We start from the raw sequence: 57671 nt of genomic DNA, 5'->3' as shown, positions 1-57671 counted from the left end.
ATACAGACTCAACATCGGTTGGAGTTTCCAGGCTGACGAGGCGAACCGTCTTACGGCTGCTCGGCGCAATGATGGCTTTTCTCGGGGTGCTAAGCAGCTTCATCTGAGCTGGGTCAGTCACTCGAACGCGTTCTTCCTTGTCGCTGCCCGGGTTGATGACTTTATAGACTTCAGTTTGTAGGTAAAGGTTTTCGTTGTCCGGATTGGAGACGACTACGTCCTGTCGAGGTGCATCATCAGCATCGAAATAAACAATCATACGATCCAGAGACATGGCGGCGAAGGCGTTGCTGCTGAGTGCGAGCAATAAAGGGGTAAGCCAGGATGTGATCCTTAACTTCATAAGTTCGGGCTCCCTTGCTGTTTTTATAGCATTGGGTGATTCGTATTTGAGCCCATTCTAAAAGTACTTATGTCCTAGGTAAACAGTGCTAGTTTTAATCGCTTCATTCTGCGCTGATAGTTAATCCCAATGTGCCAAGTGCTGTTTTGAAGAATTGCTTTGCAGGCATGTCGACACTGAAAGAGGTTCTATTGTCGTCACATTTGCTGTTGAGCTTACTGGTTCTTAAGGTGCGGCCAGGCTGGCCATGGCTGAGGGTGTCGAGCTTGTTGCTGCCATTCCAGATATTGACGTTGTAAGCCAGTTTCCGTTCATTTTCCTTAATGATGAACTGTCCTTCGGGTCCGGATCCGTTGGCGGTCACTTTGTAGTGATCCATTCCGGTGCCTTTAATGCAGAGAGGTTCTTTCTGGTTGATTCTTGCTTTGGTAACCGTGTGTTTATCGTCCTGGAAGGTCTCAGCGATGCTGGTTCTGACATTAGGGTGAATAATAAGCCGGATCACCATACTGGCAGTGGAGGTACTCCCCATCTTTCCCTGTGTTGCAGCCTGTGTACTGGTGATACCTGTGATAAGGATAAATCCCAGCAGGAGAGGTAGGAAGGCTTTGTTATATCCGTATAATTTGCCCATGGGGCCACCCATATGAAAGTGAGCTTCATTTTCAGTATGGACTTTAAGCCGAGTATCTTATATTCGTTCAAATCCCTACTGAACTTCCAATATGAGAAACGGCTCTGCATTCGGCTAATTAAGTTCCAGCCCCTAATTAAAACGCGATTTACGTATAAGTGCCTATAAGGCGTTAGTGTGATTTTTGCTGTCAGATTAATACAGCCCCTCCTAATCAGTCTCGGACATACTTTCAATACCCAGTTCTTTTATCTTGCGTGTCAGGGTATTTCGTCCCCAGCCTAAAAGGTCAGACGCATCTCTCTTTCGGCCTCCGGTATGTTGAAGGGCCGCATCAATCAGAATGCGTTCAAAAGCAGGCACCGCTTTTTGCAGAATGCCGCTGTTACCTGTGGCCAGCTCTCTATCAGCCCAGAGCTTTAACTGATGCTCCCAGCTGACAGGTTGAGTGATCACTAGTCCTGAGTCGTTTTGTTCCATCAACTCTGGCGGCAGGTCAGAGATAAGAATTTCTCGACCTGATGCCATAACGGTTAGCCAGCGACAAGTGTTTTCCAGCTGCCTGACATTACCCTGCCATCTGAGTGAGGCAATATACTGAGCGGTTTCTTCGGTCAGAATTTTTGTTTCAACATTGAGTTCTTTAGCGGCCGAGCTCAGGAAGTGCCTTGCCAGCACAGGAATATCTTCAGCTCTTTCCTGAAGGCGAGGCAGGTGTATTCTGATAACGTTTAATCTGTGGAAAAGATCTTCACGGAAGGTGCCTTCTTCTACCAGTTTTTCCAGATTTTGGTGAGTGGCGGCAATGATTCTTACATCAGCTTGCACGGGAGTGTGTCCACCAACCCGATAGAACTCACCATCAGCCAATACTCTCAAAAGCCGAGTCTGAGTGTCAGCAGGCATATCGCCAATTTCATCGAGAAACAGGGTTCCGTGAGCGGCCTGTTCAAAGCGACCTTTGCGCATGGCGCCTGCGCCAGTAAAGGCACCTTTCTCATGCCCGAAAAGCTCTGATTCAATCAGGTCTCTGGGAATGGCGGCCATATTCAGTGCAATAAAGGGACTCTCGGCTCTTGGGCTGTGACGGTGCAGTGCTTTGGCAACCAATTCTTTACCCGTACCGGATTCGCCATTAATTAAAACCGTAATATTGGACTGAGACAGTCTACCGATAGCTCTGAAAACCTCCTGCATGGCAGGTGCTTCGCCGATGATTTCAGTGCTGTTTTCAATGGGTTTGACCGTCAGTTTTGCTTTGTTTTGACGACTGTGCTCAAGTGCGCGTTTTGTCAGGGCAATCGCTTCATCGACATCAAAGGGTTTAGGTAAGTACTCAAATGCACCGCTCTGGTAAGAAGAAACAGCGCTGTCGAGATCGGAGTGGGCGGTCATAATAATGACAGGCAGATCCGGAAACTCTTTCTGAACTTCTACCATAAACTCCAGACCATTCATGCCCGGCATTCTGACATCGCTGATAATCGCTTCAGGCTGGCTGTGCTTTAGAGCTGCCAGAGCAGAGTCCGCCGATTCAAACGACTCAGTAATGATGCTTTCTGCTTGTAGCGCTTTTTCCAGAACCCAGCGAATGGAACGGTCATCATCAATGACCCAGATATTGGCTTTAGTGCTCATTGATAGGCTCCGTTAAATTGACTGGCTTCTTCCGTAAGAAGAGGCAGGTAGACGTGAAAACTGGTTTGCCCGGGTTTGCTGTCGCACTCGATCAAGCCGTGATGCTGGCTGATAATGTACTGCGCCATTGGCAGTCCTAACCCGGTTCCTTCAGGACGACCGCTGATCATCGGGTAGAAGATACTTTCCTTAAGGTGCTCGGGAATACCAGGACCGTTGTCGGTAATAGTGAGATGACAAACGAGCCTTTGTCGTTTGTTGCCAATGGTAAACTGGCGGGCAATTCGGCTGGTCACCCTGACTTCGCCATCAGACAGAGGCATATATTGTTTAATGGCCTGCATGGCATTTCTTAACAGGTTCAGCAGCGCCTGAATCAGTCGTTCCCGGTCTGCAGGGAAGTTTGGAATGCTGGGGTCATAATCTTTAATAATGCTCAACTCGCCTTCTGTTTCAGCATGAGTCAGCTGAATGACCCTTTCCAGTACTTCATGAATATTCAGATCGAGCATCTTGGGTGGCTGAATAGGCCCCAGCATCTGATCAACCAGGTCTCGTAAACGCTTGGCTTCTTCAATGATAATGTACGTATATTCTTTTTGGTCTGGCTCATTCAGCTGTCTGTCCAGAAGCTGGGCAGAACCGAGAATGCCACCTAAAGGGTTTTTGATTTCATGAGCCAGACCACGTGCCAGAATTCGGGACGTTGTTTGCTTGGCCACCAGAGATTCTTCCCGGGTAATACGCTGAAGGCGGTCTCGTGGGTGAACTTCGATAATCAGTGAGGCTTCACTGATGTCCGAAGGCGTAACGGTATAGTCCACCAGAATTGCACCATTGTGGGTCATCAATTCAGACTCTCTTCGAGTGAACTGCTGGTTTTGTTGTCTGGCTCTGTGCAAATCTTCCTGTAACGCGCTGTGCTCTATGATGCTGCTCACAGGCAGGCCTTTACTGCTTTTTTGACTGATGTCCAGCAGGGCTTCTGCAGCCTGGTTCAGATAAGACAGACTAAAGCCTTCATCAAGAGCAATGATTGCGGTATTCAGATTGTCCAGCAGGAAGTTGGCATTCACGTTAGATACTCTTCAGCTCTTGTTTTTAGGCTTTCTTCTTATTTTTGCAATTATCTATCTTGCAAGAGTCGAGCCAGTATTGTTGATGGTCGTTAAAATAAGAGTTGTGTATTAAAGGCTGCATCTTCAGGTAAAGCGATTGCAGTAAGGATGCACTGTGAAGGGGCTAGTATAAGTTAAAAAAGAAACGCGCACCAAAGTGGTGCGTAATTGTTTTGAGGCACTAGGTCAGTGGTAAGTCCGACAGGCTCCTGGAGGTGAGATTGAGTCAGGAGCGAGGCTGGGGAGTTACAGGAGCCCTGTATATGGCTTTCTGGACATGGATGGTGCTGGAAGCGGTTTCCAGCTTCTTGCCTCTGCTGTTAACAATGGCAACCTCCAAAGTGTGCGTGCCACGGTTCATATCGGAAAGTTTGAAACTGGGGCTTCGCTGCTTCTTGCTGTATGCCTTGCCATTTATGAAGAGCTGAAACTTGTGGCCGGACATGAGGGCTGTATCGAGCTTTGCTGAAACCGTGAGGTTACCGTTGTTTCTAACAGTGGCGTTGTGGGTGGGGCTGGTGATTTCCAGAGAGCTGTAATCAGTGTCTGCTATCGTCTGCTTTCTGGTTTTGGGTCTGTAGATTTTTTGTGGTGAGTTGATTTGCAGAGGAGTAATTACAGGTAAATCTACCTCCTCTGCTCGTTGGTTAGCGGGAGGGGAATCGGTGTAAACAGTGTTGCCGTTAGCATCCACAGTTTTGTAGATAGCGCCTGCTGCCACTGGAAGAACAAATAAGCTGGATAAAAACAGGGTGAAAATTAGTTTACCTGGCATGATCTGTCCATGAAATATGAAGAGTGTGTCACGTACATTTTGCCAAGCATTCTTATTGCAAAATGTGTTTGCCACATAGAGTACTTCGGCAGGGTCGGGAATAACAGTGGCGGGCTTTTCCATAGAATGGAAAAAGCCGGAGTGCTTATGAAAATTAGCAGCTCCGGCTTTAGGGGTTTTTGTCTAGAGAGTAAAGTGAGTCTTTACTTTCTGGGTAGGATTAGAGGCTGTAATACAGGTCAAATTCTACCGGGTGAGTAGTCTGGCTAACAGCTACACACTCTTCTTTCTTCAGATTGATGTAAGCATCGATCATGTCGTCGGTGAATACACCACCGGCAGTCAGGAACTCACGATCGGCGTCCAGGCATGCCAGAGCTTCTTCCAGGCTCTCGGCAACGGTTGGAATTTCCAGCGCTTCTTCAGCTGGCAGGTCATACAGATCCTTGTCAGCAGCATCGCCAGGGTGGATCTTGTTCTTGATGCCGTCCAGGCCAGCCATCAGCAGTGCAGCGAAGCACAGGTATGGGTTGGCAGTTGGATCAGGGAAGCGAACTTCTACGCGACGAGCCTTAGGGCTGTTCACGAAAGGAATGCGGATAGAAGCGGAACGGTTACGGGCAGAGTAAGCCAGCATTACTGGAGCTTCAAAACCTGGAATCAGACGCTTGTAAGAGTTGGTGGAAGCGTTGGCAAATGCGTTGATTGCTTTAGCGTGCTTGATGACACCACCGATGTAGTACAGAGCGTTTTCACTCAGGCCTGCATAGCTGTCGCCAGAGAACAGGTTTTCACCGTCTTTGCTCAGTGACATGTGAACGTGCATACCAGAACCGTTGTCGCCTACTACCGGCTTAGGCATAAAGGTAGCAGTCTTGCCGTAAACGTGAGCTACGTTGTGAACAGCGTACTTCAGAACCTGAACTTCATCAGCTTTCTTAACCATGGTGTTGAACTTAACACCGATTTCACACTGACCGGCAGTACCCACTTCGTGGTGATGTACTTCTACGCCCAGACCTTGTGCTTCCATGGCAGTACACATGGCTGCACGGATGTCGTGCAGGGAGTCAACAGGAGGAACCGGGAAGTAACCGCCTTTAACGCGAGGACGGTGACCGGTGTTGCCACCTTCGAAAGACTTATTGGAAGACCAGGCTGCTTCTTCAGAGTTGATCTCGTAAGACGCGCCGGACATGCCCACGTTCCATTTGACGTCGTCAAATACAAAGAATTCTGGCTCCGGACCAAAGAAAGCGGTGTCAGCAATACCGGTAGACTTCAGGAATTCTTCAGCGCGCTTGGCAACGGAACGTGGGTCACGCTCGTAGCCTTGCATGGTGTTTGGCTCGATGATGTCACAACGAATGTTCAGTGTGGTTTCATCGGTGAACGGATCAATTACAGAACTTTCGTCGTCCGGTAACATGATCATGTCGGATTCGTTAATGCCTTTCCAGCCAGCGATGGAGGAGCCGTCGAACATCTTGCCGATTTCGAAGAAATCTTCATCGATTTCGCTGATCGGCATGGAAACGTGATGCTCTTTACCAATGGTGTCGGTAAAACGCATATCAACCCACTTGACGTCATGATCCTTGATCAGGTCCAGAGTTTTAGACATTTTTTGTATCCTCCAAAGGACTTATAGCTCTTATGTGAGCACCGTTGGTCGACTGTCAGGTCGAGGCCCTGTACATCGTATCCGTCGGTCTGCATGTTCGTTTGTTGCCTGGGCAACGTTCCCATTCTGTAAAGCAATCGCTATGCCAGAACTGGAATTTGATCAATATTCGAACATTTGTTCAGTCAAAGCTCAGTGAAAAGCGTTGAATGACTGTTCAGACAATTCATTAGTACTTAATGACACTGTAACGGTCTGAACTCTGCTCGAATAAATGCACAAATTTAGTGCTTTATGCTTTTATAGTTGCACTATATTGGTGCGTACAAGCAAAAGAAAAGGTTCTGCTGTGCTCCAAACTCAAGCGCGGCACAGTGTATCGTGAAAATGTGCAGAGTACTAATGCCTGTAGGTGGTTGTACTTCCGTTCGGAGGTTGGCTATGACTTTGATCAATGGCTGTCATCAAGAGATGTCTGACGACTGGACATTTCTGTATAATTCCGCCATCAAAATTCTATCCTGCTGTGCTGTCCTCTTCTCTGGTTGGCACTTTATCTGTGCAGGCTGATTCAGGTAATCCAGATCCATGAAGTTTATCGTTAAGCTGTTTCCCGAAATCACTATTAAAAGCCCACCGGTTCGTAAGCGTTTTATCAAACAGCTTCGCAAGAATATTCGGGCCGTCCTTAAGAGCGTCGATGAAGGTGTCGTCGTTACAGGCAACTGGGATTTCATTGAACTGGCGACCAGTTCCGACGACAGTATTCTGGTTGCCCAGGTTAAAGATCTGCTCGGCACTATTCCGGGCATTGCTTACTGGCAGCAGGTAAAAGAGTATCCGCTGACCGACTTCGACGACATTGTGGAGAACGCCGTTGAAGTGAACCGTGACGTTCTGAAAGGCAAGACGTTCCGCGTGACCTGTCAACGTTCTGGCAAGCATGAGTTTAAATCTGTTGATGTTGAGAAATACGTCGGTGGTGGTTTGAACCAGCAGACCGATGCAGCTGGTGTAAAACTGAAGAATCCTGACGTTGTCGTAAAGATTGAAATAAAAAAACAGCGTTACTTCCTGGTAACGGATCGTGGTCCTGGTCTGGGTGGTTATCCACTGGGTTCCATGGAGCCTTGCCTGTCCCTGATTTCCGGCGGTTTTGACTCTACTGTTTCCAGCTTTCTGATGATGAAACGCGGTGTACGAACACACTTCTGTTTTTTCAATCTTGGTGGTCATGCTCATGAGCTGGCCGTTAAGGAAGTGGCTTACTACTTGTGGAGTCGTTATGGCTCATCCCATAACGTCAGCTTCGTAACTGTACCTTTTGAAGGTGTGGTAGAAGAGATTCTGAACAAAGTGGATAACTCCCAGATGGGCGTTATTCTCAAGCGCATGATGCTGCGTGCTTCCGCTCAGGTGGCAAAAGAGATGTATGTGGAAGCAGTGGTCACCGGCGAAGCTATTGCTCAGGTGTCCAGTCAGACACTGACCAATCTTTCAGTGATTGATTCTGTTACAGACCATCTTGTGCTTCGTCCTCTGGTAGCCATGGATAAACAGGACATTATCAACATCTCTACCCGTATCGGTACTGAAGAGTTTGTTAAGAACATTCCTGAGTACTGTGCTGTCATTTCAAAGAATCCGACCACCAAAGCCAAGCCTGAGAAAATTGTTCATGAAGAGAGCAAATTTGATTTCAGCGTACTGGATGAGGCCATTGCTACCCGTCGTAAAGTATTTATGACGGATATCGTCTCTGATGACCTGGCACGCGAAGAAGTGGCAGTGGTTGATCACACCGAACTGAACGATGTAGTGATTGACATTCGTCACCCTGATGAAGAAGAAATTAAACCGTTCTCTCTGCCGGACCAGGAAGTGCTGACGCTTCCTTTCTATCAGCTGCGCACTAAGTTCCCGGAACTGGATAAGAGTAAGAACTACCTGCTCTATTGTGAAAAAGGCGTAATGAGTCAGCTGCACGCTATGCATCTTCGTGATGAAGGTCATGAGAATGTCGGTGTGTTCAGTCCTAAGAAAGACGCTTAATTCCGCAAGCCTTTCAGTCCTTGAGCCTGCAGCTCTGAAATAAGCTCCCGCTTCTAATGTTACTTTCCCCTTTGCGGAGCAAAGGGGAAAGTAAATCGGGAAGTTATTTCGGGGCTACTCCTAAAGACATTTGATCACAGCCATTTGATCAAAGAGAATGGGTTGCAGGTTTTCTTATCAGTGATTCCATCTTATGAAAATAGCCATGATTGCCGCGGTAGCCGAGAACAATGCCATCGGTATCAATAATAAAATGCCATGGTATCTGCCGGGTGATCTGCGTTACTTCAAAGCAGTTACCATGGGTAAGCCGATCATTATGGGTCGCAAGACTTTTGATTCTCTCCGCAAGCCTCTACCGGGTCGCACCAATATTGTTATCACTCGAGACAAAGAGTGGACACATGAAGGTGTGAAAGTTGTTCACACTCTGGCAGACGCCATTTCTCTGGCAGAAGACGTTGCCCTGATTAACGGCCAGGGTGAAGTGATGGTGATTGGTGGAGCCGAGATTTATCGTTTGGCATTACCTCAGGCTGACCGTCTTTATCTGACCCGTGTTTATCAAAGCTTTGAGGGTGATGCATTCTTTCCTGAACTTGATGACAGTGAGTGGCAGGAGATTGCTCGGGAAGATCAGCACTCTGAAGATGAAGAGCCATTGACGTTCAGCTATCTGGTGCTGGACAGAAAGTAACCGTGCTATTTCGGGAGCAGCTTTCAAAAAACAGTTGCTCTTGTTTCACATACCCCCTCTTTTATTTTTCTGTGAACTGATTTAATCCGCCTCGTAGCCTCTCTCTTACTATATTTCTTATTAATAACTACTGCGCCTTTATATTCCATAAGTTTATATTTCAGCAATTGCTTATTTGATGCTGATCTAAAGGATTTGGCAGTGGCATCAATAATCGATATCTCAGGGATTCAGAGGTATGCCGCTAGGGCCTACGGACCAGCCAGCTTTCAACTCTTCGGGAAGAGTTGCTCCCCGCCATAAAGAGACACCATCCCTTGGTGAGATCGACTATGGCCGTTGGGGAGGCAGAGTCGTTGGCCTGTTTAAAGGTATCGCACGTCTGGCAAAAAGAGTTCTTGGCAGTGGTCCTTCAGCCCGTGAAGCCCTCAGTTTTTATGAGAGAGTTTGCCAGAAAGGACATTCCTCGTCTGACAGCGCAGTTCAGCGCAGCCTGAATGATTACCGCATTGCCTGTGTCATGGCTTATCACGATGTCTGCAAGCTCGGTGAAGAGCTTAAAAACGGCAAAATGGAAGTTGTGTTATCGGGTGGCACCAGAGCAATTGACGAAAAGCTGCTTGGTGAAGTCGAAGATACAGCATCCTGTACCTCAGTAGGTTTGGCTTACAAATTTCTGGCTCATGACAGAAGGCTGCCCGTCGGCTTTCTGGAGAGTGCGCTGGTACCAGACCTGATTCAACTGGCAGTGAATGAGTATGGAGCCTCGGCGGATGATGTTGAGCGTGCAGTGAGAGGGTTACTGCTAGAAAAAAGTGTTGGCAGAGAAAAGGATGTCACATTCGAGAGACTGGTTGATATCAAAAATGCGCTTCGCTGGCAATTCAGTACTGAAGGTAGCCAGCCGCTGCCTCCAATTGAACAAACACTTGGCGAAACAGCTGGATTAAATCCACCAGCCCCGGTGTTGGAAAAACCCAAGGCAACGAAATACCAGCTTGATCATGAAGATAAAGAGTATATTCAAACCGTCGTCGATAGCGGCGGTGGCGTCAAGCTGAGCAAAAATGACCTGAAAAACAGGTTGAAGCGTTATGTACTGAGAAATAAAAAAGATATTGTTCTCAATACTTTTGCCATGATTGTCAGTGCTGTCATGACTGGCTTGGTTTCAGGCGGTATAGGCTCCGCTATGACAATATTTACGTATATTGCCTGGACCGGTGCATGGAGCGGTGGTACTGAAATGATCAGAATGGCAAAGGCTATTCGAGCACTTCAGCAGGCAGAGTCTTCAAGAGATTATAATTTTGAAGTAAGCGATCTTGGGGTTATATCTGAGCTGGATGAAAAGAGATTTCGAACCTTCCTGAAAAGTCTGCGATATATCTGTTCCCATGAAACACTGACCCGAATTTTTAATTCGTATTCCGAGCTGGAGCTGGATGCTGAAGCCCGGGTAAAGATGAAAGAAGATGAAAGTTGCCTTGAAACAGTGATCAAACTTGAAGAAGGGAAAGCACGGTATTTATATCGAAGGAATAATCTTAAAGAAGCGTTTCATATCTATAAGCGTTTTTATACTGCTGCAGTTGAAGATGTATCAAGAATGGACAGGGAATGGACGGGCAAAGTCGATCACCTCTGGACGAGTGTTTTTGAAAAAATGCCAGAGGCTCAGCGGATAAAAGTATTTAATCGGGCAGCCAATGATCCAAGGGTGCTAGGCACTCGTTACCATTTTCAAACCAATAAATCTGAGTGGTTGCAAGATGTTTTTCCTAAGTTGTCCAGCAAACAAAAACAGGGTGAAGCATCAGAGGCTTCTTATGAAGAGCTTGAACGTATTCTCGAAGAAGAAATGCCTGATGTAAAACTAACGGAAGATGAGAAAGGTCGATTTAATAAACAGGCCAGTAACGTAGCTAATGCATTTACTTTGGTTAAGTCTGGGCTGGGTTGTTACTTAAAAAGCTGGATTAAAGGTGCTGTTAAAGCAACGACTGTTCATGGGCTTAAAGTGGGCTGGCATGGCATCACCGGTTTGCCAAAACTGGAAATTTCTCCTTACCTGCCCAAGCCGTCGGTTGATGGTGTGATTGTTTTTGGCTTCTTCTTTCTTGCAGAGCTGCTGGTTAACAACTGGAATGACCGGCTGAATGAATATCGAATGGATAAAATTACCGGTAAGCGTTCCGGGAAATCAAAAACGTTCAGCTGGCTACGCTGGCGGGAAAGGACTGGCCGTGAAGAAATGAATACCATGAGAAAGCAGTCAAAAGCCGGCCTGGAAAATTTTGCCGAGAGCATTCTAAAGCTCCATGACCATCATAAAGACGTCATGGAAAAACTGCGTATACAGGAACAGGTCGGACAATACGTCGATGAATATGAACTGGCCGTACAAGTCTTAAGGTGGCAGTACAACCGCCAACTGATTGAACAGATGACGGCCGGTGCCATTGGCAGTTATTACCGCAGCGTGATTTCCAAAACCGAATTCTGGGACCGACAGCTTGCCGGTGTTATCCCACCTCAGTCGCCGCTCTGATCTTTCCTGAAGAGGTTTTCAGAGTGCCTTTAGAAGAACGTTGGATTGACGACCAGAGTCATATGACTCCCTTTTTTTCTTCGGCAGATTTTCCGGCCCTGACTCATTGAAACCTCTTTCCAGAAACCAGTGCTTGGTACGAGTTGTCAGGACAAAGATATTCTCCATGCCTTTCTGCCGAGCTTGTTCCTCAATGGCTTCCAGTAAATCATCCCCGCGGTTGTCCTGACGGTATTCAGGGTGAACAACCAGACAGGCCAGTTCAGCAATTTTGTCGCCATTAAATGGATGGATCGCGGCGCAGCCAATGATCATTCCATCCAGTGAGATTACCCTGAACAGTTTTATTTCCCGTTCCAGTTCCTTTCTCGAGCGTCTTCTAAGAATACCCTTTTGTTCCAGCGGTTGAATCAGTTCGAGAATACCGCCGACGTCATCAATGGTGGCTTCACGAATCTCTTCATAACGGTCACGGGAGATCAATGTACCGGAACCGTCACGGGTAAAAAGCTCCAGAAGCAACGAACCATCCTGCCGGTAATCAATCAACTGAGCACGGTCGACACCTGCTTCACAGGCTTTGATAGCAGAAGTCAGTAGTCGCTTCATTTCACCGTCCTGGGATTTCAATAACTGACTGGCTTCGAGGTATGGAATTCTATTGAAGATATTACCCTGACCGTCAGTCAGACCTTTCTGGCTGGAATAGAGAATCAGCTTCTCGGCTTTCAGGGAGACGGCTGCATTGGTTGCTACTTCCTCCACTTCCATATTGAACAGCTCTCCGGTGGGTGAGTGTCCGAGGCAGGAAAGAAGAACAATGTAGCCACTGTCCAGCTGCTGGTTGATGGCTTCCTGGTCGACTTTTCTGACTTCTCCGGTATGAAGAAAGTCTGTGCCATTAATCACACCAATAGGCCGGGCCGTAACGAAGTTACCACTGATGACACGAATGCTGGCACCGTGCATGGGAGAGTTCACCAGACCCAGTGACAGTTTTGATTCAATCCTTGCGCGCAGATTGCCGACAGCATCCATCACAGATTCCAGACACTGTCTGTCGGTTACACGACGGCCGTTTACAAAGTTCGAAGTCAGCTTCCTGGATTTCAGCCTTTCTTCAATCTGGGGACGAGCACCATGCACCAGCACCAGTCGAACGCCCAGACTGTTAAGGAGCGCAATATCATTAATGATATTGGTCAGGTTTTCATGGGCCAGCGCTTCTCCACCCAGGGTGATCACAAACGTTTTACCGTGATGGGCATGAATATAGGGAGAAGACTGTCTGAAAAATTTTACGTACTGCTGTTGCTGTTCGCTCATGGCTGCAAGCTCGTTTTCGTTCTTATTCTTTCAGGAAGAGCATATATCTGCTGGTTAAGAGTCTCGACATATGAATTCATATGTCGAGACATTTGCTCAGTTCAGACAGTATTTTCGGATTAATGCCTGAAGCAGGTCAATGGTCGGTTGTATTCGATCCAAAGCCAGAAATTCATCAGGCTGGTGGGCCTGATCAATATCACCAGGGCCCAGTACAACGGTATCCATCCCCATGTCACTGAAAAAAGGTGCTTCTGTGGTAAAAGCGACAGACTCTGCGGTATAGCCTGTCAGTTCTTCACAGGCTTTTACCAATGGTGAGTCACTGCTTCCAGCAAAGGGTTCAATACTCGGGCTGATGGCTTCCAGTGCAAGTTCTACGCCGTCTTGTTCCGCAAAAGGCAGAAGGCGTTTGCGAAGACCATTGCGCAACTGTTGGCTGTCCATGCCCGGAAGCAGTCGTACATCAAAATCAAGACGACAGCTGCCACAAATCCGGTTGGGGTTATCACCGCCATGGATGCAGCCAAGATTGACGGTAGGCGTTGGGACGGCAAAACCGGGATTATTGTATTGGCTACCAAGATCGGTTCTATAAGCCATGATCTCGGAGATCACTTTATGAGCAGTCTCCATGGCATTTCTACCCAGTGCAGGGTTACTGGAGTGACCCGATTGGCCAATTATGCTGACCCTTTCCATCATAATGCCTTTATGCATATAGACAGGAACCATACCTGTTGGCTCGCCAATCACGGCATAACGGCCTTTGGGTTTACCGGCGGCAGCCAAAGCTCTTGCCCCACTCATGGATGACTCCTCATCAGCCGTGGCGAGAATGATCAATGGAGCTTTGAAGGGTTGGTCGAGATAGGCTCGTGCCGCTTCCATCGCCAGAGCAAAGAATCCTTTCATATCACAGGTGCCCAAACCATAAAGACGGTTGTTGGCCTCCTGCATTTTGAAAGGATCAAAGTTCCAGCGGTTGGCATTGTAGGGAACAGTATCTGTGTGGCCAGACAGTACCAGCCCTCCAGGACCTGAACCCAGGGTGGCGATCAGGTTAGCCTTATTAGGCTCTCCCGGAATCGGCATGATTTCACAATTGAAGCCCATGTTTTCCAGCCAGCCTGCCAGCTCATTGATAACAGGCATATTGCCCATATCCAGTTCAGGCAGGGTTGAGCTGACCGAAGGAATCTCAATCAATCTGGATAAGGCAGACGTAAAGTCAGGCTGAAGAGTTCCGGTCATATTCCTCTCACATCGCGATTATTCAGGCGCTTTGGTGTGGATGGTTTTTAGTCGTTGGACTGGCAGATTAAAAGAAAGTGCCATTACCAATCAATCATAACAGCACGTATGTGTGAGGATACACATAATCGAGAATCAAACCGTCATTAGCCCACCAGGCAGGATAATGACGGATGGCTCAATATGGTCGTGTACTTAGGAGTAGTCCCGAAATAACATTAGAAAGAGGAACTTATTTCAGGGCTGTTCCTCACGTCATTAATAGCAGTGAAAAATGTAGGGTCTAGAAAACAGCCTTGAGTATGTGGAAGTAAAGAATGGCCAGTAGAGCACCTGCAGGCAGGGTGATCAGCCAGGACATAAATATCGTACCAATGACTTTCAGGTTCAGAGCTCCGATACCTCTGGCAAGACCGACGCCCAGAACGGCACCCACTAAAGTGTGGGTGGTGGATATAGGCAAGCCAGTTCCTGTGGCCAGTACAACTGTACTGGCTGCTGCCAGCTCAGCAGCAAAACCACGGCTGGGGGTCAGTTCGGTAATATGAGTGCCGATGGTCGCCATGACCTTGTAGCCATAGGTCGCCAGGCCAACCACAATACCTGCTGCACCCAGTAACAGAACCCAGCTTGGCATAGCCGACTGTCCGGTAATTTCTCCGCCACTGGCGATGATACTGGCCACTGCGGCCATAGGACCCACAGCGTTTGCGACATCATTGGAACCATGGGCAAAGGCCATGGAGCAGGCCGTGAAGATCATCATGACTCCGAACACTTTCTCGACACTGGAGAAGTGGAAAGCCTTATCCGCCTGCACATCTTCTTCAATCCGGGAAAGAGCAGCCTTGCCTGCCAGCATCACCAGCAGACCAACCGGTACTGCCAGCAGAATACTTTCGGCATAGTCCAGTGGAAGACCTATATGCTTAAGGCCTTTCACCATGGTAACCATGGACATCATAAAGCCAACAAGAAACATGTAGATGGGAACGTATTTCTTGGCGTTCTTGAACGGATGTTCTGTATCCAGAATCAGTTTCTGAACACTCATAAAAATCATAAAGGCAATACAGCCTGATAAGAGAGGAGAAATTATCCAGCTGGCAACAATAGAGCCCACTTTTGCCCAGTTAACCGCGTCGACAGAAATGCCTACGGAAGCAAAGCCAACGATAGCACCGACAATGGAATGAGTCGTGGAGACAGGCCAACCGTAATGAGTAGCCACCAAAAGCCAGGTACCGGCAGCCAACAGTGCTGCCATCATGCCAAACACCAGCAGCTCAGGCTGCTCCTGAAGTATTGGCATACTGGGATCGATGATACCTTTGCGAATGGTGTCGGTAACCGAGCCGCCAGCCAGATAGGCACCAAGAAACTCAAGGCAGATAGCAATGATGATGGCCTGGCGAATCGTCAGGGCTTTTGATCCAACTGATGTGCCCATAGCGTTGGCTACATCGTTAGCGCCCACTCCCCATGCCATGAAAAAGGCAAACAGGCAGGCTAAAAGAAGCAGAGTGGTGCCGTACTCAGTGATAATGCTCATGAGTCATTTCCGTGAAAAACAGCTTAACGGGCCAGCAGTAGCTGGAGGTAACTTCCCACTCGGGAAGCTCTGTCAGCCAGGTCGCCGACCCAGTCAATAATCTTGTAGAGGAAAATGACATCTACCGGAGGTAGATCTTTTTCCAGGCGGAACAGAATCTTTCTGACTTCAATCTGATGCCTGTCGGTATCGCTTTCTATCTGGTCCAGTTCTTCTATCAGCTCTTCGACCAGCTGAACTTCCCGGCCTCGAAAACCGGTTTCCAATAGTGAGTCCAGTTCACCTATGGCTCTTACCGCCTGAGCAGACGTAGCAATGGAACGGTTGAGATAATCCATAAACGGCTGATGCATCGGTTCAGGAATGAGCATTTGTCTGCCCAGTACGATGCCGGCGATATCTTTCGCTCTGTTGGCTACCTTGTCCTGAACTGTGACAATCTCAAGAAGGTCGCTACGGGGGACAGGAAGAAACAGGCTTTTCGGCAATGAGAGACGAACGTTCTTCTTAATTTTATCTGCATCATTTTCAAGGCGAACGATGGACTGCTGAATTTTCTCAACAGCCGACCAGTCTCCTGAGAAGGTCGCCTTGAAGAATGGCTCCAGCTCCATGGCGCACTCATGTGCCTTGGCGATGTGCCTTTGAATCGGACCAATAGGAGACTGCCCGAATACACTGGATAGCAGGTTGCTGGTTGGCATACTCAGACCTTGTTTATGTATTCCCGGAAGCAGGGCTGCCGGACTCCGTGAAAAATTATAGGTACTGGCTGAACTTCCTGCACAGTAAAAGGTAAACTCGCGGTTTTCTGTTGCTGAGTCTTAGTGCTCAGACATATGAACAGTAAGTAAGCCTTTGCTCGCCGGAGGCGGGCAAAGGCTTACTTACTGTTCATTGAGTGTGTCTAAACACTTAATGTTACCGAGAACCTTATGAGCTACGAAACCGAACTCAAGCTGGCGGTCAGTGAAAACCAGTTGCCTGCCCTTAAGACACTGCCTTTCTGGAAAAAGTTCGCATTAAATGCATCAGAAACATTTCACCTGGGTAATATCTACTTTGATACGGCGGACAGAGCTTTGAATAAAGCCTCTGCGGCGCTGCGAGTTCGAACTAAAAATGGAGCCTTTTTCCAAACACTCAAGACCAAAGGAAGCAGTGTTAATGGCCTCACCAAACGGGGTGAATGGGAATGGCCTATTGATGCACCTGAACTGGACCTGAAAGGCTTGAGAGAACGCTGGCCTGAGTCATTAGGTGAATACCCTGAGAGTGAATTTCAGCCGTTGTTTTCTACGGACTTTGATCGTACTCGCTGGTATCTCAACTGGGCGGAGCCTAGTGCACGGGTAGAAGTGGTTTTGGACGATGGTTTTGTAAAGTCCGGTGATCTGACCAGTCGAATCTGCGAGCTTGAAATAGAGCTGCTCGAAGGTGACGAAGCTGCCTTGTTTGAAATATCCAAAGCGCTGCAGGAGCAAATGCCTCTTCAGCCGTCTGATAAAAGCAAGGCTGAGCGTGGCTTTGAGTTGTTGAGGTTGAGAGGTTTAGCTTGAAGTCGATATCTCAAGTGCAACCCTTGGGTAATTGCGAGAGAATAACGTAGAACAATCGTTGCAGTTCAATAAAGGAATAAACCGTGGCCGGAGCTCGACAGTTGAAGGCAGACGCATTCAAGAAATCCCTCAGACACAGAACGCTGCTGCTTGATCTGCAGACAGTGGTTGCTGATCTGGTGCAGACAGGGAATCTGTCACGGACTCAGGCTGATGAGCTGCTGACCAGCCATCGAACATCGGAACAGCTGAAGCTTCATCCCGTTGAATACATTGCTTCCCTGGAATTGCAGGATGCAGTCACTGGCCGTGTGCTGGATCTGGACTGGCTGGTGGCCTGGCTGGCTGACCTTTCAGGCCAGGAAGGTTTTCATATTGATCCGTTGAAGATTGATGCGGCAGCCATTACCCCGGTGATGTCTCATGCCTATGCGATCAGACACCAGATTCTGGCGGTAGAAGTAAATGCGGAAGAGATCGTTATTGCTTCTGCTCAGCCCTGGCACACCGGCTGGGAAGAAAACCTCAGGCATATAAACCGCAAGGATATTCGCAGGGTTGTTGCCAATCCGGCGGATATTCGTCGTTACACGGGCGAGTTCTATCGTCTCGCTCAGTCTGTCCTTGGAGCGATTGAGAAGGGTGGTCAGGGTAACCATCTGAACAGCTTTGAGCAGATGCTTGAGCTGGGCAATATGAAAGCACCTGATGCTAACGACCAGCATATCGTTAATATCGTGGATTGGTTATTGCAGTACGCTTTTGAACAGCGTGCCAGTGATATCCATATTGAACCCAGAAGAGAGCAATGCAATCTTCGATTCAGAATCGATGGTGTGCTGCACCTGATCTATCAAATGCCGGCCAAGGTCGCGACAGCGGTCACCAGTCGTTTGAAAATACTGGGCCGTATGAATGTGGCTGAGAAACGAAAGCCTCAAGACGGGCGACTGAAGACCCGTAATATCGAAGGCAATGAAGTTGAACTGCGTTTGTCGACGCTGCCAACAGCCTTCGGTGAAAAGCTGGTCATGCGTATCTTTGATCCGGATGTACTGGTGAAAAGCTTTTCACAGCTGGGTTTTTCAAGGGAAGATGAACGTCGCTGGGATAGCATGACTCAGCAACCTAACGGTATTGTTCTGGTGACCGGCCCAACAGGTTCTGGTAAAACCACCACGCTTTATTCAACATTGAAAACTCTGGCGACAGAGCGGGTGAATGTCTGCACCATTGAAGACCCGATTGAAATGGTCGAGCCCAGTTTTAACCAGATGCAGGTGCAGCATAATATTGACCTGGATTTTGCCAGTGGTTTGCGGGCTCTGCTTCGACAGGATCCGGATATCATTATGATTGGTGAGATTCGTGACCTGGAAACAGCCGAAATGGCTATTCAGGCTGCGTTGACCGGTCACCTGGTTATATCAACCCTGCACACCAATGATGCACCTTCTGCGCTGACACGATTACTTGAGCTGGGTGTCCCTAATTATCTTATCAAGGCTACTGTTCTGGGTGTGATGGCTCAGCGACTGGTGAGAACCCTCTGTTCAAACTGTAAACAACAGACGTCTATCGATAAGAACGCCTGGAAGGCTCTGACCCGCCCATGGGCCGCACCCGTACCGGCAGAAATCTACAACCCCGTAGGTTGCCTGGAGTGTCGTGAGACAGGCTATCGTGGTCGTGCAGGCGTTTATGAGCTGATGCCTATGTCGGAAGCCATGAAGAACCAGCTGGTGGCTAATGTCGATATTGCTGACCTGCGCAAACAGGCCATCAAGGAAGGCATGTATACGCTTCGCCTCTCAGGTGCTCAGAAAGTCGCCGCTGGTTTGAGCACCATTGAGGAAGTTATGCGGGTGACGCCGGATCAGAACAATTAACCTGTTACTGTGATATCTCCTGCATTTGTTGAAGAATGGTATTCTTCAACAAATGCATCATTGACTGTTGTGATTTTGCCTTTCCTTCAGTGCTCGTCTCAGAGGTTGTTCGATTGGTTTCACCTTGATCTATTAATAAACTGTATATACCGATACTGAGGTTGGTAGGGGAGCTACTGCTGCCTGAGCCTGAACCATCCTCAGGCTCATCATCATTATGAGGGCCTTTCATTTTATTCTGTTTATAGTCTGCAGTATCTGACGGTAGTAACTGCTTAGGGTCTTCGTCTTCAGAGTTCTGCTTTTGTCTGCGCTCTTTTCTTTCTCGCAGTGTTTGCTGAATAGTGACTTTCTCTATTTCCTTTATGCCTGCAGCGGTCGCTCGTCTTCCTCTAAGCCCTGAAAGTGTTTCTGATGATTGTGAATCAAGAAGGTTGTCTCTCTCGTCAGGTCGCAGAGAGTCGAGAAGAGCCTTTACTTCTGAATCTGACATCGTACTCAGATTTTGGTGAGATGTTTCTTCAATGCCTTCAAGTTGAGGTGTTTCTGGTGAAGCTGAAACTTGTCGTTTCATCGAACTTCTTGATGGTCTGGAAGGCATAGCTGTAGAGCGACGGCGTTGAGATATATTTGAAGAAAGAGAGTCGCCTGTTGTATGAGCTTCTGGTGAGTGTTGACCTAAAGAGGGTTGAATGAGCCCCCAAAGAGCAGGGTTATGGACACTCAAGGGGCTGAAAGCCTGTTGAGGAATATTGTCAGGGGGAGTAGAAATTAGAAACAACTCCTGACCATTTTCAAAAGTTATTAACCAGTCAATAGCTTGATTGTCTGTGGAGTACTGAATATCAATCTGTAAGCCACAGTAGATGCCGAGTAGTGGGTCGTAATGAAAATAGGTGTTACTCTGCAAGAGTGACTCAACAATACCCACCATTCCTTCATAGCTTCCCATGGATCGTTGCTGTCGAAGAAGTTCACTTGTCAGTGCAAGAGATATTTCCTGTTCTTCGGGAGGAAATGTTTGCAGGTTATTCCAGTCCATAGAGCTGACTACCGATAGATCTTTCGAAGTGGAATTTTTCACGGTAGCGTTGGACACTACTTTGCCCGTTGTCCCCGAAACAATCGCTTCTATATACGAACTCGTGAACCTGTTTATCAGCATTTCTCTTGGTGAATTGAGAATCTGGGGGGTACAGACAGAGCTTGTACCTGAACTGGCTGAAGAGCTTTTTTTCTTAAAAGAAAACTTTTTAGGTTTGACGGTTTCCTGAGGTTCAGGAACCGTGGATGATTTGAATCCGGAACCTTTTGATTTCAAAGAATAAGACGGTCGCTCGATGCCATGGTTCTGAGTGACACTTCCTCTCCTTTGAAATTCACCGATTTCGTTCGTGGTTGAAAAATAACGACTGAAGCTAATATTGTTACCAGTCCTTTCTACTGCTATGACCAGATGACCTCTCAGTTGTGAGAGTTGGCCTGCGGAGCTGGTCGTAAAAACGTTATAAAAAGAAACTATGGTCGCAAAAGATGGCAATGGCAGAGCCATCATAAAAAATAGAAAAAGGGTTTTTATATATTTCATCTTAATATCCATAAACGACGACTTAATTATTAGTTTGTTGTCGAGGTGCAAAAACCAGACTAGCTCCCATATAAAATAGTGATAGAGAAAAAGATGAATGGAGCTATAAATTATTATTTAATTGATAATCTTTATTGCTTGGCAAAGATCGAGACTGACATTGAAATTGATGTAAGAGTACAGGATATTAATAAGAGTGCCGTGGCTAGTTAAGAGTACTGCGGATCAATAAGGGAAGGTTTCTTTATGTTGAAGGTTAAATATGGAGTTCTAGTTGCACTGGTGCTGTCTCCAGTGCTGTGGGCAAAAAAAACGATAGAGCTCCAACCAACAGAACCCCCGGCAACATTCGCAGAACAGATGCAGCAGCAGTCAGACCCGGCCGTCAGAGACGTTGTTCTAGAGTCGTATATCAACAGCCTGCTGAAAGCTAATGCGATTGGCAAAGCCAGGGGAAAGGGGGAGATTTCCTATTCTGTGAGAGGTTATCGGGAAGGGCAGTTGGTGGTGACTCGTGAAGAGCAGAAAGCTCAGGGTAATTTGAAGAAGAACTTAAATCTGAAAGTCTATGGTGTTGGTCATTCTCTGAACTCTAATTGCTCCAGAAATGAGCAACGCTGTTGGGTGCTGTACCCGAATTCTGATAACCGCTGGCTGGAAATCGCCTACGCCCCCAAAGCAATCAAGGAGCTGGAAAAGGGGATGGGGTTGTTGATTCGAGAGCTGCAGAAGTAGCTACTTTTATCTAATCTCAGCTGATTTTCGGGCTCGTATGTCTGTGAACTGTTCACTGTGCTGCAGAGAATCATGAAACTATGAGTGTTTTATAGGCATTAGCCAATTTTCTGCGACTGTTATATCTGTTTTAAAATGGCATCTACCTGTTGTTGGAAGTTTAAAGGTCTGTAGAATGGGCTCCACGTTACAAGTGCGTTTGATTCTTTATGGTTAGATTGATTGTTCCGGGTGTAGTAGCCCGCCATGTTCTTCATAAGTAATAACAAAACTTCTAGCTTTACCGCCTTTGCTGTTGTCAAAACAGTGAAGGCACGTTTTTGTTAAGGCTGTTTAAAAAAACAGTTTAAAATTTCAGGATATGATTATGTCTACTACTACCGGTACTGTTAAGTGGTTCAACGAAGAGAAAGGTTTTGGTTTCATCGCTCAGGAAAACGGTCCTGACGTGTTTGCCCATTTCCGTCAGATCGTTGGCGACGGCTTCAAGACTCTGGCTGAAGGCCAGCAGGTTGAGTTCACCGTAACTCAGGGCCAGAAAGGTCCACAAGCTGAAGATATCCGTCCTTTGTAAGGACTGGCTATACAGCTGAATTGCTTCACTTGATGTGAAGTGTGAAAAGGCAGTGCTTTCGGGCACTGCTTTTTTTTGTGCTAGGGAAAAATGATTTACTGCTTTTTGATCGAACGGTTTTGGGCAGTTTATCGGGCAGTTTTTTGTAATACTTCGAATGGTATGTACGGCAGTACACGGCATGAGACAGGAAATAAATTCAGAAGACGACAACGGTTGTTGCCTTGAGAGGCTTGGTATTACTGGGTTTTAGCGTGATTTGATGATGCATAAGCGGTTATGCATTATATGGAATGAAAGTCTCCCCAAGCTGCCGCTGCCACTTAAGCCCGTTGCCGGTAAGCAACGGTGGAGATTGCTGAGGTGAATCGGGCTTTTCACTACAAGGTGAACATGCACTCCAGCACCAACGAGGAATCCCCTGATTTGGTATTATCGGCCCGGGTCTTTTATGACTGGCAAACAGGCCAGGGAGACTTGCGAGATTATATCGGTTCTGCCGTGCATGTCTGTAGGTTTTTTTTGCTATTGTTTTATTTTCTTTTTAGTTCATAAGGCAATGAGCCAAAAACTTGACCGGGTTCTCACTAGGGAGGGAAGGCCAGAGTTCGTTCATGGCCTTCAAAGTCGAGTTGGTCACGGAGGAGGGAAGTGTTTGCTCAGCTATCGATGGTCATCAAAGCGTGGTCCAGTTTTCCCATCATCTGACGAATCTGTTCCTGGGCATCAGAATTTTCTGTCAGGCTTTCATCTTTCTTCTGGAGCAGTTCATAGCTCAGATTCAGGGCAGCCATAATGGCAATGCGCTCTGAACCAATCACACCATTGGCGCGAATTTGCTTCATTTTATCGTTCAGGTACTGAGCAGCCTGCTGCAGACCGATTTCTTCGTCTCTTGGACAACTGACGCGGTATTCCTTGTCCAGGAGGTTTACGGTAGTGGTAGAGGGCGTATCCATTACGATTCATGCTCCAGAGTGCGAAGGCGACTGATCATGGCTTCGACCTTGCTGCGAGCAGCGTCATTTTTTTCCATAAGCTGAGCGCGTTCCGTCTGCCAGCTCATTTCTTTAGCGCGCAGCAAACGGTTTTCTTCTTTAAGCTTCAGGCAAGTGGCCACCAGAAAATCAAGTTTCTGGCTAAGGGCTGTGAGATCAGGGTCGTTCATAGATTCAGGAACCATAGTATTGAAACTACTATAGCGGTATCCGTTTTTCAGGACAATCCCACAAATCTACAGGCTGAATAAGGTTAGTGACTTATTTTAGAGTTCTTCTGCAGTATAAGTTCCCTCGCAGAGTGTTTCTTTCTTGACCTGAATCAGTACAAATAAGCAGCAATCGCCGGAGTATTTGCTCCCCAATCTTATTTCAACAAAAAGGGAAGTTTATATCATGGGTACAGCCATACCAGCGGATGCCAACACAGAAGAATTATTTACCTGGACAGACGAACTCAGTGTCGGCATCGAAGAGATAGATGAACAACACAAGGTTCTAGTCGACCTTCTGAACGAGTTGCACCGCGGGATCATGGAAAAACATGGCAGCGAAGTCACCATTGAGGTGCTTGATCGGCTGGTGGAATACACCCGTATTCACTTCGCGCTGGAAGAAAGCCTGATGCGCATGCTGCATTATCCTGGTTATGAAGAACATAAACAGCACCATGAAATGCTGCTGAATCAGGTGGCGGAGTTGGTCGGAAAGGTTAAAGCTGGTCAGCATGTTACCTTCGAACTTCTGCATTTTCTGAAAAACTGGTTAACCCGACACATAATGGAAGAAGATAAAATCTACGCACCTTTCTTTCTGGATCGTGGCGTTGCTGCTACCCATAAGAAGCGTTCATGGTTAGGACGGATCTTCCATAAATAGAAGCAGTGTCTGAATGTTTAATGGATCTACTTTGGCAAACGGACTGCCATTTCTTAACAGACTCTTCTCACAGCAGGCTCATCTCGCAACAGGCATCGTTCATGCATGTTCCAGCAGCCCTTATCTGGTAAACTTTCCTTCTTTTGATGACCAAACAAGTATTGAAATGACTGACAACCAACACGGTGAATCTCCTGTACTGTTCGATGAACTGGCAGACCTGCTGGTAGAGCTGGGTGGCGGCAGTCATCCGTCCGAACTTCATGGCTTGCTTTGTGGCACATTCTCCGGTGGTTCTGAGCCTGGAGTGGAAGCCTGGAATCGTCAGGTGTCCAGCTTGCTGGGTGACGAGGCCATTGGTAGCAGTGGTGAAGAGATGCTGTCACGCATGTATCAGCTGACTCTCGACAAACTGCGACAGGCTGATTTTGGTATCGCCATGCTGTTGCCTGATGATGAAGAAGCTCTGGAGCAGAGAACGGAAGCTCTGGGCTACTGGTGTCAGGGTTTTCTGTCCGGCTTTGGTGAAGCCGCGGCCAACCGAAAAATCAGTGCAGAAGCTGAAGGTGTGATCAATGACCTCAGCGAAATCGCCCAGATTCAACCTGAGCAGGACGACAGTGACGAAGCGGAACGTTTCTTCATGGAAGTCAGTGAATTTGTCCGTATGGCAATGATTACCCTGTTTGCCGAGTTCAACAAGATTGAAGTGCCTGCGGACGAGCAGGGTAAAACGCTTCACTGAGTCGTAAGTACCCAGACATACGAATTCATAAGCTGTTTACTCGCCAGTAGTGTGTAAACAGCAACTCAGTATTCTATTTCGTGTGTCTACACACTGAACAGGAGTTCGGTCATGCAGGAGGTCAGGGTGGCAAAACAATACGATATTCTGATTATCGGTGGCGGATTGGTCGGCGCAAGTCTGCTCTGTGCGTTAGAACCGTCAATCAGAAAGAACCAGCTCAAGGTTGGCTTAATTGAACATCATGACCTGAGTGAACCCAGAGACAGGCCTCCCAGTTATGATGCCAGAGCATCGGCGCTGTCCTACGGTACCCGTCGTATTTATGACCAGCTCGGACTTTGGTCAACCCTTGAGCCTCACGCAACCGCTATCCACAATATTCATGTTTCTGATCGAGGACATTTTGGCTCAACCCGTTTGAATTGTGAGGAAGAGAAGGTTCCTGCACTTGGCTACGTCATCGAGAACTTCCGACTGGGTGAAACCCTGCTGGAACGTTTGAAGTCATACGGCGATGAAGGACTGGTAGAACTGATCAGTCCTGCAGAAGTGGTTAAACTTCAACCTTTACCTGAAGCCAGAATGAACGCACGCATTCGTCAGCTTTCTTCAGATCAAAACGCTGAAGAATATGAAATCGATGCTGAGCTGGTCGTTTTGGCAGACGGTGGCCGCTCCAGTCTGATGGATGCCTTGTGCATTCATCGCAAGCATTACAACTACGAACAGCACGCGCTTATTGCCAATGTCACTCTTGATCAATCTCATAAAGGCGTTGCTTACGAACGGTTTGCCGGTAAAGGGCCTATGGCATTGTTGCCATTGTCTGAAGATCGCTCTGCACTGGTCTGGACGGTGCCGGAAGAACAGATTGAAGAGAAACTGGCACTGAGTGATGATGCTTTTCTGGCAGAGCTGCAACAGACCTTTGGTGACCGTGCTGGGCAGTTTTTGAAAGTAGGCAAGCGTGACAGTTACCCTCTGTCTCTGAGCGTTGCCCAGGAGCAGGTACGTCCGGGTCTGGTTGTGCTGGGTAATGCGGCTCATGCCATGCATCCGGTAGCCGGGCAGGGTTATAACCTGGCAATAAGAGACACCATGGCACTGGCTAAAAATATTGATCAGTCTTTGTCGTCTGGTAAGGCCATTGGCAATCTGACCCGTCTGCTTAACTATGTAGAGCGTCAGAAGAGCGATCAGTCCGTCACTCTTGGTTTCTGTGACAGTCTGGTGAAGCTGTTTGCCCGCGAAGAAACATCCGTCATTGTTGCGCGTAATGTCGGACTGAGTGGTTTGAACATCAGTAAAACACTCAAGAGTGAGTTTGCACGAAAGGCTATGGGATTGTGACCATGAATGATTCAACGACAGACGCTATGATTTCCGCAGATCACCAAACCTTTGATCTTACTGTTGTTGGTGGTGGCATGGTTGGTGTTTCACTGGCTCTGTCGCTGGCTGATAGCGGTTTGAAAATTGCGGTGATTGATCAGCAATCCCTGACACCGAAACAGAGTGATGACAGCACACCTTATGCGCCCAGAGTCAGTGCTTTAACCGAAGCATCGGTTAGCCTGTTTCAACAGCTGGATGCCTGGTCGCTGATGGAAAAACAGCGAGTCTGTTCCTACGACAAGATGTACGTTTGGGATGCCGAAGGCACCGGTGACATTGCTTTTGATGCGGATGAAATCAATCATGACAATCTTGGGCATATCGTTGAAAACGATGTGATTCGCAGTGCTTTGCTGGAGCGTTTATCTGAAACTGATATTGCTCTGTTTTCTGAACAGTCAAAGATTGATTGTGAATTGAACGACGGCCTTCATACCGTCACGCTTGATGACGCGACTCTTCAGACCAGATTGCTGATCGCCACTGACGGCGCTGAATCACGGTTGAGAAAACAGGCGGGCATTCCGTCCAGCCAGAAGGATTATCTTCATCATGCTGTTGTTACCACGGTAGAAACTGAACAGTACCATCAGGACACGGCCTGGCAGGTATTTCTTGATACTGGCCCACTGGCTTTTCTGCCTCTGCCTTCTAGAAATGGCCGCCATTACAGTTCTATTGTCTGGTCGCTGGTTCCTGATCAGGCTCAAAGAGTATTGGGTCTTGATGAAGAGAACTTCTGTTCCCAGTTGGAAAGAGCTTTTGAGTCGCGACTGGGTAAAGTGGTTTCTGCCGATGACCGTTTCTGTTTCCCACTGCGTCAGCGTCATTCCCGTCAGTACCATCGTAATCGTGTGGTGGTTGCAGGTGACTCAGCACACACTATTCACCCATTGGCAGGGCAGGGTGTGAACCTTGGGCTTCAGGATGTGATTGCGCTTTCTGAAGAAATTCACAGAGCGGTTAGTCGTGGTGATGATTTTGCCGCAGAGCATATTCTTAACCGCTACGAACGTCGCCGCATGGGTAGTAATCTGTTGATGATGAAGTCCATGGAAGGTCTGCAGAATCTGTTTGCTGCGGACGATATTGGTGTGCGCTGGTTAAGAAATACCGGTTTGAAAATGACTGGCCAGATTCCTTTTGTAAAGAAACAGCTGATCAAACAGGCTATGGGTTTGTAGCGTAAAGTCAGTAACAGCAGGCTTTTGCGTCTATCTTGTTGTTTAGAAATAACAACAAGATAGACAGAATGAAAATAACCTTGCTGCTGATGATTCTTCTTTCATTAGCCTCGACTCCCTCTGCCAGTGAGCCTGATTTTTTTGTCAGTCTGGTACGACACTGTTACAGAACCCCGCTTGCTCCCTTGCAACCGGCAGACTGGTCCTCAGGTCCAGGTATGCTGACGAAACAAGGGAGGGAGCAGTGCCTTGAAATCGGCCAGCATATTCGCAGCAGTCTCCTGGCTAAGGATTTTTCAAAACACTGGTATAAAGGACTCAGTCAGCATAAAGCCAGAGGTATTGCCAGAACCAGAGAGAGTGCGGCTCTTATACTGCAAGGTATCTATCCAGATTCATCTGAACAGAAAATCCCTGTCAACAGTCCATCCCCTGATCAGGACTGGCTGCTGGGTGGCCCTCAGAAGTGCGGCAACTTTCGGACTGAAGTCGCCCGGCTGGAACAGTCAGCCCCATGGCTTGAACTACGAAAAAGCTTTAGCCGGCGGTTAGCTGTCTGGAAGGGGTTAACCGGTAAATCTTCTGAAATGCGAACAGTGCTGGAGCTTGCCGATGTGCTGGAAGTTCGCAGCCAAAACCGTTTGCCATGGCCAGAAGCCTTACCGGTTGAGGACAGGGAGTTATTATCTGACCGGGACAGCTGGATACTGACTGAAATAACGTCGGACAGGCGTGTTGCTGAAATAAGCGCTCTGGGTCTGGCTGAAGAACTGGTGCAAGCGTTCGAGCAATATCAGAACTGCCGAAAAACTACCCTGACCGGGTGTGAACGATTCAGGCTGCTACTGGCCAGTGATATCAATATTCTTGCTATGTTGTCATTGCTGGGTGCGCCAAGAGATAGCAATATTTCACTGGGGGCTCATTTGAATATCCGTCTGAATGCTGCGAGTCAGAATATCTCCTTGTGGCTGGATGATAAGCCTCTTTCTATTCCCGGCTGCACTGGCAGCTGTCCTTATAAGATCTGGGTAAAACTGATCAAAAAGGCCGTGGTAGCCCCCGCAATTTGCCGTTCAGCAAACATCTGATTTTACCTGGTGCTCTATAAAGTCGGGAAAACTGTTTGATAATTCTGAACTATATTTACCTCTTTCTATCCAATAATAAAAATATTAACCAATTATCCCTGTGGTTGGAGGAAGTGAATGCGTAGATTGGTTTTAGCAGGCGCAGTGCCTGTTCTCGTTTCAATGGCCCTGTTGCAAGGCTGTAGCAAGCCTCAGGACTGCCCAAAAGTCGCTCCGGTTCAACAGGAATCTGTTAAATCAGGTGCAGAAGAAGAGAGTTATGACTGCAGTTCTCTGGAAGGTGCTGGCCTGCTGAAGAAGACCTGGTGTGACGCTCGTTCTGCTTTTGAAGGCAGCAGTGTTTCAGAAGATATCTCTTCCTTTACGCCTTACCTGACCGGTTTCCGCAATGGTGTTAATGACGCCAGTCAGGCTGAAACCAGTAAAGTAGCCAGAGAAGCTCTTGAAGGTCAGAGAGAGAAGCCGGAAGAAGCCGGTTACCGTGCAGGTTATAAATCTGTGCTGCAGAAAATGGGTATTCACGAATACAACTGTCGCGATTCCGAGCAGACCAGTGAGTTCAAAGACCGCTGGTGTGAAGCAGAAGATGCTTACCGTGTTTCCGGTGTTGGCAGCACTGAAAATCCATTTGTAAGAGGCCGCTTTATCGATGGTTATATGGCCGGTGGCCGCGTAGCCCTGACCGTACCGACCTCAATGGAGGCCTTTCTGGGTGGCGATAACCCTCAGGGTAAGCAATCAGCCATCTTCAAGCCTGAAGGTGACCTGAGACCAACTGAAAATGCTTTCTACAAAGGCTTTGATGATGGTTACAAGGCTATGATTGCCAGTATCAGGGAATCCATCAATCAGGTAATGCAGCAGATGCAGGCACCGAATGGTGGTGGCATGCAGATGCCTGATGGTATGCAGTTGCCAGAAGGGCTAGTGCCTCCGCAGTCTGGGCAGTAATAATAAGTCTGAAAACAAAAAAACCGGAACTGAATTGTCAGCTCCGGTTTTTTTATGATTACATTTGCTTTAAGGCTTACGCCGCCGCAGTAATAATCTCGTATTTTTCCATTAGCTCTTCCTTGGACTCTTCGTTATCAGGGTCTTTAGGAATGCAGTCTACTGGGCAAACCTGCTGGCACTGTGGCTCATCGTAATGACCAACACATTCAGTACACAGGTTTGGGTCGATCTCGTAGATCTCGTCACCCGGGGCAATTGCGCTGTTCGGGCACTCGGGCTCACAAACATCGCAGTTGATGCAGTCATCAGTAATTATAAGGGCCATGGTTTACCTCCGTTGACTCGCGGTCCGTCCTCATGCTTAGTGTTTGTATCTTCAAACTTACTGCTTGCCGGTACCGTATTTTTTGTCGAGAGCTTCCTGAACACAGGGTGCAACGAATTTGCTGATATCTCCGCCCAGAGATGCAATTTCGCGTACCAGTGTGGAGGATATATAGGAGTACTGTTCAGCAGGTGTCAGAAACAGGCTTTCAACACTGGGTGCGAGAACACGGTTCATATTGGCCATCTGAAATTCATATTCGAAATCAGACACAGCCCTCAAACCGCGGAGAATAACCTCTGCTTTCTGGTCTTCCAGAAAGGTAGCCAGCAAAGAACTGAAGCCGGTTACTGAAACATTGTCCAGATGGCTGGTGACCTCTTCCGCCATTTCAACCCGGTCTTTCAGGTCAAACAGGGGCTTTTTTTTCGGACTTTCGGCGACAGCGATGACAACATTGCCAAAGATTTTTGCTGCCCGCTCTACCAGGTCAAGATGACCTTTGGTAATTGGATCAAAAGTGCCGGGATAGATAACCTTGCTCATTGAAAGTGCATTCCTGCTAGCGTCCCACGAGATTCACTCATTGCCGGAAAGCGACAGAATCTCAATCAATACAAGCGGCTGATGTTAGCGAAATCGGCCATAACTCACAAATAGTAGAGAGAGTATTTTTGTTCGGTAAGCCGAAGGCAGACAAAAAATATCTGCCATCTTCCACAATATGAATGATTATTCAGCGATTAGAGCTTGCCACCAGGGTTTGCTGATCTGCTTTTTGCCCTGTTGAACAATCTGTCCCATTTCGGGCGTAAGCAGCTCGATGTTGTCCTTTTCTGCCAGAGACTGAATGCGTTCCAGTGGCTCAAACCAGGCATGGGTAGACAGGTCAAAAGTGCCATTGTGAATAGGAACCATGACCTTGCCTTTCACATCCTTGAAGGCCTGAATGCTTTCTTCCGGCATCATATGAACATCGGCCCAGAGTTTGTTGTAGGCGCCGCACTCCATAAACGAATAGTCAAAAGGGCCAAGCTTTTCGCCAATGGTCTTGAAGCCATCAAAGTAACCACTGTCACCACTGAAGAACAAGGCTGTTGTATCGTTTTTAATAGCCCAGGAACTCCACAGGGTTTTATCGGTATCAAACAGTCCACGCCCTGAAAAGTGCTGTGAAGGTGTGGCAGTGAATTCGATGCCGGAGAGTTTGATGCTGTCCCACCAATCCAGTTCGGTAACCTTTTCAGGCTCTACGCCCCAGCTTGTCAGCGTGCTGCTCAGACCAAGAGGTACCAGGAAATGGTTAACCTTGTCTTTCAGTTTGCGAATACTGCCATGATCCAGATGGTCATAATGGTTATGGGAGATCACCACGCCTTCAATTTCTGGTAACTCATCAAGGCTGATCGGTGGCTCGTGGAAACGCTTTGGCCCAGCCCATTGTACGGGCGACACGCGTTGACTGAAGACCGGGTCCAGCAGCCAGTTTTTACCGTTCAGCTGAATCATCAGGCTGGAATGCCCCAGTCGTACAAACTTGAAAGGTGCTGATGGGTCGGGTTTGAAATCTTCTGCCAATAGCGGTGTAACAGGAATGTCTGTGATCGGAACGGATTCAGAGTTTTTGTTGAAATAGTACTCTTTACTTGCTGCAAACAGGCCGACCTTATTCGTTCTGGGAGAAGCATTATCAAACTTGTCCTTCGTCTCTGAGTACTGAGGAGAGGACGTCAGTTGTTTGTTGTCAGTGGACTGCTTGTTCATAAGTGTGCCGCAGGCTGTTATAAAAAGAATAGTTACCACTAATATAAGTGTCAGGCGTTTCATGCGTTTCATGCGTCCCTCCATAATTCGACTGACCAGTTCAGGATGAACGTCGATGGTTGCCGGTTTTCTTGCCAGAAGCTCTGTCTTTAAAACGTCGCTTCTGTGCGTTGCGAGAGTTCTTCCTGTTGCTCGGAACCTCTCGGGTCATGTCCGGTTCAAAACCGGGATACCACGACTGTGATAGTCGGTTATCGAGAACAACTTCAATCTCTTCCAGTAAATACTCTTCACCCAGGCTCATAAAGGAAACAGCCAGACCTTCATTCCCCGCCCGTCCGGTACGGCCTATTCTGTGAATGTAGTCTTCGGCAATATACGGCAGTTCATAGTTAACAACGTACTGCAGTTGTTGTATGTCCAACCCTCTGGCAGCTACATCGGTAGCGACCAATGCCCGTACCTTGCCTTCCTTGAATTCGGCCAGTCCTCGTTCTCTGGCGCCCTGAGACTTATCACCGTGAATGGCCAGTGCTTTTATGCCATCTTTTATCATTTCTTTCGCAAGTATGTCTGCACCTTCTTTGGTACGAACAAACACCAGCACCTGCTGCCAGTTTTTTGAGCCAATCATATAACTGAGCAGTTCACGCTTGCGATCTTCATCGACCATGTAAACGGCCTGCTCTACACGTTCTGCAGCGGTATTACGTGCATCTACTTCAATCAGCTCAGGTTTTTTCAGCAACGTTTTACTGAGCGTAAAAATCTCATCGGTGAAGGTCGCAGAAAAAAGCAGAGTCTGACGGTCGGCCGGAATCTTTTTCATGATGCGTTGAATATCGATGATGAAACCCAGGTCGAGCATACGATCCGCTTCATCAAAAACAAGGTGTTTCAATGCAGACAAGTTAACAGATCGCTTCTGCATCAGGTCAAGAAGTCGACCCGGAGTGGCAACAAGAATGTCGGCTCCAGTTTTTAACGCATCGATCTGCGGTTTAAGACTCACTCCGCCATATACGGCAACTGACTTTAATGAAGAGTGTTTGGCGTATGTTTTAAAACTGCGGTGTACCTGTTGAGCCAGTTCACGAGTTGGTGTTAATACCAGAGCCTGTACTGGTCTGATGTTTCCGGATTCACCTTCAACAGAGTTTTTTTCCCACAACTGTTGCAGTATGGGCAGTGCAAATGCAGCGGTTTTCCCTGTACCTGTTTGAGCACCGGCCATCACATCGAGTCCCTTCAGTATCACTGGAATGGCGGCTTGCTGTACAGCAGTAGGAGACTCATACCCTTTGTCTTTCAAAGTCTGAACAAATTCGGAGTGGAGTCCAAGGGAAGAAAAACCCATAAAAATACATGCTCATATAGTGTTTGGTGAAACGCAAAAACTCGTACACGGTCAGTCTTTCTGGTGTGAAAACGGTTTTTAACTTTAAGCGCAACAGAATGCAGGCTAATCATACTTCAGGGAATCAGTAGACAACACAGGATGCATTGGCCAAGGCATTACATACTGGGTCTGGTAACGGCGTATTGAAAGTTATACCCCAACAGCGTCGTTACTCAGGACAGAGTGGCAAAAGCCACTCGTGAGCAAAATCAGCTGGAGCAGGATCAGTTTGAACCAGAAAGATACTTGATCATGGACTGTTTGAAGCTGGTGTCATAGGGAGGAAACAACATACGAACGCTGTTGAATTTACCTTTGCTGACCACAGCTTTCGCTTTGGAAAGAGTCAGGAAACCTTCATGCCCGTGATAGTGACCCATGCCGGAAGGCCCGATACCGCCAAATGGAAGGTCGTCAATCGCTACCTGGAACAGGGTTTCATTGAGGCAGACACCACCGGAGTGTGTTTCCGTCAGAACCTTTTCCTGCACCTGCTTGTCGCCACCAAAATAGTAGAGAGCCAGAGGTCTTGGACGACTGTTGACGTAATCAATGGCCTGATCAATAGAGTCGACACCGATGATGGGCAGTAGTGGCCCAAAGATTTCTTCATGCATTACCGTCATGTCATCAGTAGGGTTTAGAATCAGGTGTGGCGGCAAGCGACGGGAGCCGTCAGAAACCTGCTCATTCTCTGGAATAACAATGTCTGCGCCTTTGGCTCTGGCATCCTCAATATGTCCGAGCAGTCGGTCATGTTGGCGCTTGTTAATAATGGCGGTGTAGTGAGGGTTATCGCTGACCTTGGGGTACATGGTACTGAAGGCTTTCAGGTAAGCATCAATAAATTCCTGCTGACGCTCCTTCTTCACCAGAATATAGTCCGGTGCCACACAGGTCTGGCCGGCATTCAATGATTTTCCGTAACAGACCCGTTCTGCAACCTCGGACATAGGGAAGTCGCTGTCGACAATAACCGGTGATTTACCACCCAACTCCAATGTTACTGGTGTCAGGTTCCTGGCTGCAGCATTCATAACATGTCGGCCTACCTGAGTAGAGCCGGTAAACAGAATATGGTCAAAGGGCAATGCCGTAAACTGAGCGCCAACTTCTGCTTCGCCATTAATCACGGTCACTAAATTGTCAGGGAAAATATCGGCAATGATTTTGGCAAGCAGCTCTGAGGTTGTTGGTGTGAATTCAGACATCTTGACCATTGCCCGATTGCCAGCTGCAAGAGCAGTAGCCAGTGGACCCACGGCCAGGAAAACGGGGTAGTTCCAGGGGACAACTATGCCAACCACACCGAGAGGTTGATAAATAACCTTGGCAGACACTGGTTGCATGGTAAGCGGTACACGTCGCTTACTGAATTTTGTCCATTTACCCAGCTTCTTGCTGCAATAATCAATGTAATTCAGCGAAGGCATAAACTCGGCCAACAGAGTCTCTTCTCTGGCACGACCTTCAAAGTCTTGATTGATGGCTTCAACCAATGCAGCCTGATTGTCCTGCAGGGCTTTCTTCAACGTTGCCAGCCACTCTCTTCTTTGTTCAACAGAAGGGTAGGGGGTATGAAGAAACGCTTTCTTCTGGTTTTTCAGAACTACTTCCATGTCGGTAGTCCTGACGAGGTTTTCAGGCTCTATGCTTGCAGGCTCTATGGTTGTTACTGCATCATTCATGGTCAGGGCGCCTCTTCCGCTCAGCTGCTTTCTATGCAGCGAGTATGGTCATTTTTTGTTTGTTATATTTTCTGTAACCAATGGCAGATTTTCTGCTCAAGCCAGTATACAGGTCTGGCAGCTGAACCACAGATAAAGCCAACGTGCCCGCCATGCTCGGTAATCTCGAGTTTGACATCGCTGGAGAGCTCACGGGAAGAAGGAATAACATCCTCGGTCATAAACGGGTCATCTCTGGAATGGATGATCAAAGTTGGCTGTTTGATAGTGGACAGATAATAACGGGAACTGGACTGCTCGTAGTATTCAGTTCCGCTTTTGAAACCATGCAGGGGCGCTGTAATCCAGTGATCAAACTCCTCAAAGGTTCTGGCTCTGCCTTTCTTAAGCAAACTGTTAAGGAGCTCTGCGTGATCAGACAACCCCTGTTGTGTAAACAGAGATACTTTTTCGTTTATCTGACCGTAAAGTTCTTTGATAAAACGATTGCGATAGATTCTGGAAAAGCCGAAATTCATACGCTGTGCACAAATATCCAGCCTGAACGGCACTGATATCGCTACTGCTGAAGAGAGCAGGCTGTCAGAACCTTCTTCTCCCTGATACTTGAGAAGAATATTACCGCCGAGAGAAAAGCCCACTGCAGCCAAAAGGCGTTCAGGGTATCTTGTCTTTAAGAGTGCCAGAAGGTTTCTCAGTTCGTCACTGTCACCAGAGTGGTAGCCTCTTGGCAGCTGGTTAGGTTCTCCACTGCAGCCTCTCAAGTTAACAGCAACACTCTGCCAACCTATTGCCAGCAATTCCTTTTGAACTCCCAGCAGGTATTTTGAGCGCGAGCAGCCTGTTAAACCATGCAGCAGGACGATCAATGGAGAGCTTTGATTATCTCCGCACCAGTCCAGGTCAAGAAAATCACCGTCCTTGAGTTGTAAACGTTCTCTGGTTCTGGGGAGTTGTTCGTAGCTTCTGAACAGTGGCGACCAGATGGTCTGGGCATGGGCAGAAGAGAGACCTGTCGCGGGTATAAAGTCAGTCGTCACAGTTGAGAGTATTCATTATTGTTTAATATGATTGGAAAGCTTGCCATCAAAAAGAAGATAAGTGAATTTTCTGGAGCAATCGTGCAATAAGCTGATGGGAAAATGCTCTATATGGATATAGAATCCCTAATCAGACAGTACCTGACATCTGTCAAAAAATAACAATAAGACATGAATCGAGAATAAAAAAACATGCACGTAGAAATGCAAAGTAGTCCTGTGGAAACAGCTGTTCCTGATGTCACCATTACCAAACGTGCCAAGACCATGATTGAGCTTGATGGCGTTAACAAATGGTACGGTGATTTCCATGTTTTAAAAGATATAAACCTTACTGTCAGACAGGGCGAGCGTATCGTCGTCTGTGGCCCTTCCGGCTCCGGTAAATCAACCATGATTCGTTGTATTAACCGTCTGGAAGAGCATCAGGAAGGTGATATCAACGTCAATGGTATTGCACTGACCAACGACCTGAAGAATATCGAACACATCCGTAAAGACGTGGGCATGGTATTTCAGCACTTCAATCTGTTTCCGCACCTTACCGTTCTGGAAAACTGCACACTGGCGCCAATCTGGGTACGTAAAATGCCCCAGAAAGAAGCTGAAGAAGTTGCCATGAAGTTTCTGGAAAGGGTTCGTATCGCTGATCAGGCCGATAAGTTTCCAGGCCAGCTGTCTGGTGGTCAGCAACAGCGTGTAGCTATTGCTCGAAGCCTGTGTATGAACCCTGAGGTTCTGTTGTTTGACGAGCCAACGTCGGCACTGGACCCGGAGATGATCAAGGAAGTTCTGGATGTAATGGTTGAGCTGGCCAATGAAGGTATGACCATGATTTGCGTGACTCACGAAATGGGCTTTGCCAGAACAGTAGCGGACCGGGTGATCTTTATGGATGGTGGTCAGATTATCGAAGAGAACACGCCTGAAGAGTTCTTTAATAATCCTGAGTCAGACAGAACCAGACTCTTCCTGAGTCAAATCCTGAGTCACTGATTGAAAACGTGTGATACACGTATCTTGACATCTTAATGCTATTTACCCGCCTACGGCGGGTAAATAGGAGATAAACTTTAATGACTGGATTCTTAATCCAGAAAAAAACCGGAATACTGATAACAGATTCCGGCTTTTTTGTAACAGCTACATTCTTCAGTTCTTATGCCCGGTATCCAGATGGTTTTCAAGCCACTGGCTGTATTGAGACATACCAAAACAGAAAATAAAGAATACCGTTGCACCCACAAAGTAGGCTTCCAGATAGAAAGGCGACCAGGGTGGATCGGAGCTGAAAGCGACTCTAGTCGTGTTCAGTACATCAAACAGACCGATGATCACTACCAGTGAACTGTCTTTAAATGTACCGATAATAGTGCCCACCAATGGTGGTATCGAAACTTTCAGAGCCTGAGGCAGAATAACCTTGAAGGTTGCCTGCCAGTAGCTCAGTCCCATAGCATCAGCCGCTTCATACTGCCCTTTCGGAATGGCCTGCAGGCCACCACGAATAACCTCTGCCATATAGGCTGCGGCAAACATGATGATACCAATCTGGGCACGCAGCAGTTTGTTAATGGTCAGCTCTTCCGGCATAAACAGCGGCAGCAGGAAGGACGCCATAAACAGAATACTGATCAGTGGAACCGCTCGAACCAGCTCGATATAGCTGACGCAGAGTGTTCTGATCAGGTTCATCTGTGAGCGTCGGCCCAGTGCCAGAGCAATACCCAAAGGCAGGGCAAAGACTACCGAGAATACCGCCAGCCCCAGCGTCAGAGGCAAACCGCCCCATTTGCTGGTGGCTACATAAGTCAGCCCGGCAACACCGCCCATCATCAGTATGAAGCAGACGACAATCGCTGCCAGCCATGCAACAATCAGCCAGGGTTTCCAGTAGGCACGAATACCACTGATCAATACCATGCCAATCAATAGAAAGCAGGTCAGCAGTGGCCGCCACTGTTCATCTTGTGGATAAAAACCAAAGAACATAAAACGGTGTTTTACCGAGATCAACGACCAGCAGGCACCACCGGCCTCTTTACAGACAGCCACTGTCTGTTTTGTGATTTCATTGGCGTTGCCCTCCGGACCAAAAATGCTCCAGGTTGCATCGAGGAAAAACCAGTTAACCAGTCCGGGCATGGCCTGCCATAAACCGTAAACACAGATAAGCGTCAGCGCTGTGTTAAACGGACTGCTGAACAGGTTGCCCTTTAACCAACCGGTCAGGCCACTGTTGCTGGCCGGAGCAGGGCGGGAGGGTAAGGGTTCTGAATGAATAATTGCCACAGTACATCCTTCCTATCGTTCGGTCAGAGCAACACTGGCGTTATACCAGTTCATAAACAGAGACGTCGCAAGACTGGTGCAGAGATAAACCAGCATGATCAGACTGATACACTCAACGGCCTGTCCGGTCTGATTCAGGGTTGTTCCGCCGACAGAGACAAGGTCTGAATAACCAATGGCCACACCCAGAGAACTGTTCTTGATCACGTTCATATACTGACTGGTGGTTGGAGGGATAATCACCCTCAAAGCCTGAGGCAGAATCACCAGTCGCTGGCTTCTTACCGGAGAAAGCCCGAGAGAACTGGCGGCTTCTTGCTGACCTTTGTTAACGGCCAGAATGCCGCTGCGAACGTTTTCTGCGATAAAGGCGCTGGTATAAGTCACCAGTCCAATCATCAGACAAAAGAATTCTGTCGTTATCTCAATACCGCCCTTGAAGTTAAATCCTTTCAGTGCCGGCATATCGACAGTAATGCCCTGTGGGGACAGCAACCAGCCGACGAGACCACCTGTTGCCAGCAAGGCAATAAAGGGCCAGAAGACAGGCAGCTGTCGCCCAGTTCCTTTTTGCAGGGTGTTGGCTCTGAAGCGCCAGATCAATGCAGCGGTCAAACCAGCGAGAAGTCCAAACAGCAGGAAATAGAAACCACTGTCGGACTCCAGTGTTGGCAGGAACAAGCCACGGTTGCTCAGGAAAACGCCAGGCACTGGATTAAATGCCTGACGGGCGCTGGGCAGTGCGTGGGTCAGCAAGGCGTACCAGAAAAACAACTGAAGCAGTAGCGGTACGTTTCGCATGTACTCGACATAACCACGGGTCAGGTTCTTAACCAGCCAGTTAGGCGAAAGACGAGCGATACCGATGACGATACCAATGACGGTTGCCAGCAGAATGGAGATCAAACTGACCTTAAGGGTGTTGATAATACCGACCACGAAAGCGCGACCATAGGAGTCCTGCGCCGTGTAGGTGATAGCTGCATCGCCAATATCAAAGCCGGCTCTCTGGGCAAGAAAGTCCAGACCGATAGGGATATTGCGGGCATTCAGGTTCATCACCAGATTGGAGATCAGGTAATAACCTGTGCCCGCAATCAGAGCAAACGTGATGGCCTGAATAATCAGCGAGCGATAAACAGGCTGATTCCAGAAACTGGAGCCTGGTATGGCGCCTGCTCCTGATGGATGAGTAACATTCTTCATGAATGAGCGTACCTGTGTTGATACATCTGCCAAAAAAGGCGAAAGGGTTATGTCCTTTCGCCTCTTTGGTTTTCAGGTATTGGAATCAGAGTTTTTGCAAACTCTTAGAGACTTCTTATCGAATCGGCGCGGCATAAAGAATGCCACCCTGGTTCCAAAGGGCGTTGATGCCCCGCTCGATTTTCAGAGGACTGTTAGGGCCTACGTGACGCTCGAAGATTTCACTGTAGTTACCAACAGCACCAATGGCGTTAGCAGCCCAGTCTTTCTTCAGACCAACCTTCTCACCCAGGTTACCGTTTACACCCAGCAGGCGCTGGATGGCAGGGTCTTCACTTTTCAGCATTTTTGCCAGGTTGTCAGAGGTTACACCCATCTCTTCAGCGTTGATCAGAGCATAAGCTACCCAGCGAACCAGTGAAAACCACTCGGAGTCGTTAGAACGAACGGCCAGAGCCAGAGGCTCTTTGGAGATAACTTCAGGCAGAATGATGTAATCGTCAGGGTTGCCCGGAGCATTGGCACGAATACCTGCCATGGCAATACGGTCAGCCGTCATTACGTCACAGCGGCCACTGAAGAATGCAGATTTTTCTTCAGAACGATCTTCAAAGACAACCGGCTTGTATTCCATCTTGTTCTTATTGAAGAAGTCAGCCATGTTCAGTTCAGTGGTAGTACCGGTACGGGTACATACTGCAGCACCGGCCAGTTCCAGAGCGCTGGTTACGCCCAGGTCCTTATGAACCATAAAGCCCTGACCGTCGTAGATGGTAGTGGCAGCAAAGCTCAGGCCCATGCCGGAATCACGGCTCATGGTCCAGGTTGTTGTACGACTGAGTACGTCAATCTCGCCACTCTGCAGAGCAGTCAGACGCTGCTTGGAGGTCAGAGGGATGTATTCAACCTTGTCCGGATCATTAAAAATAGCGGCGGAAATAGCACGACAGAAATCGACGTCGAATCCAGACATCTTGCCTTTGGCGTTGGGTGCAGAGAAACCTGCTGTTTTACCGTTTGAGCCACACAGCAGTTTGCCGCGTTCCTTAACCGTGTCGAGAGTCGCAGCACTGGCACTTGCCGCAGCAAGGGACAGAGCAAGAAAGCCTGTGGTCAGGAGTTTGAAAGATTTCATCAGGATGGTGCTCTTTTATTTATTGTTGTTATAGCTGTCGAATCATGTGTTCTATCAAGAGACTTCTTTATTCTTGTTTTTATACGGCAACACAATGACAGATATTTGTGACAGGAGTGTTTAACACTCTCTTTTTTTATATGAAAAACACCATAGCTTTATGGCAAAAAGGTTGCAATAGACGACATTGAATTATTCAATGAATAAAGGAGATATATGGTTTTTTGCCGGAGTTTTCTGCGAAAATTGATACCTCTTAACTCTTACGTTGAATCGAGAATAACCGACTATAATCTTTTTGCGATAGTCAATATTTCCTCAATAAGTGAACCGCTCATGATTATTCGATTTGTATCTCGACAAATCAGGTGTGCCTCGGTCTTTGCTGCAATATTGTTCGGTGGAATATCAGGTTACACGACAGCCCTACAGATAGGTAGTGAAGCTCCAGACTTTGAGATGGTCATTGATGGCAAAGTAGTTAAGTTTCATGATCATATTAAAGACAAATACGCGATCTTCTTTTCCCACCCTTTTGATTTCACCCCGGTATGCACGACTGAGTTGGCTGAAGTACATAAACGTAAACCGTTTTATGATGACCACCAAACAGTTGCCGTCGGTTTAAGTGTTGATTCGGGAGATCGCCATAGGAAGTGGAGTAAGGATATCCTCAAGTTTGCTTCTTCCAGGGATCAGACGCTGAACTTTTCTCTGGTAAGTGATGAGCAACTGGAAGTTGCCAAGAAATACGAGATGCTCGCGAATGATGAACAGCCAGGGTCTGAGCGAAGTGCAGGAACGAATTTTACGGCCAGAACTGTCTTCATCATTGGTAAAGATAAGAAAATCAAATTGATGATGACCTATCCGATGTACATCGGACGTAATTTCAATGAAATTTCACGAGCGCTGCTTGCTCAAATTGAGCACGATGATCGTAAGATAGCTACTCCTGCAAACTGGCAACCTGGAGACGATGTCGTTGTTCCTCCTGGTATGACAACGGAAGATGCGGAGCAGAAGTACGGCGAAGTCAGAGTAAAAGAGTTACCATCATTCAGTGAGGAAGGGATAAAACACTATTTACGCTTTGTTAATAGTAATACCCCTGAATCAGAGAGAGAACACACTGAGCACACAGAACTATAGTTTGAATACTTTACAGATAAAAAAAAGGAGCAATTAATATCGCTCCTTTTTTTTAACAATGAAAACTGATCAGTCAATAATCAGCAAACACGGTCAGCTTTGTAGTAAGAGATACCACCTTCCAGACCGTTGTCGTAGCAGGTCTGGCCAGTACGGTCAGACTTACGCAGAGCGTCACGGGTCTCGGCAGTTTCAGCTGGCAGCAGGTGCTCAACAGCTGCTTTCTCTTCCAGCAGTTCTGCTTCGGTCTTCTTCATCATGGTCTGGCCGTACTCATTGATGTTCAGGCCCTGAACGATCTGGTAAGTACCGAATTCGCAGACACATGGGAAGGAGTAGTAGATACCTTTGGCTACGCCGTAGCTGCCATCGGAGATGATACCCATGCTCACAACTTCACCGTCGCTACCAGCAGCCCAGTCACGTACGTGATCCAGAGCAGCCTGAGCAGCAGAAGCAGCAGAAGACAAGCCTCGTGCTTCAATGATTGCAGCGCCACGCTTTTGGATGTTTGGAGTGTAATCTTCCTTGTACCACTTCTCATCGATCATATCGATCACAGGCTCGTCGCCCATGGCACCGGCGTGGTGCAGATCTGGGTACATGGTTGGAGAGTGGTTACCCCAGATTACAACGGTGTCGATGTCGGATGGGTTAACACCAATCTTGTTACCCAGAATACCCTTGGCACGGTTGTGATCCAGACGGGTCATGGCACAGAACTGGGAAGGATCCAGGTCCGGAGCGTTACGGGACAGAATCAGGCAGTTGGTGTTAGCCGGGTTGCCAACAACCAGAGCTTTAACGTCGCGGTTGGCAACGTCGTTCAGAGCTTTACCCTGAGCGGAGAAGATTGCTGCGTTAGCTTCCAGCAGGTCAGCACGTTCCATACCCTTGGTACGAGGACGAGCACCAACCAGCATAGCGTAATGAACGCCCTGGAAACCGGTGGTCGGGTTGTCGTGCAGAGTGATGCCGTGTACCAGTGGGAAAGCACAGTCTTCCAGTTCCATGGCTACGCCGCGCAGCTTTTCCATGGCCTGAGGGATTTCAACCAGTTGCAGAATGACTGGCTGATCAGCACCCAGCATTTCACCCGCAGCAATTTTGAACAGCAGGGAGTAACTGATGTTGCCAGCTGCGCCAGTGACTGCGATACGAACAGGTTGTTTCATGGGACCACTCCTTAGAGTTCTCTTAGGAAAATACTCGGAACCGGATACATGAGTGCTGTTTCAGCTTTGCTGCTTTATCAGCGCCTTTTTTCAGCACTCTACACCGTTACCGGAGAACCTTTTATTGATTAAAATCAGCGGCGTGAAGATTACCTAGTTCTATAAGTTAAGTCCACTATCCCAAAGTCAAAGGTGTGACTAATTGTTCGATTGTGTTTCCATGAAATTAATCAACCGTTGCCTTGCCTTCCTGACTATCAGCTTGCGATCCTGATTGGCAGCCTTGCCCCAGCGAGCAATTTCATCCAGAGAACGGTAGCAACCTTTGCAGATATTTGATTCGTTCAACTCACACTGGCGAATACAGGGAGAAGATACTTCACTCATCAGGTGTTTCCACCTGAAGCAGATGATACGAGAGCTGCCCAGCCGTTTTGGTTTTCAGTAAAGACCAGTGATCAGGAATGGGTAGAGGGGACAGTTCTTTCTCTACTTCTATATAGACCAGGGTCTGGTCACTTACATAGCCATTATCGTTCAGCAACTGACAGGTTTTTTCCAGAAAGCCTTTACGGAATGGCGGGTCGAGAAAGACCAGATCAAAAGGTTCGTCTGCCTTTTTAGACAACCAGATTAGCGCATCGGTTTGAACGACACTGGCTTTGTCTGTTCTTAATGTTGTCAGATTCTCTTTCAAAACCTTTGCCGCCGGAGCAGCAAACTCCAGCATAGTAGCGCTGCCTGCTCCACGGGACAGAGCTTCCAGAGACAAAGAGCCGGAACCGGTAAAGCAATCAAGAACTTTTGCTCCAGGCACGTAGGGCAACAGCCAGTTGAAAACCGTTTCACGCACACGGTCTGATGTTGGGCGCAAACCGGGTAAATCAGCCACAGGTAGTCTTCTGCTGCACCATTCACCACCAATGATACGCAGCTGACCGCTGCCCTTTGATGCATTCTGTCGTTTGGTTGACGGTCTGCGAGGCATTCTCTACTCCGGTGAAAATATGATAGCGGCTGATTTTATCCCAGATCGTCACAGCCGCCTATTCGCAGCTTCCATTACTGGAGAAAAGTGCCGTGAGCAACAACACTTGTCCTGAACCTGATCAGGACACCAACCATGTTGCCCAGTATCCAATTTGATTCGAAGATGTTGAAGAAATATGACACCTTTGGTCCGCGCTACACTTCCTATCCAACAGCCATTCAGTTTAATCACGACTTTACCCGCGACGATTATCAGAATGAGGTGAGGCTGAGTAACAGTGCGGGTAGGCCTTTGTCTCTGTATTTCCATATCCCTTACTGTAAGTCCCTGTGTTTCTTCTGTGCCTGCAATAAGATAATCACTCATTCAGAAACCGCAAGAACCGTTCCTTATCTGGAACGGCTCTATACCGAAATCAAAATGCAGAGTGAACTGGTGGATGACAGCCGCAGTACAACCCAGTTGCACCTTGGCGGAGGTACGCCCACTTATTTGAGTGATGATCAGCTATCAGAACTGATGTCAGTTACGGCAGAACATTTTAATCTTGCACCGGAAGGCCAAAGGGAGTTTTCCATTGAAGTGGATCCAAGAGCGGTTCGAGATAACACCATAGCGCTGTTGTACGACCTCGGTTTCAGTCGTATCAGCTTTGGTGTTCAGGATCTCAATGAAAAGGTGCAGCAAGGTGTTAACCGCATTCAGACCTACGATCAAAATATGAGAGTGATTGAGGCAGCAAGAAGCTCAGGCTATGAGTCTATCAGTCTTGATCTGATTTACGGGTTGCCTTTTCAGACGCTGGAGAGTTTTGGCCACACTCTCGACAGTATTATTGCCATGAAACCCGACCGATTGGCGGTATACAACTACGCTCACATGCCTCATCGGGTCAAAGCCCAGAAACTGATTAAGCAGGAAGATCTGCCTGACCCGGTTACCCGCCTGAGTATTCTGGAGCTTACGATTCATCGATTGCAGGAAGCAGGCTACATCTATATAGGCATGGATCATTTTGCTCTTCCTGACGATGATCTGGTGAAAGCTATGGAAACTGGCACTCTACAGCGAAACTTTCAGGGTTACTCAACCCATGCGGATACCGACATGATTGGTATGGGTATGACGTCTATAGGAAAAACCGATAATTGCTACAGTCAGAACCAGCGCTATGAGAAAGCCTACTTTCAGGCTATAGATGGCAGGCAGCTGCCGATCATGCAGGGGTACCAGTTAACCTTTGACGACAAGGTGCGCAGGGAGATTATTCAGCGATTGATGTGTCAGGGGGTGGTTGAATTTGAATCAGTCAGTCAGCAGTTCAATATCGAATTTAACCATTATTTTGCTGAAGAGCTGATTCTGCTTAAACCGCTTGCGGAGGATGAACTGATTCAGCTGCAGGAACACAGAATTGTTATTCTTCCCCTTGGACGATTGCTGCTTCGAAATATCGCCATGGTGTTTGATATCTACCGACCACGTACTGTGACGGATCAACTGTTCTCCAAAGTGATATGAATAGTAGTATCAAAATGACAGTATGGTGTCATATTGATACTAAAATAAAGTGTCTAAATGACACTGCTTTGTTTGTGAGCTTAGTTAAGTAAAGGCTTTGTTGGTTGGCACGACTCTTGATTAGAAACCATTGAGTATATAAATCAGTGTTATCAGGGGGAGCTGTGAAACCAACAACAGATAAACGGACATGGCAGGCACTTTTCGCAGTGTTTGTTATTTCATTCGGGATATTGCTTTGGCTGGGAGGGGAGATATACCGCGAAGCTCCTCCTATTCCAGCGCAGGTCGTCAGTGAAAATGGGGACGTCATTTTCACGAGAGATGACGTTGAACTGGGTCAGCAGGTGTGGCGTACCATGGGTGGTCACGAGGTTGGCTCTATCTGGGGGCATGGCAGCCTGGTTGCGCCGGACTGGAATGCAGACTGGATTCATCGGGAAGCTTTGTACCTGCTGGATATGTACGCGAACCGTGACTTCAACCTGCAATACGATGAGCTGAACGCTGAACAGCAAGCCGCTCTGAAAGCGCGCTTGAAATCAGTGATCAGAACCAATACATACGACAAAGGCAGCGATACACTGACACTGTCTGCTGATCGCGTGCAAGCGGTTGAATGGTTGGCAGACTATTACGGAAAAGTGTTTGGTGACGATCCGGCCTTTCAGCCAGTCAGAGAAGATTACGCGATGAAGGAGTCGACCGTAGCCACGGCCGAACATCGCGAGCTGTTATCTGCTTTCCTGTTCTGGAGTAGCTGGTCAACTGAAACCAATCGTCCTGACAGCGATATTACCTACACCAACAACTGGCCTCACGAGCCGTTGATTGATAACAAACCATCGGCTGATATTCTCGGCTGGAGCATGTTCAGTATTATCCTGCTGGTATTCGGTGTCGGTGCATTGGGCTGGCATCATGCCAGAACAGTCGAAGAGCATGAACTGCCAGAAGTACCGGCGGAAGATCCTCTGGGAAGGCACAAACCAACGCCTTCCATGCTGGCGACAAAAAAGTATTTCTGGACCGTTGCCGCACTCTTCCTGACCCAGATTGTTCTTGGTGGTATCACGGCGCACTATGCCGTAGAAGGACAGGCATTTTATGGTTTTCCTTTAAGTGACTGGCTGCCGTATTCGTTAACCCGTACATGGCATACACAGCTGGCTGTTTTCTGGATCGCAACCGCGTGGCTGGGAACCGGCCTGTACATTGCACCGCTCTTGTCAGGTTATGAACCGAAGCTGCAGCGTGCAGGTGTTAATTTCCTCTATGTCTGCCTGCTCATCATTGTGGTGGGTTCCATGTTTGGTGAATGGCTGGGTGTTCAGCAGGTTCTGGATTTTGATACCAACTTCTGGTTTGGTCATCAAGGTTATGAATATGTGGACCTTGGACGTTTCTGGCAAATATTCCTGTTAATAGGTTTGATTCTCTGGCTGGTGCTGGTTGCGAGGTCGCTGTTTCCACTGCTTAAGCAAAAGAGTGATGATAAACAGATTGTTGTAGTTTTGGTGATGTCGGCTATTGCGATTGCCCTGTTCTACGGCAGTGGTCTGATGATGGGCCAGAAAACACATCTGGCGATGGCTGAATATTGGCGCTGGTGGGTTGTACATCTCTGGGTAGAAGGCTTCTTTGAAGTGTTTGCAACTTCTGTGATTGCCCTGATGTTTGTACGGTTGGGGCTGGTGCGAGCAAAGTCCGCTTCCAGTGCAGTGCTGTTTGCTACGGTTGTGTTCCTGACAGGCGGTATTCTGGGAACTCTGCATCATCTGTACTTTACCGGAGCACCTACATCGGTTCTCGCCTGGGGCGCAACATTCAGCGCACTGGAAGTTGTACCACTGTCGCTGATTGGTTTTGAAGCCTGGGAAAACTGGCGTATGCGTAAGTCTGCTCCCTGGGTGCAGAAATACCATTGGGTGATTATGTGCTTTACGGCCACAGCTTTCTGGAACCTGATGGGTGCCGGCGTATTCGGTTTCCTGATTAATCCACCGATTTCCCTTTACTACATCCAGGGGTTGAACACGACAGCTCTGCACGCACATACAGCCTTCTTCGGTGTGTACGGCATGTTGGGTGTGGGCCTGATGCTGTTCTGCCTGCGTGGTATGAGCCAGGGTAAAGAATGGGATGATCGTCTACTGAAGTGGAGCTTCTGGTCTCTTAATATCGGTCTGGCTGCAATGGCGCTGATGTCTTTATTGCCAGTAGGTATTCTGCAGGCAGTGGCCAGCTACAACGAAAGCTTCTGGTATGCTCGTTCTGCTGAATTTCTTCATCAACCTCTGATTGAACAGTTAGTATGGTGGCGTGTGCCAGGCGATATTCTCTTCGGTATCGGCGGTGGTTTACTGGCCCTGTTCATGTTTAAAGCTGCTCTCGTAAAAAAGAAGAGCAGTACCGCGAGTGTTGAGTCGATTGCCAGTGAGTAAGGACTGACTGTTTTTTGAGTTAATGTTTAGAACTATGAATAATGCCTCGCTTTTGTGAGGCATTATTTTTTACGGCAGAAATGCCAGATGTGGAGGTTGTTTTGATCTATCTGACCATAAAGCAGATGCACATTATTTTCGCTGCAATCAGTGTTGGTCTGTTCGTCGTGAGATGGCTGGTCGCGTTATTCAACGATACCTGGCTGAAACATCCGTTTTTTAAAACCCTTCCCCATCTTATAGATACCCTGCTATTAGGGTGCGCTGTCTGGCTCTGCATTTTTCTGCATCAGTACCCGTTTGTGAACAGCTGGCTGACCGCCAAAGTGATTGCCCTGGTTGTGTATATTCTTCTGGGCTATATGGCGATTAAGGGTGGAAAGACGATTATTCAAAAAACAGTGGCGGGTGTTCTATCGTTGCTGGTGGCGGGCTATATCGTTGGTGTTGCAATTACTCACAACTCTTTGTCATGGTTTGCCCTGTAAATAAGACGTTTCAGTTATCAAAAGAGATGACTAGCTGCTTGGCTGATGTGGCCAGAATTTTTGACCAGGAATCAGGTTGTGGTCTGTTGGGAGCACCACATGAAAGGGCAGGCCTTTCTGATTGGTCGTCACGAACAAAATCCATCTCAATGTTAAGGTACTGGCCTTTGTCATGGGCATGGAGCTGCACTCGGTTGGAGATAGGGTCGTCACATTGATGGTTGTAGTAGCAGCGCTTGCTCGAGGCGCCTGCAGGATGCTCCGGAGTCAGTAGAGCAAGCAACAGAACGCCGGAAACCACTATCAGGCTCCAGATAAGCATTCTTGTGCTGGATACGTGCTCATCCAAATTCATTGGTTACATCCTTATGAATCATAAGTGTGCAGACACACGTCATTGAATTTTAAATGGCTACATCCTCTGGGGCGGGGATATAGCTTATGAGTTCGTATGCCCGGTTACCTACTCGCAAGCCCGTGCATTAATAAATACGCATCTATGACTTGGTTTGGTTCCCTAATATAGTCCCGATATTGGCTCGGGGCTTTAATTGGACAGTGGTACGGGGTGAAAGTTCGTTCCGTGAAGCCCGCTTTTGCGATAGGATTAGTCGATTATATTCAAGCTGTTTATCCGTTGTGGCGTCATAAGCACCCGCACATACGAATCCACAGCCATTGTCCGGCAGCGGCCGACATTGCTGATGAGTGATTCAACTACGTGTGCCTGCACGCTTATACAGTCATTTCCCGGAAACCAGTAATTCATTTAATTCCATTCTGATGAAGTAGCCTATGTTCGGTTCTCGCAAAGGTGATGATAAAAAGAAGGCCAAAAGACGTTTTTGGCCTTGGGGGCGTCGTGAGGAAAAAGAAACTCAGGAAGCTCCGGCAGTAGAAGAAATACCGCAGCAGGAAGCTATTGAAGAAGTGGCCAGTCCAGAGGTTTCTGACGTTGTTCAGCCTCAGATTGAAGCGGTTGAGACAGCGGTTGAGACAACTATTGAAACTGCTGAACCCGTTGAAGTGGTTCAGGAGCCTGTGCAGGCAGAGGTTCAGCCTGAACCTGTTGTTGAGCCTGAGCCGAAAGTAGTGGCTGAGCCAGTCCCTGAACAGAAAGTTGAGGAAAAGGTCGAGCAAAAGGTTGAGCAGGAATCCGGGCAGTTAGTTGCAGAGCCTGTAGAGGTCGTTTCTGCACCTGCTGAGCCTGAACAGGCAGCAGTGGTTGAGCCTGTCTCTGAACAGAAAGTTGAGGAGAAGGTTGAACAGAAGATCGAGCAGGAGCCAGAAGTAGTAGTTGCAGAGCCTGCAGAAATTATGCCTGCTTCTGTTGAGCCAGAGCCAGAGCCAGAGCCAGAGCCAGAGCCAGAGCCAGAGCCAGAGCCAGAGCCAGGGCCAGGGCCAGAGCCAGAGCCAGAAATTGCAGCGCCTGCGGTAATAGAAGCGCCGAAGGAAGAAAAGGCGGGTTTCTTTGCCCGTATGAAGCGTGGTCTGAACAAGACACGTAACGCTTTTGTTGATGGCGTGGCCGATATCTTCGTTGGCCGAAAAGAGATTGATGAAGACCTGCTGGAAGAGCTGGAAACCCAGCTGATCATGGCGGATATCGGTATCGAAGCGACCACCGACATTATCGAACGTCTGACCAAAAAAGTCCGTCGTAAAGAGCTGGGTGATGCAGAAGCATTGATCACAGCTTTGAAAGCTGAGCTGAAAGAGATTCTTGAACCCGCCGACGAGCCGCTGGTGATTGATGAACAGAAGTCACCTTATGTGATTCTGGTTGTGGGCGTGAACGGTGTCGGCAAAACCACCACCATTGGCAAAGTGGCCCGCAAACTTCAGGCTGAAGGCAAGAAAGTAATGCTGGCAGCGGGTGATACTTTCCGTGCGGCAGCGGTTGAACAGCTTCAGGTCTGGGGTGAGCGTAACGACATTCCCGTGGTGGCTCAGCATACCGGTGCTGACAGTGCTTCTGTGTTATACGATGCCTTTGAAGCAGCGAAAGCCCGTGGTGTTGATGTACTGATTGCAGACACAGCAGGCCGTCTTCATAACAAAGATCATCTGATGGAAGAGTTGCGCAAGGTTAAGCGTGTGCTTGGCAAACTCGATGACTCAGCGCCTCACGAGGTTCTGCTGGTTCTGGATGCAGGCACAGGTCAGAACGCTCTGAACCAGGCTAAGGTTTTCCACGAATCCGTCAACCTGACCGGTATGGCTCTGACCAAACTGGATGGTACGGCTAAAGGTGGTGTGGTTTTCGCTCTATCCAAACAGATGCAGCTGCCTATTCGCTTTCTAGGTGTGGGTGAGCAAATCGACGACCTGAGACCATTTAATGCAGATGAGTTTGTAGAAGCATTGTTCGATCCGATTGATCCTGATTGAATAGCTGAATGGTGAGGGAAAAAGCTTCGGCTTTTTCCCTTTTCAACAAACAGAGCAGGGAACGCCCATAAAGCGCTTTGATGAATGATTCATTTTAATAATGTCACCAAGCGTTATCCCGGTGGCCATGTAGGTCTCGATCAGGTTGATTTTCACCTGGGACGGGGCGAGATAGCTTTTCTTACTGGCCATTCCGGTGCCGGTAAAAGTACCCTTTTGAAACTTATAATGCTGATGGAAAGACCTTCTTCCGGGTCTATCGCTGTCGGTGGTCACGATACTTCCAAGCTTGGCCGAGGCCAGATTCCTTATTTCAGACGTAACGTTGGTGTGGTCTTTCAGGATCACCAGTTGCTCCGTGATCAAAGCGTTTTCGATAATGTCGCTCTGCCATTGATTATTGCCGGCTACTCCAAACAGGAATGCGCGGGCCGTGTGAGAGCAGCACTCGATATGGTTGGTCTGTTGAACCGTGAAAAGAATCTTCCGGTTGAATTGTCCGGTGGTGAGCAGCAGCGCGTAGGTCTTGCCCGTGCGGTTGTAAATCGTCCGCCTCTGATTCTCGCCGATGAACCGACCGGTAATCTTGACCCCAAGCTTTCTTCCGAAATCATGAGACTGTTTGAAAACTTCAATCAAGTCGGTGTCACCGTTCTGATTGCCAGCCACGACCTTGCGCTTATTGCTCGCATGGAGCACAGAGTACTGACTCTGGATAAAGGTCAGCTGATTCATGGTCAGGAGACTGTCTGAATATGTTTTCTAAAAAAAAGACCAAGACAAAGAATCCTAAACAGTCTGCACATCGTGAAGAGTCGGAGCGTGGTGCGGCTAAAGCCAGTAAACACTCCATGGGTTACCTGAAAAATTTACACCAACAGGTAGCGACTGATGCCTTTAAGAATATTCTGGCTAAGCCTTTCGCGTCTTTTCTGAACTGTTTGATGATTGGCGTGGCGTTTGCTCTGCCGGCATTGCTCTATCTGATGGTGATTAACCTTCAGGTGTTGGGTAATGGCTGGGAAGGTCAGCCAAGAATTTCTCTCTATCTGGAAACAGGGCTTAGTGATAAGCAGATTCGCGCTATTCGCAATCAGGCCAGAGATGATCAGGACATTACCAATTTCACCTTTATTTCACCCGGAGAAGGTCTGAAGGAGTTTCAGGAAAAAGCACAACTAAGCAGTGTTTTTGATGCTCTTGGCTTCAATCCCCTGCCTCCCGTGCTCGAATTGGAACCAAGGTCTAGTTTCCCTGTGGATAAGCTGGGTGAACTGCTGCAGAGATATAAGGTCAAAAAGGGTGTTGCAGAGGCCAGACTTGATCGGGAATGGGTTGAAAGACTGGCTGCAATTACCGGCCTGGTCGAACAATTTGCACTATTATTGTCTGGCTTGCTGGCAGTGATGGTGGTGTTAACCATCGGCAATACAGTACGGCTCAGTGTTGAGAGTCGGCGTGCCGAGATACAGGTGATCAAGCTGGTGGGCGGTACCGATGGTTTTGTGGCTTTGCCATTCCTTTATATGGGTGTCTGGTATGGCCTTGGCGGTGCGTTTTTGGCATTGCTCACCGTCTGGCTGATTCAGGCTGGAGTCATGTCCGGTGTGCTGGAACTGACTTCACTCTACGGCAGTAGTTTTGAGGTGCAGGGGCCAGATTCCACGTTGGTTCTGTCATTACTGGCTGCTGGTTGGTTGCTTGGCTTTGCCGGTGCTCTGGCCAGTTGTTATCGCCACTTGAGAGATATGGAACAAAAAGTACTGTAGGCCAGTCTGAACAGGAACGTATCAGGACTGTAAATACTGAAAGATTCAGGTAAAGTAGCTTGGCGAATATACGATAGATTTTGTTACTATTATTTTAGAAGTAACTTATTTTTTCTTTGGAGAATTAATTAAGTTGAGTGCCACATTGCACTTTGCTGGAGTTGATTATGGGAAGCAGTTTACAACCAGTTGATATGTTAGTTCCTGGCCAGAACATCGATGCGTATGTTCAGGGTGTCAGCAGTATTGCTGTGTTATCTGTTGACCAGGAACGCAGCCTGGCAGAACGCCTTTATTACGATAATGACCTGGATGCTGCACGACAGCTGGTTATGTCACACCTGCGTTTTGTTGTTCATATTGCCCGCAGTTACAACGGTTATGGTTTGCCGCTGTCTGATTTGATTCAGGAAGGTAACGTAGGTCTGATGAAGGCCGTCAAACGTTTTAATCCTGAAGTGGGTGTTCGTCTGGTGTCGTTTGCTGTGCACTGGGTGAAAGCCGAAATTCATGAATTCATTCTGAAGAACTGGCGCATCGTTAAAGTAGCAACCACTAAAGCACAGCGTAAGTTGTTCTTTAATCTGCGCAGCTCCAAGAAGCGTTTGGCCTGGTTGAATGAAGAAGAAGTAAAAGCCGTTGCCAACGACCTAGGTGTTGAAGCTAAGGTGGTTCGTGAAATGGAAGGTCGAATGGCTGGTCAGGATACTGCCTTTGACGGTTACTCCGACGACAGTGACGACTCTTCCTACGTAGCACCCGCTGCTTATCTCGAAGATCAGAGTGCTGACCCGGCTCGTCAGCTGGAAGATTCTGACTGGGCGGACTCGTCAGTTAATATGCTGCGTAATGCGCTGGCGACTCTGGATGAGAGAAGTCGCGATATTATTCAGCGTCGCTGGCTGACTGAAGACAAAGCTACTCTCCATGAACTGGCTGCTCAATACGGTGTGTCTGCAGAACGTATTCGTCAGCTTGAAAAGAATGCGATGAAAAAGGTAAAAGGCAGCCTGGTTGCCTGAACTTGAAGCTTGCTCTAGCAACAAGCTGGAAATAAAAATGCCACTGCATATGTCAGTGGCATTTTAGTATCTGGAGTATGACTTTCCATGTGAGTCAGGGGAAATTACCGCTTTGGTAGTCATTAATAGTCTGTAGTATTTCTTCACGAGTGTTCATTACAAACGGACCATGCTGAACAACAGATTCATTTAATGGTTGGCCTGCCAATATAAGAAAACGACTGTCTTCTTCTGATTCCAGATTCAGTGCCCCCTTATCGGAGAAAATACCAAACTCGCCTGCGCTGATACTTCTATTGCTGTTTGTAACCTTTCCCTGATAAACAAAGATCATGACTTTCTTCTGGTTCAGGGGGAGTGATATGCGCTGCTTATTATTCAGGGATATATCAACCAGCAAAGCATCCTGTTCTGCTCGCACGATAGGGGACTGAAAGTTGGAGTTACCCAGTTGCAGACTTCCCAATAAAACACGACCATGGACCTTATTGAGCGAAAACGCTGGAATGTCCTGCTGGCTTAAGTCTCTGTATTCGGGCTGAGACATTTTTTTGGAGGCAGGCTGGTTCAGCCATATCTGAAAACCGTGCAATGTATCTTGTTCTGGCAGTGGCATTTCAGAATGAATGATGCCTTTACCGGACTTCATCCATTGAATACCGCCTGATGTAATTTCCCGACGGTTACCAAGGTTGTCTTCGTGTCGAAAACTGCCTTTGAGCATATAAGAAATAGTTTCAATTCCCCTGTGAGGGTGGGCAGGAAAACCACCGCCCAGAGCATCGGGGTCATTACTGCTGATTTCATCCAGCATCAAAAATGGGTCCATCAACTTCGGGCAGCCAGAACTCATGACTCTTTTCAGAGAAACGCCGGCTCCATCAGAGGCTGGAACTGCAGTAATAACAGTTTCCAGCGTTCGTACTGATTTCATTCAGGCCACCAGTTGGTCAATGTGTTGACTGGCATTTTGCAAAGCAGACTCTCTCGCATCACCACCCATAGACAGACCTTCTGCATAAATAAATTCAACATCGGTGATACCAATAAATGCCAGAAAATGTCGGATCAACGGCGTCTGGGTATCCATTTCTGTACCTTGATACAAACCACCACGAGCGGCAAAAACATAGGCTTTCTTGTTTTCCAGCAAACCGACAGGTCCGTTTTCCGTATAGCGGAAAGTGATGCCAGCGCGGGCAATAAAGTCGAACCAGGATTTCAGAGTAGAAGGCATGGTGAAGTTATAAAGAGGAACTCCGAGCACCAGTACATCGGCTTCTTTAACTTCATCAATCAGTGTGTTTGATAAAGCCGTCATGGCTTTTTGCTGGTCATTCTGCTCACTTACATCAAGCATAAAGCCCTGAAAGGTTTCTGCATTAAGGTGAGGAACCGTATCGTCAGCCAGTATTCTGTTCTTAACCTGAGAACCTTTCTGGCCGGCAACCAGCTTTTCGACAAACTGTGTTGCCAGTTGACTGGATTCACCCTGATTGCCAAACAGACTGGAGTTTATGTGCAGTACTTTAGTCATGGTGTATTTCCTGTTTGCTTGAAGTAAGTCGCTTAAAGTCGTTGTTGAATAGAAGTTTATATCGATTTTGACGAACAAAAAGCGCAAAATATCCATGCAAATGATCGTATTTTTGGATGTTTTGTAGGGGGCTCCGTGGCAAAAGTAACTCTTGAACAGTGGCGAATGTTTCACGCTGTTATCGAACACGGAGGTTTTGCTCAGGCTGCAGAGGCTCTGCACAAAAGCCAATCCACAATCAGCTATGCAGTGAATAAGCTTCAGCAGCAGCTTGATGTGCAGATTCTGGAAATCAAGGGCAGAAAAGCGGTACTGACCGATGCTGGTAAGGTGATGTTGCGAAGGTCGGAATCCCTGTTAAAAGATTCCGAAGCGCTAGAGAAGGCCGCAGCCAGTCTGTCCCAGGGCTGGGAAGCCAATATTGTTCTGGCCTATGATGCTGTTTTTCCTTCCTGTGTTTTAATTGAATGCCTTAAACAATTACCGGCAGAGTGCAATACACGAATAGAGTTGGTGGAAACCGTTCTGTCTGGAACTAATGAAATGCTGTTCTCCGGTGAAGCCGATCTGGTGATTACCGGTATGGTGCCTCAAGGATTTCTGGGGGAGCCTTTAATCCACTTTCCTTTCCTGCCTGTTGCCCGCTTCGATCACCCGTTAAATCAGATTGAGCAGACCATCACCAACAATATGCTTAAAGGGCATCGTCAGGTTGTAATTAGAGACTCTGGTTCCAAGCGAGTAGATGCTGGCTGGTTAGGAGCTGAATCCAGATTAACGATCAGTAATATAGGTACGGCTGTTGAAATGGTGAAAGAAGGCTTGGGTTTTGCCTGGTTTCCGGAAGCTGATATCAGGCAGGAACTTGAATCGGGTTTATTGAAAGTAATTAATCTGGAATCAAAAGACACTCGGCATATTCAAACCCACCTGATTATCCCTGATAAGGATTTTGCCGGTCCTGCCACACTGGCCTTTGCTGAAGCAATTAGAAAACAGTGTAAGAAAAGTCAGGGCGGTTAAAGATAAGTTTGTAAAACGAACTATTCTTACCACTCTTTTTCAAGAATAAAGATAATGAAAAAAGAGTGGCTGGTTCTATTATTGTTTTTTTCTACGGTTTGCCGTGCAGCTACAGAGCCATTCGAAGTTGAGATATATGCACGGCAGTTTGAGCAAGAAACACCTATTGTTCATGGAAAAATATACTCTGTGATCAATGGGCAGGAGAAACTGGTTGCGGTTACTGATCAAAATGGTCTTGCCAATATATCCGTAACCAGTAACGAGCCTATGAGCCTGTTTATTGAAAGTCGGTCTATCGACTATGCTTATTTACCAGCACTTTCCTGGGGTACGAGTTCGATATTAAATGTTTTTTTCGATTCTTTAACAATCTTTCTGGAAGCTATAGCAAAACTGCTGCTCACACCTCGAATATACTCAGGCATAGTTTATCCGGGAACTAAAGATTACACCGGAGAACATGGTCGAATTACTTTTCAGGTACCTTATGAGCTTACGATTAACTATTTGCATCGTGTTCTCGCTCTGCACTTCTCATCGGAGTCTAAACCCGGGCACTGCCATGTTGTTACAACGGTCACGCCGGAAGACAAGAGCTTAAAAGATTGTCCCCATGGTTTGGAGAATGTAGTAGTAGAACTGAGCCCTAAAATGTATGAAGCCCGATACTACTTTGATGTTCTTAGAAATGTCCCGCCGGATTACTGTAAAACCGATCTGATATTTAACCTTGGGATTATGTCTGTTCTTGGTCGGAAGACTTTCGACAGGAATGATACATCAGAGGATGGTGGTGTCATGTTTCTGAATATTCCTGTCAGAAATGAGCCCTATACAATCATTAGCAAACGGCCTGGTTATGAATTTGATCAGGTTCAGTTTGTATGCGAGCCGGGCAGGTTGATAAATATCAGTCCACCGCAGGGGCCTGTCGGAAGAGAATCCTTAGAAGGTCACTGCGAATGGCTGGACTATTTCTGTCCTGTTAACTGATTCTTCTCAATTCTCCCAGTTTGCCATCGCTGGAATAGGATATTTCAAAGGTTCCATAAATGCCTTCACGGGTCACGAACTTGAGTAGGGTCTCGTAAGGAATGCTCATGCTGAACCCCTGGCGGGTTTGAACCTGAACCCTGTTCTTCTTGCCCTGATAATACTGCATGACAGATTGTGAATTAAGACTGATAGAAAACACGGCCTTTTTCATGTTGCTGACTCCACTCCTCCCTGTTCAAACAATAAATATTTTAGCATTTCATTCTGCATCAGGAAGAACTGATGTGCTAACTGTTTGAAATCAAAGCTCATTCAAGATGACGGAACCCTGACGAACGGTAAAGCAGCTGTATAGAATATCTAGAGATTGGTATCCGTCTGACCACTTGAAGAGTTTCCGATATCCAGGGGCAGCTCAGGCTGGTTGGGCTATCTGGTTGTATACCAGGGTGCAGACTCATCACAAAACTGGCTATCCAGTGGTGATGGCGATCAGACAATGCATTCAGCCAAAAGCCTGAGATGCCTACTATAGAGCTTCTCTATATGTAGCTTCTTTATATATAGGTGTCTGAAATCGCTGAATAAAGAGATGTGTTCATTATTAGAGAAGAGTCGATGCGCTGTTGAGGAAATAAGTGTAAATCGAGGGTTGGCATCTGTCGTTTATCTGCGTATAGTTCGCCATCTCAACGGCACATCGCTCTTAACGAGCAGCCAGTTAGGCAGTTATCAAATGCTTCTTTCCTCTCTCAATAACGAGAACGAAAACAGCGATTGACAACAACGGCTGACACGGTAGAATGCGCCGCCGCTGACCAAGAAAAGTTCTTCGCAAGACGAACGAGGCTAGCGAGTTGCAACCCGGTTCTACGGATTCGAAAGAGTCTGAAAAAACAAACGGTTGACAACAAAAACGGTCGCGGTAATATAGCGGCCTCGCTGAACGGCACCGACGCCGATTCAGAGTTTGAATTAAGACGCTTCGAGTGCTTCAAACAGGTTCTTTAAAAACATATCAGACAATTCGTGTGGGCGCTTGTGTGATGAATTTGGTTAATCAGTTCTTCTTCGGAAGGATTGAAAAAAATACCAACTCATCGAATCAAGCGAACACACTCGTTATTAAGGTTTCTTAGGAAGCTTTAACTA

General features: G+C 47.6%; 53 protein-coding genes and 1 other RNA gene (1 of these 54 running past the window's edge). 24 read left to right on the top strand and 30 right to left on the bottom strand.

Annotation, left to right across the window (positions count from 1 at the left end; all coding sequences use genetic code 11):
- The 6 genes from EOPP23_RS06090 to glnA all read right to left on the bottom strand — a co-directional run.
- Positions 1–343: the beginning of a molecular chaperone gene (locus tag EOPP23_RS06090; protein WP_153765090.1), read on the bottom strand. Its footprint begins 353 nt before the window's first position; only the first 343 of its 696 coding nucleotides appear in the window; the start codon lies at positions 341–343; its stop codon lies off the left edge, out of view.
- Positions 344–446: 103 nt separating this feature from the next.
- Positions 447–977 (bottom strand): hypothetical protein, encoded by a 531-nt coding sequence (locus tag EOPP23_RS06085; protein WP_153765089.1) that lies wholly within the window; start codon positions 975–977, stop codon positions 447–449.
- Between the two features lie 210 nt (positions 978–1187).
- Positions 1188–2615 carry a nitrogen regulation protein NR(I) gene (gene glnG, locus EOPP23_RS06080; RefSeq protein WP_153765088.1) on the bottom strand — a complete coding sequence of 476 codons (1428 nt, stop codon included), beginning with the start codon at positions 2613–2615 and terminating at the stop codon, positions 1188–1190.
- Positions 2612–3691 carry a nitrogen regulation protein NR(II) gene (gene glnL / locus EOPP23_RS06075; protein WP_370514688.1) on the bottom strand — a complete coding sequence of 360 codons (1080 nt, stop codon included), beginning with the start codon at positions 3689–3691 and terminating at the stop codon, positions 2612–2614. The genes glnG and glnL overlap by 4 nt, the downstream gene beginning before the upstream one ends.
- 268 nt (positions 3692–3959) lie before the next feature.
- Entirely contained in the window at positions 3960–4508 is a 549-nt protein-coding gene (locus EOPP23_RS06070; RefSeq protein WP_194842513.1) for a DUF4124 domain-containing protein, read from the bottom strand.
- Positions 4509–4728: 220 nt separating this feature from the next.
- Complete coding sequence (gene glnA / locus EOPP23_RS06065; RefSeq protein ID WP_153765086.1) at positions 4729–6132, bottom strand: glutamate--ammonia ligase; 1404 nt, start codon at positions 6130–6132, stop codon at positions 4729–4731.
- Between the two features lie 588 nt (positions 6133–6720).
- On the opposite strand from glnA, the gene thiI reads away from it, so the two are divergent.
- The 3 genes from thiI to EOPP23_RS06050 all read left to right on the top strand — a co-directional run bounded on the left by thiI (position 6721) and on the right by EOPP23_RS06050 (position 11432).
- Positions 6721–8184 carry a tRNA uracil 4-sulfurtransferase ThiI gene (thiI, locus tag EOPP23_RS06060; RefSeq protein ID WP_153765085.1) on the top strand — a complete coding sequence of 488 codons (1464 nt, stop codon included), beginning with the start codon at positions 6721–6723 and terminating at the stop codon, positions 8182–8184.
- A gap of 193 nt (positions 8185–8377) precedes the next feature.
- Positions 8378–8881 carry a dihydrofolate reductase gene (locus tag EOPP23_RS06055; protein ID WP_153765084.1) on the top strand — a complete coding sequence of 168 codons (504 nt, stop codon included), beginning with the start codon at positions 8378–8380 and terminating at the stop codon, positions 8879–8881.
- Between the two features lie 238 nt (positions 8882–9119).
- Positions 9120–11432, top strand: coding sequence for a hypothetical protein (locus EOPP23_RS06050; RefSeq protein WP_153765083.1), 2313 nt, complete (start codon positions 9120–9122; stop codon positions 11430–11432).
- 18 nt (positions 11433–11450) lie between these two features.
- On the opposite strand, the gene argA is transcribed toward EOPP23_RS06050, so the two are convergent.
- The 4 genes from argA to EOPP23_RS06030 all read right to left on the bottom strand — a co-directional run bounded on the left by argA (position 11451) and on the right by EOPP23_RS06030 (position 16268).
- Positions 11451–12758: an amino-acid N-acetyltransferase gene (gene argA, locus EOPP23_RS06045; protein WP_153765082.1), complete on the bottom strand. Its 1308-nt coding sequence runs from the start codon at positions 12756–12758 to the stop codon at positions 11451–11453.
- Positions 12759–12854: 96 nt separating this feature from the next.
- Complete coding sequence (argE, locus tag EOPP23_RS06040) at positions 12855–14012, bottom strand: acetylornithine deacetylase (protein ID WP_153765081.1); 1158 nt, start codon at positions 14010–14012, stop codon at positions 12855–12857.
- A gap of 283 nt (positions 14013–14295) precedes the next feature.
- Positions 14296–15564, bottom strand: coding sequence for an inorganic phosphate transporter (locus EOPP23_RS06035; protein ID WP_153765080.1), 1269 nt, complete (start codon positions 15562–15564; stop codon positions 14296–14298).
- A 23-nt stretch (positions 15565–15587) separates the two neighbouring features.
- A complete protein-coding gene (locus tag EOPP23_RS06030) occupies positions 15588–16268 on the bottom strand; it encodes a TIGR00153 family protein (RefSeq protein ID WP_153765079.1) in 681 nt (226 codons plus the stop codon).
- A 231-nt stretch (positions 16269–16499) separates the two neighbouring features.
- Here EOPP23_RS06030 and EOPP23_RS06025 point away from each other — a divergent pair, with 231 nt between their 5' ends.
- Both EOPP23_RS06025 and EOPP23_RS06020 read left to right on the top strand, forming a co-directional pair.
- A complete protein-coding gene (locus tag EOPP23_RS06025) occupies positions 16500–17123 on the top strand; it encodes an inorganic triphosphatase (RefSeq protein WP_153765078.1) in 624 nt (207 codons plus the stop codon).
- 146 nt (positions 17124–17269) lie between these two features.
- On the top strand, positions 17270–19012 hold the full coding sequence (locus EOPP23_RS06020; protein ID WP_153765886.1) for a GspE/PulE family protein: 1743 nt from the start codon (positions 17270–17272) through the stop codon (positions 19010–19012).
- A 4-nt stretch (positions 19013–19016) separates the two neighbouring features.
- Here EOPP23_RS06020 and EOPP23_RS06015 read toward each other — a convergent pair whose 3' ends face one another.
- Positions 19017–20600, bottom strand: a complete 1584-nt coding sequence (locus EOPP23_RS06015; protein WP_153765077.1) for a hypothetical protein — start codon at positions 20598–20600, stop codon at positions 19017–19019.
- A gap of 246 nt (positions 20601–20846) precedes the next feature.
- Here EOPP23_RS06015 and EOPP23_RS06010 point away from each other — a divergent pair, with 246 nt between their 5' ends.
- Together EOPP23_RS06010 and EOPP23_RS06005 are read left to right on the top strand one after the other, a co-directional pair.
- Positions 20847–21335, top strand: a complete 489-nt coding sequence (locus tag EOPP23_RS06010) for a hypothetical protein (RefSeq protein WP_153765076.1) — start codon at positions 20847–20849, stop codon at positions 21333–21335.
- Positions 21336–21702: 367 nt separating this feature from the next.
- Complete coding sequence (locus EOPP23_RS06005) at positions 21703–21909, top strand: cold-shock protein (RefSeq protein ID WP_135510504.1); 207 nt, start codon at positions 21703–21705, stop codon at positions 21907–21909.
- A gap of 298 nt (positions 21910–22207) precedes the next feature.
- On the opposite strand, the gene ssrS is transcribed toward EOPP23_RS06005, so the two are convergent.
- From ssrS to EOPP23_RS05990, 3 genes are all read right to left on the bottom strand, one after another.
- Positions 22208–22386: non-coding RNA, 6S RNA (ssrS, locus tag EOPP23_RS06000), on the bottom strand.
- 182 nt (positions 22387–22568) lie between these two features.
- A complete protein-coding gene (locus tag EOPP23_RS05995) occupies positions 22569–22868 on the bottom strand; it encodes a cell division protein ZapA (protein ID WP_153765075.1) in 300 nt (99 codons plus the stop codon).
- A complete protein-coding gene (locus tag EOPP23_RS05990) occupies positions 22868–23092 on the bottom strand; it encodes a TIGR02449 family protein (protein ID WP_370514687.1) in 225 nt (74 codons plus the stop codon). Before EOPP23_RS05990 ends, EOPP23_RS05995 begins: the two co-directional genes overlap by 1 nt.
- A 211-nt stretch (positions 23093–23303) precedes the next feature.
- Here EOPP23_RS05990 and EOPP23_RS05985 point away from each other — a divergent pair, with 211 nt between their 5' ends.
- The 6 genes from EOPP23_RS05985 to EOPP23_RS05960 all read left to right on the top strand — a co-directional run bounded on the left by EOPP23_RS05985 (position 23304) and on the right by EOPP23_RS05960 (position 29155).
- On the top strand, positions 23304–23786 hold the full coding sequence (locus EOPP23_RS05985) for a bacteriohemerythrin (RefSeq protein ID WP_153765073.1): 483 nt from the start codon (positions 23304–23306) through the stop codon (positions 23784–23786).
- A gap of 13 nt (positions 23787–23799) precedes the next feature.
- Complete coding sequence (locus tag EOPP23_RS05980) at positions 23800–24531, top strand: UPF0149 family protein (RefSeq protein ID WP_153765072.1); 732 nt, start codon at positions 23800–23802, stop codon at positions 24529–24531.
- Positions 24532–24642: 111 nt separating this feature from the next.
- Positions 24643–25884, top strand: a complete 1242-nt coding sequence (gene ubiH / locus EOPP23_RS05975) for a 2-octaprenyl-6-methoxyphenyl hydroxylase (RefSeq protein ID WP_153765071.1) — start codon at positions 24643–24645, stop codon at positions 25882–25884.
- 2 nt (positions 25885–25886) lie between these two features.
- Complete coding sequence (locus tag EOPP23_RS05970; protein ID WP_228550623.1) at positions 25887–27113, top strand: FAD-dependent oxidoreductase; 1227 nt, start codon at positions 25887–25889, stop codon at positions 27111–27113.
- 68 nt (positions 27114–27181) lie between these two features.
- On the top strand, positions 27182–28204 hold the full coding sequence (locus tag EOPP23_RS05965; RefSeq protein WP_153765070.1) for a hypothetical protein: 1023 nt from the start codon (positions 27182–27184) through the stop codon (positions 28202–28204).
- Positions 28205–28321: 117 nt separating this feature from the next.
- Positions 28322–29155 carry a hypothetical protein gene (locus EOPP23_RS05960; RefSeq protein WP_153765069.1) on the top strand — a complete coding sequence of 278 codons (834 nt, stop codon included), beginning with the start codon at positions 28322–28324 and terminating at the stop codon, positions 29153–29155.
- A gap of 76 nt (positions 29156–29231) precedes the next feature.
- Here the strand turns inward: EOPP23_RS05960 and EOPP23_RS05955 are convergent, their stop codons facing one another.
- The 6 genes from EOPP23_RS05955 to EOPP23_RS05930 all read right to left on the bottom strand — a co-directional run bounded on the left by EOPP23_RS05955 (position 29232) and on the right by EOPP23_RS05930 (position 35374).
- Entirely contained in the window at positions 29232–29483 is a 252-nt protein-coding gene (locus tag EOPP23_RS05955) for a YfhL family 4Fe-4S dicluster ferredoxin (protein WP_153765068.1), read from the bottom strand.
- A gap of 57 nt (positions 29484–29540) precedes the next feature.
- A complete protein-coding gene (coaD, locus tag EOPP23_RS05950; RefSeq protein WP_153765067.1) occupies positions 29541–30029 on the bottom strand; it encodes a pantetheine-phosphate adenylyltransferase in 489 nt (162 codons plus the stop codon).
- Between the two features lie 186 nt (positions 30030–30215).
- Positions 30216–31319 carry an MBL fold metallo-hydrolase gene (locus EOPP23_RS05945; RefSeq protein ID WP_228550622.1) on the bottom strand — a complete coding sequence of 368 codons (1104 nt, stop codon included), beginning with the start codon at positions 31317–31319 and terminating at the stop codon, positions 30216–30218.
- Between the two features lie 28 nt (positions 31320–31347).
- The gene (locus tag EOPP23_RS05940; RefSeq protein WP_153765066.1) at positions 31348–32604 is read right to left on the bottom strand and encodes a DEAD/DEAH box helicase; all 1257 of its coding nucleotides are present in this window, start codon (positions 32602–32604) and stop codon (positions 31348–31350) included.
- 266 nt (positions 32605–32870) lie between these two features.
- Positions 32871–34334 (bottom strand): coniferyl aldehyde dehydrogenase, encoded by a 1464-nt coding sequence (locus EOPP23_RS05935; protein ID WP_153765065.1) that lies wholly within the window; start codon positions 34332–34334, stop codon positions 32871–32873.
- Between the two features lie 62 nt (positions 34335–34396).
- Positions 34397–35374, bottom strand: coding sequence for a hydrolase (locus tag EOPP23_RS05930; protein ID WP_370514686.1), 978 nt, complete (start codon positions 35372–35374; stop codon positions 34397–34399).
- Positions 35375–35641: 267 nt separating this feature from the next.
- Here EOPP23_RS05930 and EOPP23_RS05925 point away from each other — a divergent pair, with 267 nt between their 5' ends.
- Positions 35642–36370, top strand: a complete 729-nt coding sequence (locus EOPP23_RS05925) for an amino acid ABC transporter ATP-binding protein (RefSeq protein WP_153765883.1) — start codon at positions 35642–35644, stop codon at positions 36368–36370.
- A 156-nt stretch (positions 36371–36526) separates the two neighbouring features.
- Here EOPP23_RS05925 and EOPP23_RS05920 read toward each other — a convergent pair whose 3' ends face one another.
- The 3 genes from EOPP23_RS05920 to EOPP23_RS05910 all read right to left on the bottom strand — a co-directional run bounded on the left by EOPP23_RS05920 (position 36527) and on the right by EOPP23_RS05910 (position 40007).
- Entirely contained in the window at positions 36527–37666 is a 1140-nt protein-coding gene (locus EOPP23_RS05920) for an amino acid ABC transporter permease (RefSeq protein ID WP_370514683.1), read from the bottom strand.
- Positions 37667–37678: 12 nt separating this feature from the next.
- On the bottom strand, positions 37679–38872 hold the full coding sequence (locus tag EOPP23_RS05915) for an amino acid ABC transporter permease (RefSeq protein ID WP_153765064.1): 1194 nt from the start codon (positions 38870–38872) through the stop codon (positions 37679–37681).
- 115 nt (positions 38873–38987) lie between these two features.
- Entirely contained in the window at positions 38988–40007 is a 1020-nt protein-coding gene (locus EOPP23_RS05910; RefSeq protein WP_153765063.1) for an amino acid ABC transporter substrate-binding protein, read from the bottom strand.
- Positions 40008–40343: 336 nt separating this feature from the next.
- Here EOPP23_RS05910 and EOPP23_RS05905 point away from each other — a divergent pair, with 336 nt between their 5' ends.
- Positions 40344–41159, top strand: coding sequence for a redoxin domain-containing protein (locus EOPP23_RS05905; RefSeq protein WP_153765062.1), 816 nt, complete (start codon positions 40344–40346; stop codon positions 41157–41159).
- Positions 41160–41239: 80 nt separating this feature from the next.
- Here the strand turns inward: EOPP23_RS05905 and EOPP23_RS05900 are convergent, their stop codons facing one another.
- The 3 genes from EOPP23_RS05900 to rsmD all read right to left on the bottom strand — a co-directional run bounded on the left by EOPP23_RS05900 (position 41240) and on the right by rsmD (position 43322).
- A complete protein-coding gene (locus tag EOPP23_RS05900) occupies positions 41240–42334 on the bottom strand; it encodes a malate dehydrogenase (protein ID WP_153765061.1) in 1095 nt (364 codons plus the stop codon).
- A 198-nt stretch (positions 42335–42532) separates the two neighbouring features.
- Complete coding sequence (locus tag EOPP23_RS05895) at positions 42533–42721, bottom strand: DUF1289 domain-containing protein (protein ID WP_153765060.1); 189 nt, start codon at positions 42719–42721, stop codon at positions 42533–42535.
- Entirely contained in the window at positions 42714–43322 is a 609-nt protein-coding gene (rsmD, locus tag EOPP23_RS05890; RefSeq protein WP_153765059.1) for a 16S rRNA (guanine(966)-N(2))-methyltransferase RsmD, read from the bottom strand. The genes EOPP23_RS05895 and rsmD overlap by 8 nt, the downstream gene beginning before the upstream one ends.
- 135 nt (positions 43323–43457) lie before the next feature.
- On the opposite strand from rsmD, the gene hemN reads away from it, so the two are divergent.
- The 3 genes from hemN to EOPP23_RS05875 all read left to right on the top strand — a co-directional run bounded on the left by hemN (position 43458) and on the right by EOPP23_RS05875 (position 47778).
- Complete coding sequence (gene hemN / locus EOPP23_RS05885) at positions 43458–44846, top strand: oxygen-independent coproporphyrinogen III oxidase (RefSeq protein ID WP_153765058.1); 1389 nt, start codon at positions 43458–43460, stop codon at positions 44844–44846.
- A 164-nt stretch (positions 44847–45010) separates the two neighbouring features.
- Positions 45011–47290 (top strand): nitric-oxide reductase large subunit, encoded by a 2280-nt coding sequence (locus EOPP23_RS05880; protein ID WP_370514681.1) that lies wholly within the window; start codon positions 45011–45013, stop codon positions 47288–47290.
- Positions 47291–47391: 101 nt separating this feature from the next.
- Positions 47392–47778, top strand: a complete 387-nt coding sequence (locus EOPP23_RS05875; protein ID WP_228550621.1) for a SirB2 family protein — start codon at positions 47392–47394, stop codon at positions 47776–47778.
- A gap of 10 nt (positions 47779–47788) precedes the next feature.
- On the opposite strand, the gene EOPP23_RS05870 is transcribed toward EOPP23_RS05875, so the two are convergent.
- Positions 47789–48133, bottom strand: a complete 345-nt coding sequence (locus tag EOPP23_RS05870) for a hypothetical protein (protein ID WP_153765056.1) — start codon at positions 48131–48133, stop codon at positions 47789–47791.
- Between the two features lie 440 nt (positions 48134–48573).
- Between EOPP23_RS05870 and ftsY the strand changes: the two genes are divergently transcribed.
- The 4 genes from ftsY to rpoH all read left to right on the top strand — a co-directional run bounded on the left by ftsY (position 48574) and on the right by rpoH (position 52960).
- Entirely contained in the window at positions 48574–50169 is a 1596-nt protein-coding gene (gene ftsY / locus EOPP23_RS05865; protein WP_153765055.1) for a signal recognition particle-docking protein FtsY, read from the top strand.
- Between the two features lie 84 nt (positions 50170–50253).
- Positions 50254–50922: a cell division ATP-binding protein FtsE gene (gene ftsE, locus EOPP23_RS05860; protein WP_153765054.1), complete on the top strand. Its 669-nt coding sequence runs from the start codon at positions 50254–50256 to the stop codon at positions 50920–50922.
- Positions 50923–50924: 2 nt separating this feature from the next.
- The gene (gene ftsX, locus EOPP23_RS05855; protein ID WP_153765053.1) at positions 50925–51938 is read left to right on the top strand and encodes a permease-like cell division protein FtsX; all 1014 of its coding nucleotides are present in this window, start codon (positions 50925–50927) and stop codon (positions 51936–51938) included.
- 167 nt (positions 51939–52105) lie between these two features.
- Positions 52106–52960 carry an RNA polymerase sigma factor RpoH gene (gene rpoH, locus EOPP23_RS05850; RefSeq protein ID WP_153765052.1) on the top strand — a complete coding sequence of 285 codons (855 nt, stop codon included), beginning with the start codon at positions 52106–52108 and terminating at the stop codon, positions 52958–52960.
- 94 nt (positions 52961–53054) lie between these two features.
- On the opposite strand, the gene EOPP23_RS05845 is transcribed toward rpoH, so the two are convergent.
- Positions 53055–53894: a pirin family protein gene (locus EOPP23_RS05845; RefSeq protein WP_153765051.1), complete on the bottom strand. Its 840-nt coding sequence runs from the start codon at positions 53892–53894 to the stop codon at positions 53055–53057.
- The gene (locus EOPP23_RS05840) at positions 53895–54497 is read right to left on the bottom strand and encodes an FMN-dependent NADH-azoreductase (RefSeq protein WP_153765050.1); all 603 of its coding nucleotides are present in this window, start codon (positions 54495–54497) and stop codon (positions 53895–53897) included.
- 135 nt (positions 54498–54632) lie between these two features.
- Here EOPP23_RS05840 and EOPP23_RS05835 point away from each other — a divergent pair, with 135 nt between their 5' ends.
- Together EOPP23_RS05835 and EOPP23_RS05830 are read left to right on the top strand one after the other, a co-directional pair.
- Positions 54633–55520 carry a LysR family transcriptional regulator gene (locus EOPP23_RS05835; RefSeq protein WP_370514679.1) on the top strand — a complete coding sequence of 296 codons (888 nt, stop codon included), beginning with the start codon at positions 54633–54635 and terminating at the stop codon, positions 55518–55520.
- 54 nt (positions 55521–55574) lie between these two features.
- On the top strand, positions 55575–56516 hold the full coding sequence (locus tag EOPP23_RS05830) for a hypothetical protein (RefSeq protein WP_153765049.1): 942 nt from the start codon (positions 55575–55577) through the stop codon (positions 56514–56516).
- Here EOPP23_RS05830 and EOPP23_RS05825 read toward each other — a convergent pair.
- Positions 56509–56730 (bottom strand): DUF2835 family protein, encoded by a 222-nt coding sequence (locus EOPP23_RS05825; RefSeq protein WP_153765048.1) that lies wholly within the window; start codon positions 56728–56730, stop codon positions 56509–56511. The genes EOPP23_RS05830 and EOPP23_RS05825 overlap by 8 nt on opposite strands.
- Between the last annotated feature and the right edge of the window lie 941 nt (positions 56731–57671).

The organism is Endozoicomonas sp. OPT23 (assembly GCF_009653635.1).
In the GTDB taxonomy this organism is placed as follows: Bacteria; Pseudomonadota; Gammaproteobacteria; order Pseudomonadales; family Endozoicomonadaceae; genus Endozoicomonas_A.
The sequence above is the reverse complement of the archived record's forward strand: the minus strand, read 5'-3'. Positions and strand labels throughout refer to the sequence as shown.

Bases quoted from the DNA above. Each gene is read 5' to 3' on its own strand.
- EOPP23_RS06085 (WP_153765089.1), bottom strand. From the start codon at position 977: ATGGGCAAATTATACGGATATAACAAAGCCTTCCTACCTCTCCTGCTG.
- glnG (WP_153765088.1), bottom strand. From the start codon at position 2,615: ATGAGCACTAAAGCCAATATCTGGGTCATTGATGATGACCGTTCCATT.
- EOPP23_RS06070 (WP_194842513.1), bottom strand. From the start codon at position 4,508: ATGCCAGGTAAACTAATTTTCACCCTGTTTTTATCCAGCTTATTTGTT.
- glnA (WP_153765086.1), bottom strand. From the start codon at position 6,132: ATGTCTAAAACTCTGGACCTGATCAAGGATCATGACGTCAAGTGGGTT.
- thiI (WP_153765085.1), top strand. From the start codon at position 6,721: ATGAAGTTTATCGTTAAGCTGTTTCCCGAAATCACTATTAAAAGCCCA.
- EOPP23_RS06055 (WP_153765084.1), top strand. From the start codon at position 8,378: ATGAAAATAGCCATGATTGCCGCGGTAGCCGAGAACAATGCCATCGGT.
- EOPP23_RS06050 (WP_153765083.1), top strand. From the start codon at position 9,120: ATGCCGCTAGGGCCTACGGACCAGCCAGCTTTCAACTCTTCGGGAAGA.
- argA (WP_153765082.1), bottom strand. From the start codon at position 12,758: ATGAGCGAACAGCAACAGCAGTACGTAAAATTTTTCAGACAGTCTTCT.
- argE (WP_153765081.1), bottom strand. From the start codon at position 14,012: ATGACCGGAACTCTTCAGCCTGACTTTACGTCTGCCTTATCCAGATTG.
- EOPP23_RS06035 (WP_153765080.1), bottom strand. From the start codon at position 15,564: ATGAGCATTATCACTGAGTACGGCACCACTCTGCTTCTTTTAGCCTGC.
- EOPP23_RS06030 (WP_153765079.1), bottom strand. From the start codon at position 16,268: ATGCCAACCAGCAACCTGCTATCCAGTGTATTCGGGCAGTCTCCTATT.
- EOPP23_RS06025 (WP_153765078.1), top strand. From the start codon at position 16,500: ATGAGCTACGAAACCGAACTCAAGCTGGCGGTCAGTGAAAACCAGTTG.
- EOPP23_RS06015 (WP_153765077.1), bottom strand. From the start codon at position 20,600: ATGAAATATATAAAAACCCTTTTTCTATTTTTTATGATGGCTCTGCCA.
- EOPP23_RS06010 (WP_153765076.1), top strand. From the start codon at position 20,847: ATGTTGAAGGTTAAATATGGAGTTCTAGTTGCACTGGTGCTGTCTCCA.
- EOPP23_RS06005 (WP_135510504.1), top strand. From the start codon at position 21,703: ATGTCTACTACTACCGGTACTGTTAAGTGGTTCAACGAAGAGAAAGGT.
- EOPP23_RS05995 (WP_153765075.1), bottom strand. From the start codon at position 22,868: ATGGATACGCCCTCTACCACTACCGTAAACCTCCTGGACAAGGAATAC.
- EOPP23_RS05990 (WP_370514687.1), bottom strand. From the start codon at position 23,092: ATGGTTCCTGAATCTATGAACGACCCTGATCTCACAGCCCTTAGCCAG.
- EOPP23_RS05985 (WP_153765073.1), top strand. From the start codon at position 23,304: ATGGGTACAGCCATACCAGCGGATGCCAACACAGAAGAATTATTTACC.
- EOPP23_RS05980 (WP_153765072.1), top strand. From the start codon at position 23,800: ATGTTTAATGGATCTACTTTGGCAAACGGACTGCCATTTCTTAACAGA.
- ubiH (WP_153765071.1), top strand. From the start codon at position 24,643: ATGCAGGAGGTCAGGGTGGCAAAACAATACGATATTCTGATTATCGGT.
- EOPP23_RS05970 (WP_228550623.1), top strand. From the start codon at position 25,887: ATGAATGATTCAACGACAGACGCTATGATTTCCGCAGATCACCAAACC.
- EOPP23_RS05965 (WP_153765070.1), top strand. From the start codon at position 27,182: ATGAAAATAACCTTGCTGCTGATGATTCTTCTTTCATTAGCCTCGACT.
- EOPP23_RS05960 (WP_153765069.1), top strand. From the start codon at position 28,322: ATGCGTAGATTGGTTTTAGCAGGCGCAGTGCCTGTTCTCGTTTCAATG.
- EOPP23_RS05955 (WP_153765068.1), bottom strand. From the start codon at position 29,483: ATGGCCCTTATAATTACTGATGACTGCATCAACTGCGATGTTTGTGAG.
- coaD (WP_153765067.1), bottom strand. From the start codon at position 30,029: ATGAGCAAGGTTATCTATCCCGGCACTTTTGATCCAATTACCAAAGGT.
- EOPP23_RS05945 (WP_228550622.1), bottom strand. From the start codon at position 31,319: ATGAAACGCATGAAACGCCTGACACTTATATTAGTGGTAACTATTCTT.
- EOPP23_RS05940 (WP_153765066.1), bottom strand. From the start codon at position 32,604: ATGGGTTTTTCTTCCCTTGGACTCCACTCCGAATTTGTTCAGACTTTG.
- EOPP23_RS05935 (WP_153765065.1), bottom strand. From the start codon at position 34,334: ATGAATGATGCAGTAACAACCATAGAGCCTGCAAGCATAGAGCCTGAA.
- EOPP23_RS05925 (WP_153765883.1), top strand. From the start codon at position 35,642: ATGATTGAGCTTGATGGCGTTAACAAATGGTACGGTGATTTCCATGTT.
- EOPP23_RS05915 (WP_153765064.1), bottom strand. From the start codon at position 38,872: ATGAAGAATGTTACTCATCCATCAGGAGCAGGCGCCATACCAGGCTCC.
- EOPP23_RS05910 (WP_153765063.1), bottom strand. From the start codon at position 40,007: ATGAAATCTTTCAAACTCCTGACCACAGGCTTTCTTGCTCTGTCCCTT.
- EOPP23_RS05905 (WP_153765062.1), top strand. From the start codon at position 40,344: ATGATTATTCGATTTGTATCTCGACAAATCAGGTGTGCCTCGGTCTTT.
- EOPP23_RS05900 (WP_153765061.1), bottom strand. From the start codon at position 42,334: ATGAAACAACCTGTTCGTATCGCAGTCACTGGCGCAGCTGGCAACATC.
- EOPP23_RS05895 (WP_153765060.1), bottom strand. From the start codon at position 42,721: ATGAGTGAAGTATCTTCTCCCTGTATTCGCCAGTGTGAGTTGAACGAA.
- rsmD (WP_153765059.1), bottom strand. From the start codon at position 43,322: ATGCCTCGCAGACCGTCAACCAAACGACAGAATGCATCAAAGGGCAGC.
- hemN (WP_153765058.1), top strand. From the start codon at position 43,458: ATGTTGCCCAGTATCCAATTTGATTCGAAGATGTTGAAGAAATATGAC.
- EOPP23_RS05870 (WP_153765056.1), bottom strand. From the start codon at position 48,133: ATGAATTTGGATGAGCACGTATCCAGCACAAGAATGCTTATCTGGAGC.
- ftsY (WP_153765055.1), top strand. From the start codon at position 48,574: ATGTTCGGTTCTCGCAAAGGTGATGATAAAAAGAAGGCCAAAAGACGT.
- ftsE (WP_153765054.1), top strand. From the start codon at position 50,254: ATGATTCATTTTAATAATGTCACCAAGCGTTATCCCGGTGGCCATGTA.
- ftsX (WP_153765053.1), top strand. From the start codon at position 50,925: ATGTTTTCTAAAAAAAAGACCAAGACAAAGAATCCTAAACAGTCTGCA.
- rpoH (WP_153765052.1), top strand. From the start codon at position 52,106: ATGGGAAGCAGTTTACAACCAGTTGATATGTTAGTTCCTGGCCAGAAC.
- EOPP23_RS05845 (WP_153765051.1), bottom strand. From the start codon at position 53,894: ATGAAATCAGTACGAACGCTGGAAACTGTTATTACTGCAGTTCCAGCC.
- EOPP23_RS05840 (WP_153765050.1), bottom strand. From the start codon at position 54,497: ATGACTAAAGTACTGCACATAAACTCCAGTCTGTTTGGCAATCAGGGT.
- EOPP23_RS05830 (WP_153765049.1), top strand. From the start codon at position 55,575: ATGAAAAAAGAGTGGCTGGTTCTATTATTGTTTTTTTCTACGGTTTGC.
- EOPP23_RS05825 (WP_153765048.1), bottom strand. From the start codon at position 56,730: ATGAAAAAGGCCGTGTTTTCTATCAGTCTTAATTCACAATCTGTCATG.